Raw genomic sequence first — 57,671 nt, forward strand, 5'->3', positions numbered from 1 at the left:
TGACGAATTCCCGGTCGTGCGAGACGAATACGAGCGTGCCAGGAAAACGATCCAGCGCCGCTTGCAGCGATTCGATCGATTCCATGTCCATATGGTTCGTCGGCTCGTCCATCAGCAGCACATTGTGCTTGCCGAGCATCAGTTTGCCCCAGATCATCCGCCCCTTTTCACCGCCGGACAGCACCTTGACCGACTTGCCCACATCGTCGCCGCCAAACAGCAAACGTCCCAGCGTTCCCCGTAGCACCTGGTCGTCGTCGCCTTCCTGCGCATATTGCGAGATCCACTCTGTCAGCGTCATCGGCTGTGGGAACATCTCGTTGGTATCCTGCGGCATGTAGCCGACATTGGCGTTCTCGGCCCACTTCACCACGCCTTCGTCCGGGGGCAACTGACCGAGCAGCGTGCGCAACAGTGTCGTCTTGCCGGCACCATTCTCACCGATGATGGCCACCTTCTCGCCCGCCTGGACCGTGACGTTCGTCTTCTGGAATAACGTCCGGTCGTACGACTTCTTAAGGTTTTCAGCCGTCACGGCCAGATTGTGCAGCTTTTTTTCGAACTCGAAACGGATGAACGGATTCTGCCGCGATGATGGCTTGATGTCCTCCACCTTGATTTTATCGATCATCTTGCGACGGCTGGTTGCCTGGCTTGCCTTCGACTTGTTCGCCGAGAATCGACGGACGAAATCCTGCAGTTCGGCAATCTTTTCCTTCGCCCGCGCGTTGTTTGCCACCGCCCGTTCGCGCGCTTCCGTCGATGCACGCATGTAGTCGTCATAGTTGCCCGGATAAACCTTCAACGTCCCGTAGTCCATATCCGCCATGTGCGTGCAGACCTGATTCAGGAAGTGTCGATCATGGGAAATGATGACCATCGTCGAATCGCGCTGATCCAGTACGTCACCCAACCAACGGATCGCGTTGATGTCCAGGTTGTTGGTCGGTTCATCGAGCAACAACACATCAGGATTCGAAAACAGGGCCTGCGCCAGCAATACACGCAGTTTCCAGCCCGGAGCGACTTCGCTCATCAGGCCGTTATGCTGTTCCATCGGCACGCTCAGACCAAGCAGCAGTTCCCCGGCGCGGGCTTCCGCAGTATAGCCGTCATATTCGGCAAATTTGGCTTCCAGGTCCGCCGCGCGCATGTAGTCATCCTCGGTGGCATCCGGATTGGCGTAGATCGCGTCGCGCTCGGCCATCGCCGCCCACATCTCGGTGTGCCCCATCATCACGACGTCGAGGACACGCATGTCCTCATAGCCAAACTGGTTCTGCGACAACTTACCCAGTCGCATGTGCGCATCCAGCGACACATTGCCAGCCGACGGCTCAAGGTCACCGCCCAGGATTTTCATGAACGTGGATTTGCCGCAACCGTTCGCGCCGATCAGGCCGTAACGATTGCCTTCGCCGAACTTGACCGAGATGTTCTCGAACAAGGGCTTCGGCCCGAACTGCATGGTGATATTCGCGGTGGACAGCACTGGTGATCTCGATAAATACGAATGAATGCCAAAAACGGCGCGGGGCGCGTTGCGGACCACGCTCGCCATCCCGCCACAACCGTGATGCGGGGCCGGGAAAGCGGAGCCGGAATGTCGGGAAACAGGGATGACACGCCCGCGCATCGCGGACGGCCCAGACAGCGCCACACGGGTGAACGCCAAAACACGCCTACGTCAATCCGGTATTTTACCATTCGCGGCGCCCGTGCAGGCGTTCGCGCGATATGACGTGCCGGTCAAGAAGTCGACAACGTGGGATAGTCCGACACGGTTAACGTAAAACCATGGGAGCCGGACTGCAAACGGGCCGTTGCACCGAATGGCAAGGTAACGATGTCGTCAACATGCCCGAACGGCAAGCCCCACACAATCGGCACGCCGGACACGGCACCGATCTGCGCCATCGTCGTGGCCAGCGTGTAGCCGTTGTTATAGTCTTGCGCGCCGTCGGCACCGGTGAAATGACCGAGTACGATGGCACGTTGCCGTTTAAGAATACCGCACAGATGCAGTTGGTACAGCACTCGTTCGATCCGATAGGGTTGCTCGTGGACGTCTTCCAGAAACAGGATGCCTCCCTCGATAGGTGGCATATAGGGTGTGCCAGCGAATGCGCCGAGCGTCGCCAGATTGCCGCCCCACAGGATGCCCTCCACATCGACGTGCGGCTGATCGGGCAGCGTCCCGTCGATCGTGTAGCGGGACGACTGGATCAATGACCAGAAATGCGTTTCGGTAAACCGGCTGACAATGTCAGCACCAAAATTCGATGCCAGCATCGGCCCGGCAAAGGTCACCATGCCCGCTTTTTGATATAGAGCGAGATGCAGTGCGGTAATGTCACTGTAGCCGGTGATGATGGGGCAGCGAGCGCCCGGTGCAGTGAAACGTTCGCGCAGCGCGCCGTAGTCGATGCCGTCGAGAACACGAACCACCCCGTAGCCCCCTCGCACCGCCATGACGATGTCGGGCACCGCGACGGCGGGATTCGCCAGGTCCAGCCAGTCCGAAAGGCGCTCGGTGTCGGTCCCGGCAAAGCGCTCGAACTTGCGACTCGCCGCCCCGGCGGCGGCGAGGTGATGCCCCCGCGCTCGCAAATAAGCGACCGCACGGGCGACCCGCGCCAAATCGGCATAACCCGACGGCGCAACCAAGCGAATATCGCAAGGTCGCTGCGGGACGTCGCGAAGGGAATCGCCGCCATCGCACGACAACGCGTCATCAAACGCATCACCATCGGTCTGGCCCGCCGTCGACATCATCTGGCTAGTCATCTGGTCAAGCAAAGTGCGCATGAAGCCTCCAAATCATTACTGTCTCGCTGGGTCGATCGACTATTGGCCGTCACCGTCGCGCGCGTCCGACACGCTTACCTCCGCTACCGGCGCCTCGGCTTTCGCGATCCGAGCCGCCTTGACGGCCGCCCGCCGCGCCGCGAAGAACGCCCGCAAGTCCGCTGCGCATTCGGCTTCCAGCAGGCCGCCCTGGACTTGGGTGTGATGATTGAGTTGCGGCGCGCCAAACAGGTTCACCACGCTTCCGGCCGCTCCGGTCTTGGGGTCCGGCGCGCCGTAGACCACACGCGCGATTCGGGAGTGCATGATGGCACCCGCGCACATGGCGCAAGGCTCCAGCGTCACAAATAATTCGCAGCCTGGCAAACGGTAATTTTGCAATGCGATGGCCGCCGCACGCAATGCGATCATCTCGGCATGGGCCGAGGGGTCATGTCGCCCGATCGGTTGGTTGAATCCGGTGGCGATGATCTCATCCCCCCGGACAATGACCGCGCCCACGGGCACTTCGCCGCGTGCCCGTGCCTGCCGCGCGGCGTCGAGCGCACACCGCATCAGGCGCGCGTCCCGCTCCGACCACAGGTCCGGAACCTTGGCAGGCGACGAGAATCCGTCATCGGTGGAATCGGACTTCAAGGAAAGGCTCTTTTATCTAACAGCGGTCAGACGACATGTAAGGCAGTATATGAACCGCCGTGCCGTTTCGAATCAGCGCGCTTCGGCCGCGAAACGGTGTCGCGGCGCCACCCACTGTTCGCGGCCGGCCACCAACGGGAGATCACGCTCGCCGGGTGCAGTGGCAGCCACCAAGGCGTACAACGCGCTGACGGTCTCTGACAATGCAGCGGGAAACTGCATCCCGCGCAGCAGATGCCCCAGCAGCAATGCCGAAAACACATCACCCATGCCATTCGGCAAGGGATCAAGCGGCACACGCGGGGTGGCGACTTCCCAGGCGCCGTCGGCATCGATACCCAGCGTCAGCAGTTCGACATCGGCTGGCGCGGCAACATCGGCAACGCCGGACGCGGAGGCGGGTGTGTCGACCTCTCGCCGCGCGGTGTGATCACCGGTGAAACTGGTGATCACGATGATACGCGGTCCCGGCCGTCCTGGCGCGCCCAGCATGGCGCGCGCCGCGACAATTGCCTCGTCGACACTGCGGACCGGCGCGCCATGCAGCCATTCGAATTCGAAGTGATTGGGCGTGATCACCGTCGCCATTGGCACTGCGCGATCACGTAAGAACGCCGGGATACCGGGACGCACGAAGACACCGCGGCCGATATCACCGATAACCGGATCACACAGGTACAGCATATCGGGATGACCACGACGAATCTCGCTTACCGCGGCGAGGATCTGCTCGCCCGTGGCGGCGTCACCGAGGTAACCGGACAGCACCGCGACGCAACGCTGCAGGATGCCGCGCGCACGAAGGCCCTCCAGCACCTCACCAATATGGGACGCCGGAAAAACCTGGCCTTTGAACTCGCCGTAACCGGTATGGTTCGAGAACTGAACCGTATTGACCACCACGGGCTGGATGCCGAGCAGTTGCAGCGGCAACACGGCAGCGGCGTTGCCCACATGGCCGAACGCGACATGGGACTGTACGGACAGCACCAATGGCGCCGGTGACAAGGGTAACGTGTCAGCGACGGCGGTAACCGTCCCTAACACAACCGGCGGCGTGCATGCCGTCATCGACTGCGCTTGCCGCTGGTACGCGTCGGCGTCCCAGCGGTCGGCAAGCCCGCGTTCTGCTGACGTTGCAGGTCAGCCAATTGCTTTTGCAGGTCGGCCAATTGCGCCTGGGCGGCACGATTTTCCTCCGCCAGTTGCGCCATCTGCGCTTCCGACTGGCGCTGGCGTTCGTTGACCGCTTCCTGCTGCGTCTGTTGAATCGCAAGGTCGGCCTGGATACGCGCGGCCCGTTCCTTATTGACGTCGATCAGCATCTCGGTCTGACTACGCTGCGCCGCCAATTGCACGGCACGAATCTCGGACTGCGCCAGATCCGATGTCTGGGCGGCGAAATCGCGGAAAATCGCATCGGCACGCGCCATATCGGACGTCTTGACAACACGCCAGAAATTCTTGCGCTCGAACAACGCGACATAGTACGTCGTGTCGTTGGTTGCCATCAACAGACTGGCACCGTAGCTGCCGTTATACACGGTGCGAAGTTCGGCCAATTCCTTATTCGCGATCCGACGCTGCAACTCCGCGACGTTCCCCCCATTGGTCGCCACATCCTGCGCCGTCGGCGTGCCCGCAGGCGCCCCCGATTGCGGACGCATCGCCTGTGCCTGACGCGATGCGTCCGCATTCAGCGCCGGCAGGTTTTCCTTGCCGCCGTTCACTTGCTGAACACCGGCCTGCCCGGCCTGCTGAGTGGCAAGCGACTGCGCATGGACGACAGGTACTACGCAGAACCACACCGCACCAGCCAGCATGCCGCCTACTGCCAAGCGGATGCCCGCCGCACTCGCATCAACTGCGATCATTCACCCTCTCCCTTCTCGCGTTGCCGGTTCTTCGTCGAATAATTGATATTTGCGCATCTTTTCCCACAACACCTTACGGCTGATGCCCAACGCTGTCGCGCTGGCCTGTCGGCGCCAGCCGTTTTCCTCAAGAACCGCCATCACGCGGGATCGTTCGCCCGTATCCCACCGACCACGATCCACACTAGGCGTGGCCAAGGACGACACCGCGACTGCTTCGCGCTCGGTTCGTGCTGCCAGCAACATTCGTTGTATACGGACAACATCCCAATGCCCTAGCTGTCGGACCACGACAGCGATTCTTTCGGCCAAATTTCGCAACTCCCGCACATTACCCGAAAAACGCATATTAGACACCGCATCTGTGAGCCAGTACGGTATTTCCGGCAATGATTTCGCGCGCTCCGCCCCAATAACATGGGTAAAAAAAGACTTAAATATGGCGATTTTATCGGCCGCTCCCCGACTTTCCAGATTTGGCACCAATAATTCGATCACCGCTATTCGATAATACAGATCGGCACGAAACCGATCACTGGCGACCAATTCCAGCATGTCGCGGTTGGTCGCGGCGATTAACCGGAAGTCCACCTTGATTGCCGCGGTGGAACCGAGCCGCATCAATGTGCCGTCCTCCAGCACCCGCAACAACTTGACCTGTTGGAACACGGGCAGATCGCCGATCTCATCCAGGAACAGGGTGCCGCCCGATGCCTGTTCGAAAAAACCACGATGCTGTGCCGCCGCTCCTGTGAAAGCGCCCTTCGCATGACCGAAGAATAGTGACTCAAACAGTCCTTCCGGGATCGCTCCGCAGTTTACCGCAACAAAAGGGCCTTTCCCATATTGGGTATGCCCTTGATGCAGTCGATTAGCAATGCGCTCCTTGCCCACCCCGGTCTCGCCGTGAATCAGCACGCTTGCATCGCAATCGGCAAACAGATCAACTTCGGTCAACAGTTGTTGCATCGGCTCGGAGTCGGCGATGAACACATCCGTGTCGCGAATCGGAGACAGCGACGCGTTGACCTGTTCCACGACCTTCATCACGAGCGAGCGCAGCTCGGCGGCGGTGAAGTCCAACGGCAGGACATAGCGATAGTCCGCGGGATAATCACCCACGCCGCGACCGTCATGACCACGCGGCGCCGCTCCCACCCAGATCACCACCATGCCTTGGGTGGCTTCCCAGTCACGCGACCAGTTTGCCCCGTCGATGGCGCTCACGCTCACGATGGCGAGGCTGCGCGGCGAGCGCTTGCCGGCCGGCATGTCATGGTCGACTCGGCGTACCGTGCTGTCCGGCCCGCTCAGGCAACGTTCCACGCGGTCGAAGATATCGACATAGCCCTCGACTACATAGACTTCCAGTCCGTCGAGAAAGGTCAGGTCTTTAATCATGTTCAAATCGCGTGAAACGCGTATTCCCTCTTGTGCCGCATGCGGCGTAGTGCGACGTTACTTGACCAGTCGCACGTCGGTTCCCAGACAGTTCAAGCTCAGCAGCTTCAACGTGGCCTGACCCAGATTCGCGCCCAACAAGCTTTGCAGCGCGTTTGATAAAAGAAGCCCAAGCGAATTCAGAACCGGCTGCAGCAAATTCGCGACAAGTCCCGCCGTTGCCAACAAGCTGTTGTAGACCGTTGTGCCGTTCGCCGTTGCCGTACCCGACAACTTCGACGCCAGACATGCCTGGGCGTTGCCCAGCAAGCCACACGGGTACAGCAGCCCGGACACCAGGCCGCCGACGATCTGCTGCACCGACGTCAACAATGACGACACCGCGCTCACCGTCCCGGTCAGCAAACTCGCCACCGTCACTTGCTGCCCGCTCAGGACCTGCGTTCCCGTGGAAGTCAGCGCGGAGGACAACGTGGCGAGCGCGCTCAGACCGGTCTGCGCCGCAGTCGCGGCGGTGGACAGCGTGCTACCCGTCGCGCCCAGCAACGCCGATGCCAACGTCGTACTGCCGGTCGCGCTATTGCTGCCTGAGGAAGAGCCTGTCACGCCAGTCGCCGTGGACGCCCCCGGCAGCAAGGACGCGACCAGTTGCGTATTGAGCGCAGTCAGCACTTGCGACAACGTCGTACCCAAGGACAGCGGATTGCTGCCCGTGGTCACGCTCTGACCGGCGGACAGCGTGTAATCGCCGTCGTTCGCGAAACCCTGCAACGTCAGTCCGGCGTTGATCTTCGCCAACCCACCGACCAGCGACAGAATCGTCTGGGAGCCGACCCCGGCGCTGCAACTGGTGGCCGGATTCATGACCGATGCCGCCGTGATATTGCCCACGCACGACTGCAGCAACGGATTCGTCACATGAAAGCTGGCCAGGTCGTTATAGCTGCTGTCACGTGCGGTACAAAGCGATGTCAACGTGGCCTGCGCACCGGTGACGTCAATCTCGATCGGCAGATCGAAACTCGCAACAAGGCCAAGCAACGGTACCGATCCGGTCAAGCCCGCGGAGGTGATATGCGCATAGACGCGCACCTGCGCAGCGTAGGCAGTCGCGCCAACACCACCGATGCCGATCGAAGGCGGTGCGACCAGGTAAGTCTGCGCGGTAATGCCGCCGGCACCGATCGCCGCCCCGATCGCGCTGTTCTTGTTCGCGATGCCCAGTGCCGTGGTGATTACATCGAGCGCATTCAACTGCGCATTCAACACACTGGTGGCAACGGAGGTGGAAGTGGAGGACGGGCTGTCCATCGTCATCAGTCCCCGCGACGTCGCACCGGTCGACAACAACGGAATCGATGCATTGCCCGCCACGCCGCTCAGTCCGAGCGTCGTGGACAGGCTGGACACGCCGGTAACCGAGGCGACCGCACTGACCAGTTGGTTCATCGTTACCGAATTCGTCGATAGCAGCGCGTTCAGCCCGGCCAGCGTGATATTGGTCGGCACCGTATAACCCAGTGCTCGCAGTAACGAGATCATGCTCACATTCACATTGGCCACCGCGCTGCCGCACAAAGCGGAGGCATACAGCGAACAGATCAAACCGGAACCGATCGAGAAAACCGCCACCGGCGTGCCGTTGCGGATCGCGATGGCTTGCGCATAGACCTGGGAAGAAGGCATCCAATCCGGCGCGAATGGCATCTGCCCCGTGACCGATACCCGGATGGCATTCGGATCGGTCGCCGGTATGCCGCTCAGAATCGTGTAGTGATCGGTGGCCGCGGAACTCGGACTCCAGTTGCCGCAGTCGACGACCAGCGAGGTTGTCGTGGCGTTCAATGCGGCATTGCTCGTCGCAGCGGCGATCGCGGAACTGCAATTGACACCACTCAATGTCTGCGCACCGGCCAACGCCGCCATGTCCGCGACATTCTGCATCTGCCGTCGAAGATAGTATTGATAGCCCAGCACCAACGACTCGAGCAGCACGATGCCGACCAGCATGAATAGCCCGATGGTCACGGCCATCGAGCCGCGTTGCGCGCCACGCCGGCCATGCTGGAATGACAAGGTGTGCGAATCGTGCAAGCGCGACACGCCGGCGACACGCCTCGGGTTCATTTGATCAGCACGTCCGGTTCGAGTTGCACGGTCGTGCTGGCGGTGAGCGTCGTCGGCAGAACGAGATTCAGGAACGGCAATGTTGGCACCAGGGGTTTCGAGGCGTAGTTATAGCTGGCCGTGACCTTCAGGCACGATTGGGTCGACAGATACGGACAAGCCGTGGCGCTTGGCGTGGAGGTGACGCAAGCGGTACTGCCCAGCCAGGTGGTGGCGTTGTTGACCGCCGCGCACGCTGCCGTGATCGGGCTCGTGCTATAGCGCAGCGCGGCACGCGCGCCTTCGCCGACCGCCAGCGTCAATGTCTGCTGTGCCAGCAGGATCAGCGCCCAGGTGATCAAGCCATAGACCAGCAGGAATACCACCGGAAACACCAAGGCAAACTCGACCGCGGCCACGCCGCGCTGCTGGCCACGCGTGTCCTGCGCACGCGGGCGCCGTCGCCCGCGCGACGGCGTTCGATCGACAGCCGTTACATGCGGACCGGCGCTTTGTCCATGCGCACCCAGCGCAGTGGTCGGGACACACCGTGCGCCGGCACGCGCAACCGCGGCACCGGCCAGGACGCGCACCACGCGTACCACCATCGCGGGCCCCGCCCGACGCGTTTGCGCGCGCATTGTCGCGCGCATCCCCCTGCTAGCTTCCATCATTCCTCTCCGCACCCTGCTTTCGGGCCCCTGCCCGCGCTGCCATTCGCTACCGCGCAACGGCGGCCATCACCGCCTCACATCCATTCACGCTCGCGCCTACCCGGTCGACGCTGTCATCACATCCGTCAAAGGCGGCTTACGACCCGCCACTGTTATCACTGCGCACCCGTTGCTGAAAGAACTCCGGCACCGGATGCGTGAAGGTGTCGCTGTACCGCTTGTACGCGGCCGATGTGGCGTCACCCGTCATTGGTTGCGCTGGCCCGGCGGCCGCGCCACTGACCTGCAACGACAGCAGATGACGGGTCGCACGCCCCAATCCATCGCGTTCGTCGGGATCATCCGCCGTCGCCAATCGATTGGGGTCGGCGGCATGACTTCCTGGTGTGGACCCGCTCGATTGCGGCCAGGCCCGCGCGCCAGGCAACAGCATTGCCAGCGCCATAACCCAACTCGCGCCGATCGCCGTCCGCCTCCATCCGCGGTGCACGTTGGGACAACGACCCAGCCCATCCGCGTGCATTGTTCTCTGATCCTTCATCTCGCCACTCCCTCCAAACGCGGCTTCATCACGGCGCTGATACGCTGAATGAGATATTGCGTGGATACCCCGACTTCGCTGGCACCGCATCACCTCGCCCGGTCAGCGCGTTTGTGCAAACCGCTGCAAAACGGAACCACCCTGCCACGCCACGGCATCATTGCGTACCTGGCGTGTGGTGGGATCGTCAGGCATCGTCGGACGCACGGCACCGTCGTCGCGGCCGTACACAGCCGGACCCGCATCGCCAGTGGCCCGCTCGCCGCCATCATGCGTGCTTGCGCCACCGTGGCCGACGCGCATGGATGCCGCCATCGATCGGGTGGTACGTTGCGCTTCAGGCGACATCTTGGCGCGAACCATCACGGCATCGGCTTGCGCGGCCTGCCCGGAAAGCATCAAGTAAAGCGCCAGGTTCGCGATCACCTTCGGATTTTCCGCGGCGAGTTCCGCCGCCTGCGCGACCGGAATCCGCGCACCCGCAACATCGCCGTTCAGCAAGCGCGCATAAGCAAGGTCGTTCAGGTAGGACACGTTCGTTGGATCAAGCGCCACGGCCGTTTGCAACGCCACCATGGCACCGGCGTTATCATGCTCGTCGGCCAGCGCCCGCCCCAAACCATGCTGCGCGGCGGCGGCCGTGTCGCCGTTCGTCCACTGTCGATAAACCGCGATCGCGGCGGCTGGCTGCCCGGTCTCGCGCAATGCATCACCGCGCAGCAGCGCGATGTCGCCGGCCTGTCCATAACGCTTCTCGAACGCATCGATGTGTGCAAGCGAGGCGAAGTACAAGCCCTTTGCCTGCATCTGTACGATCAGCGACAGATATAACCCGCGGTCATTCGGCGCCTGCGGCTTTTGGTCGATTTGTTGACGCGCGATCTGCTGGTCGCGCCACAGCGTATCAGCCGTGGTGGTGCGCGACGCACAGGCGGCCAGGGACAGCACCACGCCGACAAGCGCGATGAGCGCGAGCGGCGCCGCGCCCTGCCGCGTCGCGCGACGTAGATTCGGATGCCCGATGAAGACAGGCTTCATTCCATCCCTCCAAATTGCGACACGCCACGAATGATCGCGATAAAACCGGCGCCACCTGTCACGATGATCAGCGCAGGCAACAGCGTGGTCACCATGACGCCGGTCATCTTCACCGTCAATTGACCGATGCGCGCTTTCAAGTCCAATCGGCGACGTTCCCGCATGCGGTCGCCAAACTGGCGCAACGGCTCCTGAACGCCACCGCCATAACGATCGACCTGGACGATCAGTTCCGCAATGGATGCCATGTCGTCGTTCTTGTAGACGGTGGCAAAACGTTGCAGCGCGGACTCACGGGTTTGTCCGCTGCGGTACTGCGCGCTCGCATGTTGCAATTCCGTCACCAACACCGGCATCGATGGCGCAAAATCCTGCTCGATCAATTGCATTGCCTGATCGACACTCAGGCCCACGCCCTGGAGTAACCGCAACAGGTCGACGAGCAACGGCAATTCCGCGTCCGCGCGCTTGCGGCGTGCCGCGGCGCGCTTGCTCATCACGTATTTCGGCGCCATGTAGCCAACGCCAAACCCGAAGAACACGGTCAGGCAAGCAGCCAGCACCGAACCCTTGCCTAACAAAAGATAGCTACCCAGTGGCAATGCGATACACAACGCGGCACGCGCGAGGAAGAACCACGCGCGCCCGACCACCGTGTCCACACCGCACTGATCCAGCAACACGCGATCCTCATCCGCCACGAGGGACTGACCTATCGATGTCGCCAACCCGCGTACGCCGATGTCTTCAATGCGGTCGCGCCACCCCTGCCGCTTCGATGGCTTTGCGGCCACCGTCTTGCCCGCCCTTGCGGCAACGGCTTCGTCGAGACGCATCGAACGCTTATGCAGCGAACGTGCCCGCGACATCAGTGCCGCGCCAACGACGCCGGCTGCAAGCGCGGCCAAGATCAGCGCCAGTGCGATCAGTCCTTCCGTGGTGGCATTCATCATTTCGCGTTCATTGCGTCCTGGTGGTCACACCGATTTCGCCATCCGATAAAGCATGACGCTACCCAGCGTCTGCAATGCGGCAGCCCCCAACAACATTCGCGCACCGATCGGGTCTTCCCACATCCCCAGGAAGAACTGACGGTTGAAGCACATTAGAAACAGCGCGACGGCCAACGGCAGTGCGCCGAGAATCCACGCGGAAAGGCGGGTCTCCGCGGACAACGCCACCAGTTCGTCCCGTGCCTGTTCCGTGTCGCGCATGAAGCCCGCGATCCGTTCGAGTACCTGATCACTTCTACCGCCAAACTTCGTCGACACGCCCAGCACCGCGCCGATCATCAGCAATTGGTCGATGCCATAAAGCCGCGCCACTTGCTTTACCGCCGTATCCAATTCGACGCCCGCGCGATTCATCTGCGCCGCGCGTTCGAGAATCGCGCCCAAAGGCTGCGCCGTCTTCGGCGCCAATTGCTGAAAGGCGGAATTCAAACTCGTGCCCACCGTGACCTGGCGCACCATGAGATCCAGAAACACCGGCAGTTGTCGCACGATCCGATTGCGTCGGCGCCCGATGCGCAGGTGCAAAAGCAACGCACAGACGGCACTGCCGAACACCAGCACGAACGCGCTCATCTCCCACCCCACCAGCAGCCAAGCCAGCAACGCCGCGCCAACAAGGGCGCCGATGCGGGTCGCCAGCCAACGACCGGGTGCCGGGATATCCGCACGCAGGACCATGCTTTCGACCCAGGGCGCGGCCATCACACCCGCATACCATTGCCGCACCGGCGAACCGGTACCGTCCTTCCTGGCCTTCGCGCCCGCGGACGTCCACGCGCCAGCCGAGATGGCGGCGGCGTTGCCGCCCTGCACGCCGCCACGCTCGCCGTTGCCATCGAACCCTGGGCGCACCACCGGCGGTGGCGCACGTGCGGCTTCAATGCGTCGATCGGCGAAAGCGCCAGCGTTTTGCGCACGACGACGCTCGATACGGTGGGACTGCCAGATCACGATGCCGGCCACCCCGAGCAAGACAGCGGCGAGCAATAACATCGTGCTGCTCATTATTTCCTCCCGAACCAGCCACCCCACGACTGGCCCTCATTGCCCGGCCCACCGGCATGACCACCCCCCGCGCTCTTTCCCCCTTGCTGCGCGCCGGGATCATGGGGATCCTCGCCCTGACCGTTTCCGTCGTGTTGCAGATTGCCAGGCAGCAACTGGTCACGGAAACGCGCCAGCTTCGGCGTGTGCGGTGCCACGCCGAGCGCATGCCAGAAATCGCTCTCATTGCCGTCGCCGTCGACGCGCGTTTCATGACGGAACAGCTCTTGCGTGGTCACGATATTGTCGCCATAGCCGGTGACTTCGGTGACCGAGAGAATGCGCCGCTGCCCTCCGGGCAAGCGCCCGATCTGGATAATGAAATCGAGCGCGCTGGCAATCTGCCGTCGCAGACTGCTTTCACTACCGACATACCCGGCGAAACCGGCCAGCATCTCGATTCGATACAAGCACTCACGCGGGTTGTTCGCATGGATCGTCGCCATCGATCCATCATGCCCCGTGTTCATCGCTTGCAACATTTCCAACACCTCAGCGCCGCGGACTTCGCCCACAACGACCCGATCCGGACGCATCCGCAAGCTATTACGGATCAGATCCCGAATGGTGACCTCGCCGCTGCCCTCGAACGTGCCGTGCCGGCTTTCCAGGCGCACCACATGTGGATGATTCAATGACAATTCCGCCGTATCCTCCACCGTCAAGATGCGCTCCGACTCATTGATAAAGCTCGCAAGCGCATTCAGCAACGACGTTTTCCCGGAACTGGTTCCACCGGATACGAGAATATTGCATCGCCCCTTCACCGCCAGCCGCAGCAGTTGATAAATGCCACGGTCCATCGTACCCATCGCCAGCAGTTCCTCCGGCGTCAACGGTTGCTTGCGAAACTTCCGGATGGACACCATCGGACCGTCTACCGCCAATGGCTCGATCACGACGTTCAAGCGCCCGCCGTCAGGCAGGCGAGCATCCACCATCGGGTTTGATTCGTCGATGCGCCTTCCCAGTGGCGCCAGCACGCGGCGCACAATACGCAGGACGTGCTGGTTGTCGGTGAAGCGCACGGCCTCACGACGCAGCACGCCCTTGCGCGAAACGAAGACGTCCTCGAAGCCATTGATCAGAATGTCTTCCACGCCGACATCCTGCAGGAGATCTTCCAACGGCCCCAACCCCACCAACTCCTTCGTCAGTGAATCGACGACGATCTTCAATTCGTTCTCGTTGATGCCAACGCGCCGCAAGCGAACGTAGCCGTCCACTTCCAATTCAACAAATTGCTCGATTGCGCGGCGCGACCATCGGCCAAACTCCGTACCTAGCTCCTCGATCCGGCTCAACAAATGAGCATGTACCGCGGATTTGATTTCCGCGAAACGCTGCGAATGGACAAAGCCCGACGCACTGTCGTCAGCGAACTCGATCTCGTTCAACATCTGGCCCTCCTAAGCCACGCCTGCCAATCACCCAGCCGTCCAGCACGAACGCACCGCGTGCCATCGATACAGCGGACCGCCCACCCTGTGCTTCGTACTTCCACCACGTTGCCTGACGCTCGCATCGCCGACCCCTGGTACCACTCGACCAATCGATCGCGCTAACCCCGCCGCCATAGCTTGGAGACATTCGACCACGAGTTACCGCCGCGTGCGGTGGGCAGCGCAGCCGCGCCAATCGACAAGCCGCCTACCTCCACGGCCAACGCCTGAACCATCTCGATAAATTGCTGTACGCCGCGGATGTATGGGTCCTGTTTGCTGCCGCTCAACAACTGGCCTAGCGACGCGGCTCGGCCCAGCGCGAGCCGGCGATCCGGCAACGTCCCCCCCAACGCGATGGCGAAGCGCTCGGTCAGTTGCTGGGCGGCCATCCCATAACTCTCGTCGTATTTGTTGACCACCAGCCTGAGCGACTTGCGGTCGACCGAACGCTCATCAAGTTGACTGAGCAGGTCCGACAGCGACACCACCGATGCAATACCCTGATCCGTCAGCACCAGCTTCAGGTCAGCCATATTCAATACGCTGGCAGTCAAATCGGCACTACCAGCGCCGCCGAGATCGACGATGATGGCGTCGAAATACCGGCGAATCTGGTCGACGAGCGACACGGCATCGGCCTGGGGCAGCGCACGCATCCGGCTTAAATCGGCCGGCAAGGCAAGAACACTGACACCCTTCGGAGACACCGGCAACGCAGTGCGCACCAACGTTTCATCAAGACGACTCAGCGCCGTAACCGCATCGGCAAAGTCGAAACCGGTCGGAGTGTTGGTATAAAGCAGGCCGTCACCGACAGGCAGACCGAGGTCAAGCAACGCCACGCGCCGCGGCGCGTTTTCGTCCGCGGCGAGCATCGTGGCGAGATGGGTCGCGAACGTGCTCGTCCCCACGCCGATTCGCGCGCCGGCAATGGCGATGGTTACGGCGCGACGGGTGGAAGCGCTCAACTTGTCCGTCAGTTTCGTGACGGAGGCACGCATCACATCGGCGGGGCCCTCGAGATCAAGAAAGTCCGCCACGCCGCTGCGCAAGGCTGTCAGCGTCATCTGCGCGTCGCTGGCATTACCGACGCCGATCAGCAACGCCTCCGGCAAGCAGCGCCGCAATGTCTCCACCACAGCTTGCGGCGCCAGCGCGCCATCGGCGCCTTCCTGTCCGGCACCCGCGCCGGGGGACATCGCCGTGAAGTCCACAAAGGCCAGGGCCGGTTTCAAGATGACCACGGAGCGGGTGATATAGGCCGCATCCCCGGCCAGGCGATCCACACGTCCGATCCCATCGAGCGCGCGCGACAACACGTCGGCGCGCTGCGCCGAGGGTGTGAAGAACACAAAATTCTGCGCGCGCGACAGCACGCGCGGCTGTTCGAAGTTTTTATCCATGACCTGCTTGCCCCACCCTTCAGCGACTGAATCCCGGCACATCGTTGCCGGATGCCGCACCGCCCAGAAAACTTCTCCAGACAGGCTGTGTGCTCGAATCACGGCCGGCGCCAGGCAGTGGCAATGCCACCCCTTTGGCAATAGGTTTCACCAGATGCGGCGTCACCAAAATAACCAGTTCCCGGTCGTCCTGCGTATAACTCAAATTTTTGAAAAACGTCCCGATGATCGGTAGATCGCCCAACAGCGGCACCTTGTTCACACTGGCCACCGTGCTGCGCGACACCAGTCCGCCAATCACAAAACTTTCACCATCGCCCAACTGGACTGTCGTATCCGCTCGGCGCGTGGAAATCGCCGGAATCGAGATCCCCGACTCCGTGATCGCGTGTGTGTAATCGAGGTCACTGGCTTCCGGTGCCACCTTCAACGCAATCTGGCCGGGACCAAGCACCGTCGGTGTTACGGTCAAACCAACACCGAACTGTTTGTAGACGATCGTCGTTGTGCCAAGCCCTCCCGATTGCGGAACGGGCAATTCTCCGCCGGCGAGAAAACTGGCGGACTGCCCTGACAACGCCACCAATGTGGGCTCCGCCAATACGCGCGCCAGGCCGTTTGTCTCCATGATGCTGATGTTGGCGAACAAGCCATTCGCGAACGGCCCAGCCACAAGATTGAATGCACTCGCCATGTTCGTGCCGACCGAATTGCCGAATGACACACCCGTCGTCGATGCCGTATACGAGCTGAGCTGGGACGGACCAAAAACGCCAAAACCAAAACCGTTCGATCGGCTGGAGAACAGGTTAAACCCGGCTTCCTTCAATACAGATTTGCTGAATTCGACCACCTTGACATCCACCTGCACTACACCGCCGGTGCCAACCGTCGACCGATCCACCACCTTCGCACCGGACTGCTGTGCTACCGCCAACGCAGCCTGGTGATCCGCCGTGGTTGCGATCTGTCCGCTTAACACCGCCGTGTCCCCATAGACTTGCACCGATCCCCCCGTCTTCGCCAACATGGCGTCCGACGACAACGCGCGCACCGAGACCGCCAGTTCGCGGGGGGTAGTGCGGCTGCCTTCCCATAACGACAGCGTCGTCGTACCGGGCTTTTTGGCAACGATCAATACACCACCGGTGATAGGCCGTGCGTCGGCCACGGTCGGGTCGCCCACCGCCAGGCGTGACAACCGCGATGCCGGAAGAATGCGTTGTTCGCTGACGACCATCGCAAACGGCGCGGGCGCGAGACGACGCGCCGTGTCGGCCGTCGTGTCAGACTGCGCACTCGCCCACATCGGCAGTACCAACATTGCCATCACTATCCCAGCCTCGACGGCACGCCATCGCGCATTGCGTCCTGTCTCCGATGCGCCCAGGCGTCTTTTTCGTGGATTTTCAGATGCCACGCCCCCCGGGCATACCTCGCCATCGCGGCGAGCAAGTGCCCCGTAAGAAGACGCTTCATTGTCGGGAGACTCATCGTCCGCCTCCCGAGGAATTGATCACGCTGCTCGGCGAGGGCAGCGGTATCGTCGCCTGATCCATTCCCGCCGAGAGGCCCGGCAACGGCGGCGTGCCTACCGCTGATCGCGGGGTCGAGCCGTTCGCGGCTTCGCGACTGATGTCCATGCCGCGAATGACTTCGACATAGCCCCGCGCGTGCGCCATACCGCCAAGCGCACCCAAGCGCGAGGATCGAATGGTCGTCGAGGCGTCAGGCAAAGCAGGCACGGTTGCCATGGCCGCCGGCAAAGACACGCCCCCCGCTAAACCGACACTGTCCATACCCGCGAACGCCTTGTTATCTGGCGCAGCGAGCCGGTCGCGCTCGGCGGCGGGCAGATCGCTTCGTGCCCGCACCACCGGCCCCGGCGCCTGAAACAAGGCGCTGTCGACCGCACCGCCATCCTCGGGAAAGCGCAACGCCAATGTCAAACGTCCCATCTGCGTCGCCAGCACCAGACCATCCACCTGATCTACCGGTACCGCGAGCACGGCGCTACGAGCCATCTGCCGCTGCTGATCCACCATTGCCTGCGCGTTCGCACCAGGCGCCGGCGCCGTGCCCTGCGCCGGCGCGCCGTTCGTCAATGAACTCGCGCCATACGCCAGCACACGCGCCCGGGAGATCAGTAAGCGCGCGATGTTGCGGTCGTTCTGCCCGCCTGTCGCGCCGGTTTCAGGCGCCTTCATCGTAACGAACACATCCACGTAATCACCGGCTTGAACCGCGTTCCCGGCACCGCTGACCTCATCCACCGGTACCGCAACGCCGCGTTCACCAGGCTTCAACGTCAACGTCAAACCCTGCGCCAAGCCGCTGAGCGTCAACGGCAATCCGCTGTCGATCGGTACGCGCGGCGTGTGGCCCACTACTTCCTCGACTTTCGTATAAGCGCCAGTGGGTTGTACGGGTAGCTGAATCACACGGACGGCGTCGGGGGCAATGGGCTGCCCCGCAGGCAACAGCCTGGATGCGATGACGACAGGGAACGTCGCGACCGGTGCCGGTACGGCACTCGTGGCAACTGGGGCTGGTCGTCTTCCGACAAAAATTGACAGTACGCCGAGCAACAGCGCCAACACAACCAGCACGGCTGCGATGATCCTGGTGGAAGCGCTCATCGCAGCCACTCCACCGGCAGCGAGGACCTATCACCGTGTGCGCTGCGAAATCTTCCGTTCATCGGCAAAACGGCACCCGGTTTGCGACACGGCGCCGCCCGGTGGCGAACGGCGAACAACGACTGGCCTGGTGCCGCGCGCGCATTGCCGTGCGCGACATCATCACACTCAGGCCATTCAAGCCCGGGACACCGATGCTGCGCAAACGGTCTTACCATGCTATCTATCCTTGCGCCGCGCCGCCCCGGCGCCACGCGCCCATTGGACCTGTCAGCGTGTCATTGCTCACCAATCACGCCCCCATGTGATCCTGTAGCACGCCCTCTCTTTTTCGTTTTCCCGCCACACTTCAGTCGGCTGTTTGATGTGGCATGCGGACTTCAGTACTCGCATCATTGGCCTACCCGTTCGCCATGCATCATGCACCCACCAACAACCCACGCCATCCACGTCAAAGCCACTGCGACAACGCCCACCATCCCGCCATGCCGCCCATCCCGAGATACGCCGCATAGGGAATGCCTTTGCGCCCCTCACGCTTGCGCGTGACGTAATCCGACACCCACTTTCGTCGCGGGGAAGGCACCGCCAGCGCGGTCCATCGTGATCCACTTTTCACCGTGGCAAGCATTCCAGACAAATTGGGGCTGGCTCTCCAACGAAGCACGATCACGCCATGCAATCCAGCGAGCAGGCTGCCAATCACCCATGCCGCGATAAAAGCCCGCGGGCCGGTCATCAACCCCAACAGTGCCGCGAATTTCACATCCCCCGCCCCCATCAAGCGCATTGCATAAAAAGGCAACGTACATGCGGCGGCAAGAAGAAATCCGCCCCCCGCCTGCATCCAACTGGTTGCATACGGACTTGATGCGGTGAGCGCGCATTGCATCGCAACGCAGACAATCAAAAAAGGATTTGGTACGCGACGCGCAACCAAGTCCCATATGATCACGACCAGACAGACGAAGAACAGCAACGGAATCTGCATCACCCGGCAACCTTCGCATCAACGCAAATCGCAATTGCACGCTTCCGGCCCTCTCGTCTACCGCCACGGTCATTAGGTCATCATCGGCACCGTGATAACCGGGACGGAAGGCGTCCTTCCGCCAGCGGTCAACTGCCGGAGGGAATCTTCCCACTGAGATTCGTGAAAAGCGTGCTCAGTTTCGTGCCCAGCAGGGTCACCGCCACGATGATCGCCACGGCGATCAGTCCGGCTATCAAACCATATTCGATCGCGGTGGCGCCGGTTTCGTCCTGCGCAAATTCCTTCACTCGCGCTACCGACTTGTCCGTGGCTCGCTTCAAAATTTCAAAAGACATGATTCACCTCGAGTCGACTTGGCGCCATACCAGCACTTGATCGCCAGCAACAGTCACCAAAACAGAAAAAATAACCACCCATCAACTTCTCACTGCACACATCTCGTCCAGCGACGTCTTCCCGCTCTGCTCACCGCGCCCAAACGATCGCCTTCTCTCCGACCGTATTCACGAGCAGCAGCACACACCAATCTGAAATCAGCTACCTGCTTTTGTGGCCTGCGCATCGACAGTGGAAGCGATGCTAGAAAACATTGTGCTTAGCTTCCCACCCAACGTCGTCAGCGCGACGATGATCGCGACGGCAATCAATCCCGCAATCAATCCATATTCAACCGCGGTGGCACCATCTTCATCGCGACCAAACGTTTGAATACGGGCTTTCACTAATTGAACCTGCGCTGCATTCATCGTCGCCACCCTTTAAGAGAGATTTATTCTTATCAACCGCGCAAGGAGGCGGCTTATTCGCCTTTATTCAACCAGCATGCCGACACGCTTCCCATCCAAGCATGCGAATAGTAGTAAATTTTTACCACTTTCACACAGCGATTCAATTCCACTCACGGTGAAAATCAAAAATGTGAACACAACCTTAATTTGCCATACCCGATTGAACATGGCAACGTTTCTCGCAATGCGATCTTCAAACGAAGGGTCGATATATGCGGAATACAACAAAACACTGTAATCATCAAGAAAGGAATGTAAATTTTGTGAAGAACCGTTTTATCTCTTTGTTTTTTAATGATATTATTTTTATAAATCGTTCGTTTAATTCAATTTTCTTATTGCATAAAATGACTATACATATAGAGTCATTAAATAAAACAACCGTTTGAATGAAACGAACAAACGACCACAATTAAATACGACGGAATTTGCGATTTTGTTACGTCGTCACGTTACGACTCGACTTAGAATGCAGGTAACAAGACGTTACCGTTACACCACAAATTCCAATTAAATATTTAAAAAAATCTTTCAAGGCCTTTGTTTTTCTCGTCTCCTCGGCTAATCTAAAAATGAAACAACGCCTCGCGAAATTGCTGGTATCGGAATTGCATTACCGGGATGCGGAAACAACTTCGACGGAGAAAAACCGTGCTATACCAACATCGCATCTTCCAAAAAACACTATTCGCGACTGCCGTGACGGCGCTGTTGACGTTAGGTGCCTGCGCCGGCAGTGGGACCGTCGGCAAGGCCTCCACCGGCAGCGGCACGCAGACCACGGGGAGTTCCGGTACTGGCGGTGCAGCAGGTACTGGCGCGAATACGCCAGGCAGTGATGAGACCACTACCGCAACCAACGGTTTGGCGACGGTTGCCCGCACATCCGGCAATGTCGTGACAGGCGTGGGCAGCACGGTGTCGTCTCTGGGGAGTACTGTCGACAATGCCGCTGTACTGGACGGGACGCTCGCTACCAACGGCGTCGACAACGCGGCTGGCACTGTCGTCGGTGATGTCGGAACGACGGTGACAACGATCGGTTTAGGGCTGTCCAATGGACTGGGGCAAATCGGTTCGTCCACTGATCCTGTCGGCGCCACCGTTGCGATCGTTCCCGCGACCGTGAACAACGCCGCAAGCACGGTAGGCGATACGGGTGCACTGGTCGGCAGTCTTGGAACGGGAAGTCTGGCGGGTCTTGCGCCGATTACCGCAACCGTCAACAGTACCGCCGGTACAACCGAGGGCCTGATTGCCAATGCCGCGACGTCCCTGGACAACATTGTCAGTACTGGCGGGATCGAGAATGTGACCGCGGGCGTATCCAGCGCGATTACGCCAATCACAATGTCGTTGTCCAGCACGGTCCAACAGACCGGCGATGCACTCGGCGTGGGCGGCCCATTGACAAACGTCTTGACGACAGCAGGTAACGCGGTGTCGGCTGCGGGAACGGCTATCGCGGGCGGCACGACTGGGACATTGTCCAGCAGCCTCGGTGATACCGTGGGTCAAACCGGCAATCTGGTTACTGGCATTGGCACGCTGTTTAGTACAGCGAATGGAACAACCGATAGCAACGGTACGCTGACGACGTTGCTTGGCCCGGTCACATCCGTGGTTTCCGGATTGGCGGGTGGCACAGCCTCGCCGTTGTCCCTCGGCGGTGTCGACCTGACGCCAGTCACGACGACCATTGCCGGTGTAGGCAACACCCTGGGCAGCGCGGCGACGGGTGTTTCGGGGGCGACAGGTACCGGCTCCCTGGCAAGCACCATCGGCTCGGTGACGGCACCGGTATCGGTGCTGTTGTCCGATCTGCCTGCTGCCCTGTCCGGCAACGCCGGTAGCGGCACGACATTATTAGCGCCTGTCACGACGATCGTGGCCGGTACGGCGAACAGTGCAAACAACGACGATGCAGACGAACTGCTGGCGCCGGTTACCTCCCTTGCGTCCAACCTCACCTCCGGAACGACGGCGGGAACGCTGAGCCCGGTTACCACGCTTGCGTCAAATCTGACCTCGAGCGCCGGCGGATTGAGCAGCATCGTCTCCGGGGCGACCTCGGGCGGCACGGCCGGCTCTCTTACGGGTGTCTTGACGCCCGTCACGTCGCTCGTCGCAGGCGTGACGTCCAGTACGGGATCGACTGTTGGCACCACGTTGAACAGCGTGGGATCGACGCTGAACAACACGCTGGGCACGGTGACCACGTTGGTGCCGGTGACGACGGTGGTCGCCAGCGCAGGCGCATCGATCTCGACCAGTTCGGGAGCAAGTGTCGTATCCAATGCGGTATCCGGTATCAACGGTGTTGTTGGGGGCTTGACAAGCGGATCGACAGCCACAGCCACTGGAACGGGAAGCACCACGACGGGCAGCACCGGCATTGGTGGACTATTGAACAGCACCGGCGCGTTGTTGCGCCATTGAAAAGTGGTTCCGCAGCGATTGCGCCGCGGTCACATAGAAGCAGAAGAAAGCAGAAGACTATCGCAGGTCTGCGTGGTCCGTTGGTTCGATCGACGGCCTGTCGCGCCGAAGCGTCCTCCAGGGCGCGTCGGTCATCACGTACCGCGAATGCATGCACGCCGTGCGCTTAATGTAGTAATTTTGCCCACAGATGCGCCGGGAACCTTACAATAGGATAACGTCGATTGCATTCGCGGAAACGTCGTTGGGTCAACACCGACACATGACATATCGCTTTTTGCCTTGCCATGCCGCGTACGCGTCCGTGCTGTTGACGGGCATCGCATACTTTTGCGCAGTTGCGCTGCCTGGCACCGCACAGGGACAAGCCCGTGGCAATGGATTGCAGAGCCTGCCGCGGGTCGCGCCACCGTCGACACCGAAAGTTAATGTCACGGTTGACACAACGGAACCCGATACGATGGAAGGTTTGCTCTCGAAGACAATTGTGCCAAAGTCGATTCGAATCGAAGGGGTGAAAAGCATTCCGTTCGAAGAAGCGTCGGCCATGTTTTCCGGCTTTGTCGGAAAATCGACGACCGTTCAGCAATTGATCGAGGCAGCGAACGCGATCACGAAGCGCTATCAGGATCGTGGTTTCGCATTGTCATTTGCCTTCGTGCCAGCACAGGATTTCGCAAACGGCGTGGTTCGCGTGGTGGCGGTCGAAGGCTATGTGTCCAAAGTGACGATAGAAGGTGCGATAGGGAATGCCGAAAGTCACCTGCGCGCCATCGCGAACCATCTCGTAAATCAACGACCTTTACGGCGTGACGCGTTCGAACGGTATACGGCGCTTCTTGGCCAGATTCCCGGTTTGAAAGTAGCCGCGAATATCGCACCACCGCAAAATACCGACGGCGCGACCGAGCTGAAGCTCAGCGTCGTGCGACAGAAGATTGGATTCACCACCGGCGTCTCGTTCAACCAGCCAGGCATTCAAGGGCTATTTACGGTCTCGGAGAATGGTTTGCTGTCCCTCGGTGAACAATTAAGCATTTCCGCGTTGGCGCCACGTGGAAGAGATGGCCAGACATATTACGGCATCAACTACACACAGCCTCTTGGCAGCGACGGCCTGACAGCGAAGATCGATGCATCACGCTTCGCGGGCGAGCCGAGGACAACGCCCGGACTACCGTCCAGCGTACATCGTCGTACCGAGCAGGATCGCATTGGCGTCTCTCTCGGCTATCCCATCATCCTGAACAATACACGCGCATTGACGGTCAACGGGTCCGCCTATGCGGTACGCAACGACGACCGCTATTCCGCGGATACCGGCGCCTATGTCGGGTTGCGTTCACAATCTCGCGTGCTGCAAACGGAAATCGTCTATACCGAGAACCGGCCCAAGATGTCAAGACGGGTCAGCATGACGCTTGCGAAGGGACTCGATACACTGGGGGCATCCAAGGAAGGTTATACCAACGTCATCGGCGCGGTGGTACCGAACCCGGTGGACCTCGATTTCTTCCGTGTGGGTGCATCAGCCATGCAGAACAATCAATGGCCGCTAGGATTCGCGACCGTTGTTTCCGCGACAGGTCAATATAGCGGCCAGGCGCTCCCCGCAAGCGAACAGATCACCTTTGGCGGCCAACGTTACTCCCTGGCATATCAACCAGGTGAAGCCGCCGGCGACAAAGGCTGGGGGGTGTCGATTGAACTGAATCGATCATTTAGCTATACCGCCCGGTACCTGAAGACCTGGATCCCGTATGCCTCCTACGCCATCGCGCGCACCTATTTAAATGCGCCAAACTCGCTGCCGCTGGACCTGCAGTCGCTGGCGCTGGGCTTTCGGGTTTCCGATAGCCGTTTCTATTCCCTCGACCTGTCGGTGGCGCAACCCGTGGGCGACAAGCCTTCGGGCAGCAGCCACCGCAGCCCGCGCGTCAACGCAACGTTCTCCTATCAACTGGACTAATTATGAGAAAGTGGTACTGTCTCGATATGCTGCCATCATATGACCTGCTGATTCGTTGCTGCAAATGTTTGCGCAGGTGACATTTCACCGTCGTTCACAGATGTTGGCGGTACGCATAGGGCCATGTATGTCACCATGGCTGATGGATGAATGTGCGCCGCAGCAGCTCGTATTGCTTTAATTCCTGTAGTCCGGCAAAAAATCGATAACGCGAGAAACGTGACATCGCGACATCGCAGCCGGGCCAAAACAGATCCACATGTTGCATTCATTCGAGAGGTAAGCCATGGATCGCGTATCGAGTGACGATTCGTCCAGAAACACGAAGGCCCGCTTGCTGGATGCCGCCGAGCAGTTGTACACCCGCTCCGGCCCGGATAGCTTGTCCTTACGTGACCTGACCGAGCATGCCGGCGTCAATCTAGCCGCGGTGAACTATCACTTCGGCTCAAAAAACGCATTGGTATGCGCAATGGTTGCGCGGCGCCTCGATGTCATCAACGAGTTGCGCCTTGCCGAACTGACCCGGCTTGAGTCAGCGCTCGGCGACCAATTAAGCAGCGAGCATGTCATGACCGTGCTTGCCAAGAGCCTGATGCAAGATACCTTTGACATCATCGACTCCCCTGATCAGCGCGATTTCATGATTCGCGTGGGCACGGACCTGTCACAACCGCTGCGCCAGTTCCTGACACAGCGTTATGCGCACGTCGAGTCACGATTCGTCGCCGCATTTTGCCGCAGCACCCCCTGGCTAGACGCCGACACGGTCCGATGGCATCTGAATACGTTAGCATTTGCCCTACCCGGTGTAGGACTGAATGCCAATACCATGATGATGATCAGTCAGGCCGTCAGCGAGCAAGGGATGTCCAAGGTCAATACCTTGTGGCTCCTGGCTTCGACAATGCGCACGCTGCTCGGCACCCGGGAAAACCTTCAGGATACGGCACCACAGGCCTCGGTCCTGGATGCCGTCTATCCGGTAGCGGTGCCAGGCCAGGCATTGGTTGCGGCATAAGGCTCATCTGATCTTATGTGACGGATGCACCGCTTGCCAAGTCAGCCGACCCTGGTAAAGGCGTACACGCCAATGGCGAATTGAAAGGCGTGTCGGAGCGACGCTGGGTGCCAGCCCCGCTCCGTGCCGACGCTTTCAAACTAGCCCAGGCGTTCGATCAGCCACGCACCAATGTCCGCGATCTCGCGTGGATGCACCGAATGCCCCATTGGATAGGTTTCCCATCTGAGAGGGTGCCCGGCATCCCGGACGATTCCGCATGCTCGCTCCCCCAACGGCATCGGCACGACGGCGTCATCGCTGCCGTGTGCGGCAAAAACCGGTGTGCTTTCGCTTCCTGAGCGACCTTCCTCAGCAATGATCGAGGGTATTGGGACATAGGTCGACAACGCCAGAATGCCACCGAGCGGCTCCGGATGCGTCATGCCCGTGGTGTATGCGATGGCACCGCCTTGCGAGAATCCCGCCACGATGATCCGCGTCGCCGGAATGCCACGCGCCTCCTCCCGCTTGATCCACGCCCTTACTGCATCGCGCGAAGCACGGACGCCGGCTTCGTCCGCGTGCCGCTTATCGTCGTCCACCGAGACAATGTCATACCACGCTCGCATCACATGCCCGTTGTTCCAGGTCACCGGCATCCGGCGTGCATGCGGAAAAATAAAGCGTACGGCCAGATGTTCGGGTAGCCGCAGTTCCGGCACGATCGGCACGAAATCGCTGCCGTCCGCGCCAAGACCGTGTAACCAAATCACGCTGGCGCCCGGATTCGCACCGGTTTCAATCTCGATGGGGGGCTCATGGTCCAGCGACGGCGATGCTGCGGAGTCGGAATGGGCGGAAGAGGACATCGGATAATGCTCCTGGTCAATAGTGGGCCGCGCACCGGATCGGTAGCCCTGTTACGCGCATTATTGCATCAGCTCGCTTGCCTCATCGCATTGGCAAAACTGTACCCAAATGCTGCTTTCAATTCTTACAAAATAACAAAAATAGAGTACAGCCATGCCTATTGGCGTCCATTACAGCGTTGGAATCTGGCAACCACGCCGCATTTGCGCACGCCATCGCCTCAAGAATGAGACTGCGAGCATTATGATGTGCGCCAGATTGACGCACCCCCAACGGCGCGACATAAGCGCCGCAGTCCCTGGAAGAACCCCATCATGTACGCAGAGACCATTGATAAATTTGCCAAGACGGGCGCGGACAAAGTCGCGCTGATTGCCCGCAACCCGCTCGCCTATCTGATCGGCGCCGCCATGGCCGGCGTCTATATCGGCTTCGGGGACATCTTGATGTTCAGCGTCGGTGTTCATGTGGACCCGGCATATGTCCATCTCGTCATGGGCGGCGTGTTCGCCTGCGCCCTGACATTCTGCGTGTTCGCAGGCTCGGAGCTTTTCACCGGCACCGCGATGTATATGCCGATCGCAATGCTGCGTCGTCAAGCATCGCTGGGCGGTGTGCTCGCTGTCTGGATGGTTTGCTGGATCGGCAACTTGGTTGGCGCAGTGCTCCTGGCAGCTATCCTGCATACCGCTGGCGGCGGCGTGCTGTTGACCGACGGTGCTACCGGTTTTTACAAGGCCGTCACGCTGAAAATGTCCGCGCCGGGCAGCGTATTGTTTGCAAAAGGCGTTCTATGCAACTGGCTGGTATGCCTGGCCGTCTGGATGGCCGCGAGGACAAGCAGCGATGCGGCAAAGCTGGGCGTCATCTTCTGGGCGATCTTTGCCTTCGTCGCCAGCGGCTTTGAACACAGCGTTGCCAATATGTTCATCTTCGCGCTGGCGTTGATGGGAGACCACCCGATCGACGTAACGCTGGGTGGTGCCATCCACAACGAACTGTTCGTTACGCTGGGCAATTTGGTCGGTGGCGCGATATTCATGGGTGCTGGCTACTGGCTACAAGACATCCGGCAAGTCGCCTCGGCCAGCCAAAGCGACAATGCAAAGACGGTTGCACAATCCGGCGGCAACGTACGCTAAACCGATTGCCCCGATGGTCCGTCACGCGCGTGTCACACGTTGGCCGCCGACGACTGTACCATCGCCTGCACTATCCGGCCGAGCGCGATCACGGCGTGCTCGATCTGCGGATTCCAGGCATAGCTGTAATTCAAACGAATAAAATTACGATAGGCCCGCGTGGTCGAGAACATATAGCCGGGCCCCAACGTAATCCCCGCGCGCAGCGCACGTTCGTACAGGACCATAGAATCAACGGCCGGGGGCAACTCGATCCAGAGCACATAGCCGCCCTGCGGCGTGGAAATCCGGGTCCCCTCCGGAAAGAAACGCCGCACGATTGCCGTCATCAAGTGCGATTGTTGTCGATACTGCGACCGCACGCGCCGCAGATGATGCTCATAGCCGTCCTTGCGCAGATACTCGGCAAGTGCCTGCTGCTGCACCGATGACGTCGTCAGCGTATTGAGAAACTTCAGCTTTTCAACCTGATCGCGAAATCGGCCCGGTATCGCCCATCCCACTCGCGCGGTAGGTGCCAGACTTTTCGAGAACGACGAGCAGTGCAGTACCAGGCCGTTTTGATCGTAATGCTTCAACGCACTTGGATGAAGTGTGCCGAAATATAACTCCTGATACACGTCGTTTTCGATCAGCGGCACGTCGAATTGCGCGCAAAGCGCGACCAGCGCCCGCTTGCGCTCATCGCTCATCTGGAATCCCAACGGGTTCTGGAAATTCGGCATCACCATGCACGCCGCGATACGCTGCTGCGCCATTGCAAGCGACAACGCCTGAAGGTCAATGCCATCGTTGGGATGCGTGGCCACCTCCAGCGCCTTCATGCCCATCCGTTCGATCGCATGCAGCATGGCGTAAAAAGTAGGCGATTCCACGGCAATCACATCGCCGGGTTTGGCAACCGCCTGCAGGCAGAGGTTGATTGCCTCCGTCCCCCCTAACGTGATGACGATCTCGTTCGGGTCGACGACCATGCCGTTCTCGAGATAGCGCCGGGTGATCTGCCGAATCAGTTCCGGGTTGCCTGGCGGCAGATCATCGATGATTCCGGCACCCGGATTACGACGCGCAAATGCATGAACATAACTATGAATGCGCGACGACGGGTAGAGGGTCGGATCGGGATAGGGTGACCCCAATGGCACGGCACTACCGCTACCGATCGAGCGCAGCGTCGACAGCACCAGACGGCTTACATCAACCGTGGCAGAAACGGCGATCGGCGCGCTGGAGCGGAGTTGCGCGACAGGCGGCGCATCGCCTTGCCGGCGGACGAAGTAGCCGGACTGGGGCCGGCTATCGATCAACCCGCGGCTTTCGAGCAGCAAGTACGCGCGGAGCACCGTAGTAATACTGAGGCGATGATGTTGGCTCGCTTGCCGCACCGAGGGCACGCGCTCACCAGCCGCAAACACACCCCGACGGATCTGCCCTTCGATATCGGCAGCCAATTTCTCGTAGAGTTTCAAGCGCTATCCTTGCTGCCGACGATCTCCGACCCTCCGCATCATACCGCGCGCCAAGATTCACGACACACCGCCATCGGCATGGGCGCGAATACGCGAATCGATCGCCGTGGGAAAGCCGCCGGGACATGCAAGAAAACGGCGCACCCAAGGTGCGTGCGCGGTACTCAGGTCTTCGACAGGGTCACCGCCCGGTCCACTGCGGGTGCAAGGCCCTGCAACGGCACCGTGAACAGCATTCGGCGTCCGTCCGTCGCCGCGATCGCGACAAGCCTGATTGCCGTGCCGGAGCGCAACATGCTCAAGGTCTTTGCATCCAGACGCAACTGCACCACGCATCCTACCGGCAAACAGGTCTGGAATCGTGCCGGTGCGCCGCTGGGTGCGTTGTCGATCTGCACCGCGACGCCGCGATCGAGTACGAGGCCGAAAGGCATCAACAACGTGGCGGCCGTGTCTCCTCCGCTGGTGGTGGAAGGCGCCAGTTCAAGCGTTACCACCCGTTGCTGTGTCTTAGGATCGACTTGCGTCTGCGACACCACACAAGCTTTGGCGCGCTGCTGGCCCTGGGTTCGGTCCGCACACGTGACGGCCCAGTCACCATGCATTTCCTTCGACGCCCCAGCGCTTACCGTTGCACTGGCCTGGGCATTCGCCGGCGGTGCCGACAGAAAGCCCAACGACAATGCCGCGACGCCGATTCCCGCCCATTGCCTCACACCAACCAGATGATGCTGGATTGCCATGTTCCACTCCCTAGAGCGCACCCTCCCATTTGCGAAGCGTGCGGAATCGTTTTCTATATACGCGTGGACAAAGCGGACATGTTGCCTGCGGATTTCCCATCATCACGTTGCTTTCAGGAACTCGCGCAACTGCGCAGTGCTCAGCGTGTTCGGTGATCATGATAAACCGGGAAACACCCAGACAGTGCACCCCGCGCGACAATCACACGTTAATTACTGGAAAAATCCGGCAAATACCATCTAAACACGTTATTTTGAGACAAACGTTCGAACGCCATTGCGGCGCTATGCGTCAATCAAGCAAACCATCCACGAAAGCGCGAATCAGCGTCGCTGCAATTGCGTGGGGCTGCGGTGTCTTCAACTGCCGCGGATGCGTGCCGGCCAGCATGTCTCGCACCTCCTCGCGGTTGAACCACCCTGCATCCTCGAGCTCGTTATGGTCGATGCGTAACGTCGTACTGGTTGCCACCGCCGCGCAACCCAGCATCAACGAGCCCGGGAAAGGCCAGGGTTGCGACTTCAGATAGCGCACTGTCCCACATTGCACGCCGGCTTCTTCGCGCACCTCCCGTCGAACCGCGTCTTCAATTGTTTCACCCGGCTCGAGGAAGCCCGCCAACGCAGAGTACATGCCAGGCGCGAACTGGGGTTGTCGACCCAGAAGACACCGCGGAGCCTCCGGAGAAGAGCGGTCGATCACGATCATGATCACAACAGGGTCGACACGTGGAAAATGCAGGGCGGCGCAAGTCGGGCATTCACGGCGCCAGCCCGCCGCCGCCACGCGCGACGCGCTCCCACAACGCGCGCAAAAGCGATGCCGTACATGCCACTCCAGGACCGCCTTCGCCTGGGCGATCATGGCCAGTTCCACGGACGGGAGCGCACCTTGCGTCGCGAGCGCCCGAAGCCCGACGGCACGCACGGTCAGCGTATCATTCGCCGCGGCAACATCGCTCGCCGACTGCGGCGTTATCGGTAAGCCAGGTGAGGTAACCAATACCTCACGCACCGGCCACGTCAACACGGTCTCGGGAAATGTCACCGGGCGGGGACGGATTTCTTGCGACTCGATATCGGTCGTCGCCACGTCCGCACGTTGCGCAAACCACGGCACCCCGTTCGAATCGATGCCGAGCAGGACGCTCTCTTCATCCGCATTGGCATGATCGCGCGCCGCGGTACCAAAACCTGCATTGGACAGTATCCGCACCACGGTCTCGTGCAGTGCATAAGGCGTACCGGCCGTCATGTCTCCGGATGCAATGACATCGGCCGATGTTATTCCGACACCATTTTCGAGATGTATGGTCTGCACCGAAACGGTTTCCGGCGCCATTGCACTGCACGGCGGGCTTGCTTCATCCACCGGTACGTGCGTGCCGGTCCATACGAGCGGCGCATCGGCGGCGAACAGGACGATACGCGCGCGGGGATCACGTCTCAAGGCGCTGATGAAAACGAGATCGTCCCGACGCTCCGAGCATCGATCGAGAGTGTTGCCCGTGAAACCAGTTTCGAGTGCTACCACGGGGTCATGCCAGATATCATGCGTCGCGACCCTTGGCGCAAGGTCTGGCGCCGGCGTCTTTGCGTTGGTGTCCGACATCGTCCCTTCTCCCTTATGAAACGTCATGGTACGGCGTCGCGAACAGGCAAACCGTGTTGAGCTGGCCGCCGCGGCCATGACGTCGACTTGTGGTGGTTTGCATCGGTTCCGCGTACACCGGGCATTATGACGACTGTGCCGTAGGCTGGCGATGCGCCGATGCCGCGGCCACAAGACCCAGCAAGGCGCAGATGCCGCCGATCAGGAACACGACCGCATAGCCGGCATGGTCGGCGAGCACCCCTGCGACCGGACCGGTGGCACCGTACGCAATGTCCTGGAATGCGGCAAAGCCGCCCACGGCGGTGCCTCGCAACTGCGGCGGTATCTGCTTGACCACGTCCGAGCCCATGCCAGGAAAGACCATGGAACAGCCAAGGCCGGTCAATAAGGCACCGACCAGCGCCACTGCGGGGCCCGGCGCACTCCATATCAGAAACTGGCCGCACGCCTCGACCACCAGGGAAACCATTGCCACCCGCGTGCCGCCGATACGGTCCGGCAGATTGCCACACAGCATTCGGACAGCCACGAACCCCACGCCGAATGCAGTCAGGCCCATGCCTGCATAGGACCAACCTTTTTGCTGGAAGTACAACGAAATGAATGCACCCAACGCGGCAAAACCAACACCCTGCAGCCCAACTGCTGCGCCGGCCCGCCAGATGCGCCCGATGATCCGCCAAAACGGTTCTCGCGTGCCGGACTGCGGTGCAACGCCTGGCACCCCCTGCACGAGCAGCAGTCCCAACAATGGAAACAGAATCGCAGCCACCATCACGCCGCCAAAACCGCACACATGATATAAGCCCAGTCCCAGCGGTCCGCCCACGGCGAAAGCCCCATACATGCCGGCCCCCATCCAAGCCATTACCTTGCCCGACCGGGGCGTCCCCATCAAGCCGATGCTCCACCCCAGCATGCCAACGAGGGCGAAGCTTTCACCCACGCCAAGCAACAAGCGACCTGCGAGCAGCACGATAAAGCCAAGGGTATGCGGAAAAACCGGCGCGACAGATAGCAGACAGATACACGAAGCAGCGCTGTAAATCCACAAGCCGCGTTGCATCGTATAGCGACCGCCATGCTGATCCGCCAACCGGCCAGCGATGTTTCGGGTAAGAATGGTCGAGAAAAACGCGATGCCGACGGCAAGCCCACCCAATGCATTCGACAGGTGCAAGCTGTGTACAGCATAGGCAGAAACGATCGGCAATGCCGAAGCCACCGCCAGATATGACAAGAACAAGACGACGGTCAGTCGAAGGACCTGGGCCGGCGCGCGGTCGCCGCCGGCTGGCGCTGATGGAGAGGAAGTGGCACGGGTGGACAATTGGACAATCCCTTATGAAGTGCGTCCAGAGGACAAGCGGATCGCGGGAGTCCGGTGCGACATCGCACGCTTCAATGCGAATGCGTGACAAGCCGTCCGCAAAACAAAAAAGCGCTCACGCATCCACACGCCCCCGGCCGCCTGACAAGACGACAAGTTGCGCGTTGGTTGACGTAAACGCTTACGATGGACTGCGTCGATGCATCCCACGGCAGAAGTGTATCAAAATTCACGCAGCAAGGCACCGCCTCGAAAACGCGGATGCAACACCAATGCCGGCGCCTTGCCGTGCTCGACCCAGACCGCTGCATTCTGATCCCATTCGGTCATCAATCGATCCGCCAGCAGCACCGTCGCGTCCAAGATGAAAACGCTCTCCTCTGCCGGCCACTCCCCTGTCTCGTCGGCACCCATCGCTGGCAACCATCGTAGGTTTCGCTGTTTCATGCCGTGAATCAAGCCCGCGTGGCGCGCCGCGTTATAAAGGACCGACAGCGGGCGGCTGCGGGGATTCCAGGCACTGATGAAAAGACCGTACTTCGCGTCCTGCGTGGTCAGCAAGCCGTCCAGCGCCGCGCTGCGCTGACCGATGCGCATGATGACCGGTTCAGATAGCAGGATCCGGTAGTCTGCTCGACAATAAGCATCGAGCAACGCCGGGGCCAGACTGACGTCGGCGCCAAGGTTTTTGTCTGTCAACAAATCCGTCGCCGCCCATTGGTGCGCCGGGCTGCTTCCGCTAGTACTCATATGGATGACAACGTAATGCACATGGCACGATGTCCCTGGCAGTAAATGAAATCATTTCATTATACAAAATATAACGACATCGTCGGCATGCCGACCCATCGACGCCTCTTGCTGACCAAGCGGGCTGGTTGCATTGCACACGGCGAGAATGGCATCTGTCCCTCAACGACTCGTGCCGCATAGGATGAAGACATCAGCGCGGCCGGCTTATGCCATATTTTTTGAACCCTGTAGCAGACCTAGCCGAATAAGGCTCTCCGCCGCCGCGACAATGGCCTCTTCCGGTGAACGCGGGCGCCATCCGAGCAAACGCTTGGCCTTTTCACTCGTGGCGTTCATATTCACGCCAAGCAGCGGCACCATCCCTTTCAGCATTGCATTGTTGAGCGCAGCAGCGCGTACGAACCTATTTGATAGCAGCCGTGTTGATACTTTCGCGGCTGCATCGCCCATCCGGTTGCGCAACACCTTTGCGACATCGACCATCCACATGCTCTCACCAGAAATAGCGAGAAAGCGTTCGCCGTTAGCGGCAGGATCAGTCATGGCGCGCAAATGCAAGTCGGCGACGTCCCGCACATCGACAAAGCCGGAATTGATTTTAGGGCATCCAGCCTGACCTTCCATCAAACTCGTTATCAATCTGATGGAGTGCGAGTAATCAGGGCCAAGCGCCGGACCCAGAACCGCGACAGGGTTGACGACGGATAGCTCAAGCCCACGCCCTTCCTCAGCGATGAATGCCCAGGCAGCCCTTTCCGAAAGCGTTTTGGATTTCTGATACGGGGCAATGTCGCCGCGAAGATCGCTCCAATCCGTTTCATCGAAAGGTCGACGGTAGCTTGGTTTATGTCCTACGCCAATCGCGCCGAAGGCAGAGGTGAGCACCACTCGCTTGACGCCGGCATCCCGCGCCGCTCATAACACACGAAGGTTGCCATTCACCGCGGGCATGATCCAATCGTCCTCATGCACCTGACCGCCAGAGGGTGTCGGTGACGCGCCATGCAACACATAGGCGCACCCGGCGGCAGCGGTTTCCCAACCGTCATCGGCACACAGATCGGCGATGACAAAAGAGAGGTAATCACCCGACTTCACGCCGCCGGCCCGCAGATTCTGCCGCACTTCTTTTTCCCGCGCCGGCGCACGAATCGTGGTCCGCACGGGATAGCCGCTATTCAAGAGCGCGAGAATGCAATGCTGCGCGATGAATCCACTTCCACCTGTAACCAATACTGTTTTTTCATTCATAAGATTTTCTCGAATTTTCCTAGCCACTAGCCATCCGACCACGGGCCTCGGCGATGCGGTGCCTTGACAAGCAAGAGAGAGCGTAAAACCCAACATTCGGATTGTGAATGCTTGAAAGTGCGAATTACTTGTGTAAAAGTACGAGCATGCGCATCGATCCTTTTTCCGACATTCTCAAATTCACAAGAGTCGAATCACTCATAACCGGTGGTTTTACGGCCGGAGGCGCATGGGCCATCCGCTTTCCGGCGCCCGACAAAATCAAGTTTTTTGCCGTGGTGAAGGGAAATTGCTGGGTGCGCATCGAAGGTGAAGCGGCACCGATGCATTTCAAGGCGGGAGATGTTGGTCTTCTGACCGCGAAACGCGCTTCTGTCCTGGCTAGCGACCTGGATCTTGCTCCCATTGATGCAATGAGCGTGTTCTCCGGCGCCGGCAAAACGACCGCAACATTGGGGGATGGCAACGATTTCGGCCACATCGGAGGCCACGTCTTGCTCGACCCGACAAGCGGCAGACTGCTTGCTGATGTTCTGCCGCCATGGATTCATGTGTCGGCGGCATCGTCGCAGGCAACAACCTTCCAATGGCTTCTTAGTCAGCTCGTCGAGGAGCGCACGGCGGATCTGCCCGGTGCGCAGCTTGCGTCGGCGCAACTGGCGCAACTGCTATTCATCCAGGTTCTGCGAGCGCACTTGAAAACAGCTTCCCCCATGCCAACAGGGTGGCTAGGCGCAATAAGTGATCCGCGTATCGCGCCAGCACTCAGATTGATGCATGGCGATCCGGCGCATTCATGGCATCTGGGTGAACTCGCCAAGGCATGCGCAATGTCCCGAACGACGTTCGCTTTTCACTTTAGGACAATTGCAGGCGTCGCACCACTGACTTATCTGACCGAATGGCGCATGCGTCTTGCCGAACGTGCCTTGAGAGACGAGAACACGCCGATAGCGATTGTCGCGCAATCGCTTGGCTATACATCAGAAAGTGCTTTCAGCCATGCCTTCAAACGCGTAACAGGCCGTTCTCCCAAAGCATGCAGGGGTGCCACGCGGAATGCCGAATCTACCGCGCCGGCGTCAGACTGATTGCGCTCTGATGATTATTCGGTTGAGCACGGCATATAGCCACATGCCAACCAACATCGAAACAACAAAAAATGCGGGCTTCGGGCCGCCCTGTACAAGCGATGCCAGTGCCGGTCCCGGACAGTAACCCGCCAAACCCCAACCAATACCAAATACGAGCGCACCGAACACAAGGCGCCGATCGATCCGCGTGGCTGTAGGCAAGTGCAGTGCGTCCCCCAGGATGGCCCTCGGCCGTTTGAGTACAAAGGGAAACACCAGCGAGCCAACGGCTACCGCGCCGCCCATGACAAAAGCAAGCGATGGATCCCAGTTTCCAGCCAAGTCGAGAAAGCCAAGCACCTTCGCAGGGTTGCTCATTCCCGACAATATAAGTCCCAAACCAAACAACAGGCCGGCAAACAACGCCATGAACACTTTCATTTTCGCCCCTAGCGTACAAAATGACGAACGATGTAGACCGTGACGAAGCCAGCAAGCATGAACGCGGCAGTCGCCACCATGGAACGCGGTGAACGGCGCGACAGCCCACACACACCATGTCCGCTGGTGCACCCTGATCCATAGCGCGAACCCACCCCTACCAGCAGTCCCGCCAAGATGATGACCGTATTGCTGGCCGACACGCGTACTTGCGGCAGAGGGCCGATGCAAGAAAACACGAGTGGTGATATCACCAGGCCCGCGACGAATGCGATGCGCCAGAGGTTATCGCCACGTGACGGCTTCAACAAACCGCCGACGATTCCACTGATGCCGGCGATTTTTCCGTTAAACGTCAAAAGCAGCGTCGTTGCGAATCCAATCATCAGGCCGCCCGCAAGCGCCGACCAGGGCGTGAAATCGTTCCAGTTGATCGTCATTGCCCAGGACTCCTATTCTTTTGGACAGTAAAGCTTATCCAGCAACTGCAACACGGCCAGCGCTTCATTACTGGTGATACTGTAGAAAATCTGCTTACCGCTGCGATGCGTATGGACGAGCTGCTCCTCGCGTAGCACGGTCAGTTGTTGCGACAGCGTGGGCTGCCGGATGCCTGTGACTGCCTCCAATTCGCTCACCGAGAACGCGCCTTGTGTCATCTGGCACAGTAAGAGCAAGCGATCGGTGTTCGACAATACCTTCAACAGCCTGCATGCTTCCCCTGCTGCTGCTTGCAGTTTCAGTAAATCAATTTGCTTTGGCACGGCACCGAGTAGTCCATTAAATCGCACGATTTCCGAAAACAATATACATCAAAACAATATATGTTTCAATATTTTGTTAGCGCCCTGCTGATGACTATTGATCACGCCACGCTGAAATCCAAACGATTTTTCGGTCTTTTACGGAGCCCAGCAAAGGAATGACATCACTTCGCTATAGGGCTGACGATGGATACACGCTGGCCGGACATTTTCATGCGATTGGAGCAGGCTCAACGGCTATGAAAGAATCCAATGCCTGTTGGTGCCTTCGAAAGCCAGGATAGCGAGGCATAGGATGTCTCACGCGCCTTCCTCGACAGGAAAATCAATATTGCTTGTAAGGCAGGAATTTGCCGCTGAGCGCGATACTGACACGGTCGCCATTCGGGTCAGGCTGGCGCTGCAGATCCATCTTGAAATCAATGGCGCTCATGATGCCGTCGCCAAACTCTTCATGAATGAGCTCCTTGAACGTCGTGCCATACACATTGACCAACTCATAAAACCGATAGATGAGCGGGTCAGTGGGTACAGACGTCAGCAGCGAGCCTTTGTAGGGCGTCACGGTGAGCCATTTCGCTTCCTCCTCACTCAGCCCGAAGATATCGGCAATAATGAACGCCTGGTTTTTGTCCAAAGTCATCTGACCAAGGCAGGCCGCCGTGACCCACTCCTTGCTAAGTCCCACTTTCTTGGCCACGTCGGCCCATTTGATGTCCTGCGCCACCTTGGTGGCAATGATTTTTTCGGTAACCGCGAGACGCGTCATTCGGCTTTCTCCCATGTCATGTCCGATCCGAGACCTGTGGCCGCAACCGGTTCTTGGTGGTTGACGATACGTGTGATGCACGATCGTATAACGCGAAATCAATACAATCAAATTATTGGATGGATTCCTGCGATCGAACACACGATCCGGTTCACCGTTTGTACGGGCGATGGCGGGATGACGCTGAATCGCAGACACCAACCTGCTGCCTATCAGCAGCGGCGCTGGCCGTGAGAGGTCAATTCAGCAATGCCTGTGAAGGGTTGCTTGCTGTTTCGGTGATCTGTCGATCTCTGGCAGGCAAGCAACGGAGAACGGAGGCCGAAGAAATGATGCCTCATAAAATAAATGCAACAAAATGGACCGTGAGATTTTCTCCTTATCAACAAAGTTAGGAACAACGGGGCAAGCGCTTGTCGTTATCAAAAACGATAGGTGGCACCTATCTGGAACGTCCGTCCGATGTCGGTGTAGAGAGACTGGTCATAGCCAGTGTAATAGGGATAGCCTTGCCACTCGACGTCAAAAGGCGGCTTCTTGTCAGCTAGATTCGTGATGCCGCCATAAATGGTCCAGTGCTTGAAACCGCGATACGTCGTGACCAGATTGAACTGGCTATACGATGCCACTTGTTTCGTACCGGGGTCACCGTACTCCTCGGCAATGGCATTGGTGTAAGGCCCCGTATATTGCCACGTCAGCGTGGTGACGAATCGTTTGAATGCCCATGTCAGCGTGGTCGTGCCCTTCCAGCGCGGGTTACTGGCACCGAAAGGTTGATTCAATGCGTAGTTGTTCCCGGCGAAGTCCTGGACAGTGCCATCGGTGTTGTGCAACTTATAGTGCCAGACGTAGGCCCAATCGGCAGCAAGGGTGAACACACCGGCCGGGGAACCCATGGTTTCGCGAAAGTTCATATCAAAGCCATCGGTGTCCAGCGATCCCAAGTTGACGAATGGCTGATTGATATAAGCAATGGCGCCGGTCGATGTGCGTACCACTGAATCCGGGTTGTTCGCAACGATCACGGCTTCCGGGTCGGCCGTGCCGATAACGTTATCGATAACCACCTTATAGAACGCGGCCCCGATATCGGTACTCCGGTTCGGCGACAGTTCGAATCCGAGGTTGTAGTTCTTCGTGCGCTCCGGTTTCAGGTTCGGATTGCCGTTGGTCTGCTCGGTCGTGAACGAGGTGGCACCACCACCTGGCGCATAGGGGTCGTACAGGTTCTGGTGACCGATGTATGTGGCTTGGGAGTTCTCGACAAGTGTGGGGGCACGGAAGCCGCGCGAATAAGAAGCGTACGCCGTGATCGCCTGCACGGGCTGGAAACGCAGCGCGAAACTCGGTGAGAAGGCGCCGCCGAAGTCACTGTAGTGATCGTATCGGCCCGCTTGGGTAAACACAAGGTTCCGCAATAGCGGAATCTGCGCCTGATAGAACAGTGCCGCAACGTTTCGCGAACCATCCACCGTTTGAATTTCCGCAGGGGCGACGATGCCCAATGACGAGTACGTCTGGGCATTGATCGTATCGCTTTCGTGGCGAAATTCGGTTCCCAGACCCAAGCCGACGTCACCCATGGGCAAGTGAAACAAATTCGTTGTCGACGTGGTTGCCTGGATCGAATCGACCTTCGAAATAGCCTGTTGATAGTCATTCTGGAACAGGCCGTTTTCGCCATTGGGCGTCAGGCTTGGATTCTGAAAGTCAAGTGTCCCATTGTTGATGATGCCGTTCAGGGCCGCGACATTGAACTGATTGTAATATGTCGTGTCGACAACGCTTTGCGAGTGCCCCGCATCGACGTTCCAATCCCAGTCGCCCGCCTTCGGCAGCGAATAGGATCCTTTCAAGCCTGCCGACGTCTTCCAGAACGTTGAAACCGTGTCGTTGCCAGTGATGGCGTTTGGAAAGGTGTAGTTCAGCGTCGACGGCACCCCATACGGGTTGTACGGATTGCTGGCCGGCACGACACGCGAGATCGGTGACACCGAGTTCGTGGCGGGATCGTAGGCATTGGTCGAACTCGTCAATGACTGATAGCCGCCCCATTGAAGCGTTTCGTTACGGCTCGCCCACACATCGACGTAGGCTTGCGTGGTGTCATCAATGCGGAACGTGCCTCGCGCCTTCGCATTCAAACGTGTTGTAGACGGCATCAACGACACCGCTTGGCTATTTTTGTAGGAGCAAGATGCACCGGACGTCAGTGCTGACGAACTGCCCGGCGGGCAGGGTGACAAGGCGGCAGTCGAACCGTCCGGCAAAGTGAAATAGGATGCACGCTGGTTCGGAGGAGCATTCGAGCCGCCAGGGTATTCGCTGAAATCACCGTTCGCCGTCATGTCCCGGTCCGCCAGCGAAGAGCCCGAGTCGCGATACCAGCTTGCCGCACCAGTGAAGTTCCATCCGTCGGTGTTGACATTGCCCTTACCCGCCAGCACGCTGAAGTTGCCTACACCATCACCGGGATGTTGCGCTTTACCGAGGTTGCCGTCGATTTGCAAGCCTTGGAAGTTCTTTTTCGTAATGATATTGACAACACCGGCAATTGCGTCAGATCCGTATTGGGAGACGGCGCCAGTCTTCACCACTTCTATGCGATCGACCATATTCAAAGGAATCGAATTGATATCAAAGAAGGTATCGGTGAAGTTGACGGCCTTCGCATAGTTCGCCACGCGTTGTCCATCAACCAGCACAAGGGTGTACTTCTCGCTCAGGCCCCGGAGTGCAATGCCGGCGCCTCCAGGCGCCGTCGTACTGCTCGTTGCTTGCGACCAACTGCTCGCGGAATTGGCCGACATGCTGCGCAGATAGTCTGCCACTGTCGTATAACCCGAAGCTTGAATCTCTCGTGCCGTCACCGTTTGTACTTCGGTACTCCCGACCTTGTCAGATGTCCGAATCAATGACCCTGTCACTTGTACGGTCTGGAGCTTGCTGACAGGCGTGGATGTTGGGGTGCTAGCACTCTTCTTCGAAGCCGGTGTGCCACTTGTCGCATCGGTGGTACTGGTGTCGGTGCTTGCCCCAGTCGCGGGAATAGCGGTTTGCGCATACGCAACCGACGTCATTGCAGCACCAAACAGCAATTCTGCGTAGAGAATGCGTTTGATCGCCGAAACCATTTTCTTCTGTCTCACGCACCACCCCTTCTGATGATCTGGCAATTTTTGATCGTCCCCCAGCCTGACCACTTCATAGCGCATGAACGCGACCTGACGGCGTTCGCGTCCGTTTTAACCCTACTAGTGCTGGGTAATTCGTGAACGCGAATCGTGATTTGCTGGATGAACGCACACTTGGCATCCCTGCTTTCTCGACCGCATCGAGAGGATGCCGATCCCGGAATTGGTCGCATCCAGAGCATGAGCTGTGCCATACAGCCCTCCAGCGATCTGCAATCCTGATCACTTGGCGTAAATTTTTTTGAGCTAAGTAAATGAAATATTTAGTTATACAAGGTTAGAAATATTTTTTTAGGAAATTATTCACAAGACAAATAGGAACGATCTTTACCACAAACCAATAATAATAAAAGATGGTTTAGTAATTTCATATTGATATACTCGCTGATATCTCAGCACTATTTTGTGGCGTAATAATTTTGTAAAAAAAACCAACCATAACTATAAAAGAAGTAAATTTACGCCTGCAACGCTTTCATTGAAAAACATATGAAAGTTTTAGGCATGACAATAAAATAATAGGAAAAACTTATATATATATTTGATAAGTATATATATTTTTACTTTACGCACTAGCAAAAAGTTGTACTTTTCACTACCTCAGTGCATTTATTGATGTAAGCATTGGGATGCACCAAAACAGAATCAACGAATTCGCATTTATCGTTATACAATTGATTACAATTTGGTCTAAATCATCGCTTTTTCGCGGCAAAAGAATTTGCTTTATCAATATATCGAATTCGTATTCGCCACCACACCAAGGACTTGCATTATTTGAAAGGATAGAAAGAGATATGAAAGTAAGAAATCTGGCACAGACGATGCTTTAGACGGGCACCAGACGATGCTGTCTATTCCCGTCGTTCGTTGACGTGCGATCGATTTTGGTTCGCATTCAATCTGACTTTGTCCTAACCGGAGTCCGCAGTGCTGCAAACCTTGATCCAGTATTCCGCCCAGTCGCTGGGCTTGATTCCCGTGCTGGCGCTGATCTTTTTGTTAGGAGTCGCCGTCATCATTGAACGACTTGCGTTCTTCTCGCATGCTGTTTTCAGCGGCAAAACGATCGAACACGATCTGAAGTTACTCAGCGAACACAATACGGAAGATGCAGAGAAGCTGGTCGCGCACTATGCGCGTTCGGTGCAGACGGAACTCTTGCGCTCGGCGATCAAGATGAATGGGCGCACGGAAGAAGCTGTGGAACGCGAAATCGAAGAAACCATCATGTTTCAAATGCCCCGTCTTGATCGCAATCTGTGGATCCTCGATACCGCCGTCACGCTAGGGCCATTACTCGGCTTGCTCGGAACGATTTTCGGGATGGTGCAATCTTTCAATGTGCTGGGTGCGAGCGGCACGGCGAACCCGAATGGCGTGACGGGCGGCATCGGACACGCATTGACCGCAACAGCCTGCGGTCTCTTGATCGCGATCGTCTGCGTGATCTTCTTGAACTATTTCAACAAACGTATCCGCATGACGGTCAATCAGTTTGACTTGATCAAGTCGATGCTTGTCTCTCGCTTTTCTGTGTGAATGCACGACGTTGCAAAGGCACCCCTGCGATGCAAAAGCCGAACCATTGAGATAGAGAGGCCGTAGATGCGAAATCACCGCAGTCATTACCTGGGCGCGGAAGAGAAGGCACGAATCGAGATCATTCCGATGATTGACATCATGATGTTTCTGCTCGTGTTCTTCATGTTGGCAACACTGAAGATGATTCAGGGTGCCGGTATCAAATTGGATCTTCCCCAGTCAAGTACCGCTCAGCAATTACAAGAAACCGTCAAAGTGTCAATTGGCGTTACCAAGACAGGCGGCCTCTTTATGGATGGCAAACCAGTTGATGCAGTTACGCTTAATACGCAACTAAAGTCTCTCGAAGCAACAAACAAGGAAGTCGACGTCGCCATCGCTGGCGACGAAGGCGTCGATTACAAGAAGATCATCGGCGTGATGGACATCGTACGCACCGCCGGAATCAGCTCGGTCGCCTTGGTTACTAATCCGGCTCCATGAGCCAATTGCATACCATGACCGACTTGTCCAAGATAAACGGCAATCGACTGGGCGGCGCACTTTGGGCGTTGCACGCCGAGGCGACAAGGCCCAATCACCGCACGATGGTCCTGGCGGTCATCGGCGCGATGATTGTTGAGGGCCTGATCGTCCTCGGCGTGTCACATGTCCACGTCGTGCCACCGCCGGCACCGCGGACGATGCGCGTGACCATGCCACCACCACCTCCACCCGTAGTCAAAAAGCTGGAGCCGGCGCCGACGCCCGTGACGCCGAAACCGCCGTCAAAGACGCCCCCGGCCAGACCCGCGCCGGCCCTGAAGCCCGCCGTAATACCGGCCGCCCGTCATCCCGCGGTGCACGCCCCCCCCCCTGGCCACCGCTCCGGCCTATGCCGCGCCGACGCCGCCAACCGCTGCGGCGGCACCGCCCGCGCCACCGACCCCTGTGGCGGTACCGACGCCGACGCCGGCACCGCCCGCCTTGCATGGCGTGGTCGACGGGCGCGGTCACTGTCAGTCCGTTGAACCGACGATTCCCAAGGCTGCGTTGCAGCGCGGCATCTCGTCGGACGTTACCGCACATCTGACCATCAATCCGGATGGCAGTATCGGCAATGTCACAATAGTGCGCGCCTCGCCTCCGACAACGGTATTCAATGAAGCAGTGATCACGGCAGCGAAAGCCTATAAGTGCCAGAAAAATGCGACATCGTACGTGGGTGAGGTTGTATTTTCTTTCAAGACAACTTCCGGAAGCGATGACGACGACCAATAAGTAGGCGGCGCGTCAATTCACGCGTGAAGACCACCCCGGCATCGCCGGTTTTGGCATGCCGGTGCAAATGCAGAAGCCGTACCTCACCTCCCCCCGTGAGACGGTTGCAAAATAGAGGAAAGTCGTATGAATAATGTGTTGTATCGACGAAGGTGCGGCATCGGCACCGGTACCGTGTGTGCGCTGACGACGTTATTGATGGGGCTGAGCCACTTGGCATCGGGAGCAACGATTCCACCCGGAACCCAGCTTGCCGCACAACAGACACTCGTGCGCAATATAGGCAGCGAGGTTGAGACGCTCGATCCGAATATTGCGGAATCCGTGCCCGCGCATACCGTCACGGAAGACTTGTTCGAAGGCTTGACAGCTAACGACAATCACGGCGCGATCGTACCTGGCATCGCTGAAACATGGGAACAGAAAGATGCCGACACCTGGATCTTTCATCTTCGCAAGAATGCGAAATGGTCGAATGGCGATTCGCTTGTAGCGGGGGATTTTGTCTACGGGATGCAACGTCTAGTCGATCCGAAAACCGCCTCGCCCTACGCAACGGCATACGGTGTGTTCTTGCTGAACGGCCTTGATGTCGCCGCAGGCAAGAAACCTCCGTCAGCCTTGGGCGTGCGGGCAATCGACACGCACACGCTGGAGATCAAAACACCGAATCCAGTGCCATTTCTACCGGCGTTGATGGCAAATACCAATTTAGGCCCGATCAATGCCGCAATAGTGAAGAAGTTTGGCGAAAACTGGACAAAGCCAGGCAATATAGTCAGTGACGGCGCCTACATGCTGAAGTCGTGGACCGTCAACGATCGGATCGTCGTAGTCAAGAATCCCTATTATTGGGATGCGGCGAACGTGCAGTTATCACAAGTGACCTATTTGCCGGTCGAGAACGAAGACACCGACGTGAAAATGTATCAGTCGGGTGCGAACGATTGGGTGTATGAATTGCCGCCGGGTTCGTATGAACGGATGAAGCAGCAATACCCAAAGGAAATACATAATAACGCGATGTTGGGTTTGCGTTATTTTTCCCTGAATGCCGCGGACCCTCTTCTCAAAGACGTGCGTGTCCGGGAAGCCTTGTCAATGGTGATCGACCGCGATCTGCTGGTAAAACGGGTATTAGCGGATGGTCAGATTCCAATGTATGGCCTGATTGTCCCAGGCACGATCGGGGCGGATGTAACGCGCTATCCCTGGGCTGACTGGCCGATGTCAAAACGCGTCGCGGAAGCCAAAAAGCTTCTGAGCGAAGCCGGCGTAGCGGCGGGCACGACCTTGCATATCGCATATAACACCAGCGAAGGAAACAAGCGTCTAACGATCTTCATGGCGTCAGAGTGGAAAAGCAAACTCGGATTGAATGCACAGGTCGATGCGATGGAATTTCGCGTACTGTTGAAACAACGTCATACCGGTCAATATCAGGTTGCGCGCAACGGTTGGATTGGCGATTACAACGACGCCAGTACATTCCTGACGTTGGTTGCCTGCCATTCCGATCAGAACGACTCGAACTACTGCGACCCGAAAGCCCAGAAACTGCTGGATCAGGCCTCTGCATCGAACGATCTCGTCTTGCGGAGTAAGCTGCAGACTCAGGCAGCCGACGCGATCATGGACGGTTATCCGATCATTGCGCTCTCTCAATATACGATACCTCGTCTGGTCAAGCCATATGTCGGCGGCTATACCGATGACAATATGCTGGACCGTTTCCGCGGCAAAGATTTGTACATCCTGAAGCACTAGCGATTATTGGGATATACGCCGACGGGCATGAGAGCGCTAGCGGGTCGGCGCCGACATGTTTCCGTCGCTGGAGGTGTTATGTGGGCTTATACATTACGGCGCGTGCTTTTCACGGTCCCGACATTATTGATCGTCATCACGATCTGTTATCTCTTGCTGCATGCCACACCGGGCGGACCCTTCGACGGCGACCGCAAAGTGTCGGCCGCCGTGCTGGCAAATCTGCAAGCTAAATATCATCTCGATCAACCGTTATGGAAGCAGTACCTGCTCTATCTGTGGAGCTTGTTGCATGGTGATCTGGGAGCATCTTTTCGGTATGCCGACTGGAGCGTGAATGCATTGGTGCGTCAGGCCTTCCCCGTGTCGTTGACGATCGGTAGCGTGTCGATGTTGCTTTCGATCCTGCTCGGCATCGCGTTAGGCATGTATGCCGCCTTGTATCGTAATGGCCCGATCGATTATCTGTTGATGGTGGTTAGCAACGCCGGCAGTGCCTTTCCCTCCTTCGTCATCGGCCCCGTCTTGATCCTGGTCTTTGCGATTATGCTGAAATGGTTTCCCGCGGGCGGTTGGGACAACTTCGACGTGCGGTATATGGTGTTGCCGGTCGCATTGCTGACAATCATCAATATCGCGACGATCGGCCGCGTGGCCCGTGCGAGTCTGATCGAGGTGATGCATGCGAACTACATTCGAACGGCATTTTCCAAAGGATTGCCGCGGCGGACCGTCGTGCTGCGACATGCCTTGCGGCCAATGCTGATTCCCGTGGTGTCCGTGTTGGGCCCCTTGGCAATCTCGTCAATCACCGCGGCGGTAGTGACCGAATCGGTGTTTTCGCTGCCGGGTTTGGGCAAACTGATCGTCAACGGCGCCGCGAACCGAGACTACACCCTGGTGTTGGGTCTTGTCGTGTTGGTGACCGTCGTCGCGGTGCTTTTGAATCTTGTGGTCGATCTCGCCTATGCGTGGCTTGATCCGAAGATCCGCTATTGAGGCCTCAAGCAAGATGAAAACTCATGCGAAGCAGCGTGCCGTGGTACCGGCATTGACCGCTGCAGCGAATGCCCTGCCCGCCCCGGAACGAAGTCCCTGGCAAGATGCACGTCGTCGCTTTGGCCGCAACCGTGCGGCCGTCGTCAGCGTCGTCGTCTTGATCGTCATAACGGTCGCCTGTATCGTCGGCCCGATGTTGTTGCCGAATGATTTCGAGACGTCTGACTGGAACGCGATCAACGCCACGCCCGAGTGGACGGCGTGGCATCTTTTTGGTACCGATGAAAACGGCCGCGATTTGCTGGTACGATGCTTGATCGGCGGACGCGTTTCCTTGCTGGTGGGTGCCCTGGGCACTATCACATCGGTCGCCCTGGGCATACTATGGGGTGCGGTCGCTGGCTTCGTAGGCGGGCGCGTCGACAATCTGATGATGCGCTTCATTGACATGATGTATGCGATTCCCTACCTGCTGATCGCAATCTTGATGGTGACGTTGCTGGGTCGGAACTTCTATCTTGTCGTGCTGACCATCACCGTGTTCTCGTGGATGGATATGGCCCGAGTGGTAAGGGGGCAAACGCTGGCGATCCGCTCGAAGGAATACGTAGAGGCGGCGCGTGCAATCGGTGTGTCGACGTCAGGAATAATCTGGCGCCATGTGATTCCCAATCTGCTCGGCATCGTAGCGATCTACACGACGGTGACCGTGCCAGGCGTGATCTTGACTGAATCAGTGCTGTCTTTTCTCGGCCTGGGCGTTCAGGAGCCGATGACCAGTTGGGGTGTCCTGATTCAAGATGGCGTTGCATCGATGAGTGCGGCACCATGGACGTTATTGTTCCCAGCGTCGTTATTGTCGGCCACCTTGTATTGCATCAATTTCGTCGGCGATGGAATGCGTGATGCTCTTGATCCGAAGGAACGGTAAGCGCCATGACTTTGTTGAAAGTGCGAGATCTTGCCGTGCAATTTACATCGCACGACAAAAGCACCGTACAGGCGGTCAATGGCGTCAGTTTCGATCTGGAGCCTGGTAGCACCTTGGGCATCGTCGGCGAGTCAGGCTCCGGCAAAAGTCAGAGTGTATTGGCGATCCTGGGCTTGTTGGCGGAGAATGGTAAGGCGAGCGGTAGCGCGTTGTATCAAGGTCAGGACTTGTTGACGATGTCGACCCGGACCTTGAATGGGATTCGCGGCAACCAGCTATCAATGATTTTTCAAGATTCGATGACCTCGCTCAACCCCTATCTGACTATCGAACGACAGATGACGGAGGTACTCGAATTGCATAAGAAGATGACCCGACGCGAGGCCAAACGCCGATGCATCACGATGTTGGAAGCAGTCCGCATTCCCGAGGCGGCCCATCGGATCGGGCAGTATCCGCACGAGCTATCAGGCGGCATGCGTCAACGGGTGATGATCGCGATGGCCTTGCTATGCGAGCCGCAAGTGTTGTTCGCCGACGAGCCGACGACCGCCCTGGACGTCACCGTCCAGGCACAGGTGCTCGAATTGCTTCGCGAATTGCAGCACGACTTTGGCACGGCAATCGTCTTGATCACGCACGACTTGGGGGTGGTAGCAGGATTGTGTGAAAAGGTGATGGTGATGTATGGCGGCAGTGTAATGGAGCACTGCAGCGCCAGCGCCCTCTTCGCCCGGCCATCACATCCCTATACCGTCGGACTGCTGGAAGCATTACCACGCTTGGACCAAACCGACGCCGCGCTGGTCGCTATTCCCGGCAATCCACCGAATATGGCCCATCCGCCGACGGGATGCCCTTTCCACCCACGTTGCGCGATGGCGATGCCCGATTGCGGCGAAGCGCAGCCGCCCCTCACGGCTTTCGGAGACGACGCGTCGTGGCAGCGTGCATGCTATCGACCCGTCGTTGATGTACGGGAGTTCCATCATGCATGATGCACCGATTTTGCAAGTCCGCGATCTGCGTGTGCATTTCAAGGTCAAGCCGGCGCGTTCGCTACCATGGAGCCGCGCGCGGCAGTTAAAGGCGGTTGACGGCGTGAGTTTCGATTTATATGCCGGCGAGACCTTGTGCGTCGTGGGCGAGTCAGGCTGCGGCAAATCCACGCTGGCACGGGCGATCCTGAATCTGATACCACGCACCGACGGCTCGGTGGCCTGGATGGGAAAGACGCTTGATACCGGTACGGACAAGGCCTGGCATGCGACACGAAGCGACATGCAGATTATTTTTCAAGATCCGCTGGCCTCGCTCGATCCTAGAATGACGGTCGGACAGATCATTGCCGAGCCACTGCAAGTGCATCGTCCGAATATGTCACAGGCTGAGAGAGTGACGCAGGTCAGGAAGATGATGGTCAAGGTAGGCTTACGGGAAGACATGTTGAACCGTTACGCCCACGAATTTTCGGGCGGGCAATGTCAGCGTATCGGCATCGCACGGGCCTTGATCATTGCACCAAAGCTGGTCGTATGTGATGAACCCGTGTCGGCCCTGGATGTTTCGATTCAGGCCCAGATCGTCAATTTGCTGAAAGCAATGCAAAAGGAGATGGGGCTGGCATTGATCTTCATTTCTCACGACCTCGCGATCGTAAAGCACATTGCGGACAGGGTGCTTGTGATGTATCTGGGGCATGTAATGGAAATGGCGGATAAAAACAGTCTGTATGGCATGCCTAGGCATCCCTATACGCAAGCACTTCTATCGGCTATTCCGATCGCCGACCCACTCGCCGCACGCAACAAAAGCGTGCACATTCTTGCGAACGATATTCCAAGTCCGATCAATCCGCCGGAAGGCTGCGTGTTTCATACGCGTTGCCCGATAAGCGAAAAACGCTGTGCCATCGAGACGCCCGTGCTGCGTGCTGTTCAGGCCGGCGGAATCGATAGTCGTGTTGCATGCCTGCGCGCCGATACCGCGTGAGTTGGTGCTTCGATGTCTCCTGAAGGGCGGTCGCACATGGACGCTATTTTTGAGGCACCTATCTGTGGGCCGGGCCGCGAGTACGGTCTCGCTGTTGACGAGAATGATGGCATGGCATGCCATGTCACGGCATGACGGGGGGATGATACGTCAACGTGCTCGCAAGTGCCCATAACATGAAGATCACCAACGGCAGGTGCACGACCAACTGAATAAAGGTAAAACCAACGACATCCCTTGCACGAAGTCCGAGCACACCCAGCAAAGGCAGCATCCAGAAGGGGTTGATCAGGTTGGGCAATGCCTCCGCTGCATTGTAGACCGTCACCGCCCAGCCAAGATGTACATGCAGGAGCTTGGCGGCCTCGATCACATAAGGGGCTTCAATGATCCACTTCCCACCGCCCGAGGGAACAAAGAATCCCAGCACCGCCGAGTAGATCCCCATAACCGCAGGAAATGACGACTGCGAGGAAACGGCTACGAAGAAGTGCGACAAATGGTCTGCGAGCGGCAGACCCGTCGCCCCATTCGCTTTAGTCAGCATGTAGGCAATGCCGCCATACAGCGGAAACTGAATCAATACTCCCGCAACTGACGGCACGGATTTCGCGACCGCGTTGAGGAAACGGCGCGGACGCCAGTTCAGCAGCATGCCGAGCAGAAGGAACAGGAAGTTGTAGGTGTTGAGGTTCGAGATGGCAATCAGGGGATTTTTCGTACTGAATTCATGCCACGCCCAGATGCCGCCGAGTATCACAATGAAAATGGAAACCAAAGGGCTGTATTCGAGCCAATCGCCAGGACGCAATGGCTTCTTGACTTGCAGTTCGTCGTCGTCGAGCGAAATACCCGAGATCAGCCGCGGTCTTGACTCGTTGCTCGCCCGGCGCAGATAAATAGGCGATCAACAGGGATATGACCGTCAGGGCCGCGGCCATCAGCATGGACTGCGAAAGGAAGATCGTTTCAGAAAACGGAATGACACCGGTGATGGCAAGAAGGGCCTTGGGCAGACTATCTGGATTGGCCTGAAGCTGCGCTGCCGAAGAACTCAGTCCTAAAGCCCAGGTTGCTCCCATGCCGAGGTATGCTGCCGCTCCCGCCGCGCGATAGTCCATCCGCAGATCACTTCTTCTGGCCAACGCACGTACCAGCAAACCGCTAAAGATCAGACTGACGGCCCAGTTGAACAGCGAAGCAACGATACTGATCAATGCGACGAAGGCAACCGCTGCCTTTGCCGAGGACGGAATGCGCGCCAACCAGCCAATGAACTTTGATGCCGGGGGCGAAACAGCAACCACGTAACCTGAAATGGCGACCACGGCCATCTGCATGGTGAACGGGATAAGGCTCCAGAATCCGTCTCCGAAGGCAATGCCCACACGTTGAACTGGCGAACCAATTGCGATCGCACCCAGTGCAACCACGATCACTGCGATGGCCGCAAAGATGTAGGCATCGGGAAACCACTTTTCAGACCATTTGGTTACACTGGCGGCCATCCGTTCGAGTTTCCCGCCCTCTTTCCCTAGCGGGGCTTGTACCATTTTTGCGTTGAACATCTTCTTCATCTATCGTCTCCTTCCATGAAGGTGCATCCGCTGTCTTTTCGCTTATAACCTTGCACAGCAGCGGCCCGGTCCACCAGCGCGGTGCCAATCGCCTTGAAGACGGTCAATGCCCGTCATTCGCGCGGCCTTCGGCTTGCTACCGACACAGGTCCGCGAGCGTACCTTTGAAATCACTATCAGGATATTCCGGGGTAAATCGCTGGCTGCTCATGCACTTCCTCCTATGCGCAAATCATAGGCCAGAAATGTCTACCGTACCGCAGGAAGTCCATTTGACAATGTTCCGAGATCCATATATATTGGAAACGATCATTTCCAATATATATGGATCATGCCCACCCTTTCCGATGACAGTTCAACACGGCGGCCCCGAGGCAGGCCCCGTGAATTCGACGAAGTGCCTTTTCTCGATGCGGCGATCATGCTATTTCGCCGTCGCAGCTTCAGTGGCGTAAGCATCAGTGACATCACCCACGCGACAGGGCTGACGGCAGGAAGTCTGTACAAGGCCTACAAAGACAAAGAAGGTCTCTTCGCTAAAGCGTTGGCCCGCTATATCGAACAACGAGAAGTGAGCCTTCGCGAAAGACTCGATCAAGCGAAAGACGGGAAGAGCAAGATTGCCGAACTGCTACGCGCTTATGTCGCGTTGAGCCAGGGCAAGGACGGCAAGCTCGGCTGCATGGTTGTCGCCGGCGTCATCGATCTGGAGCAACTTGGCGCTGCGTCGGAGGTGCTGAGTCGCCAACTGGACCGGCGCAGGGCGATGCTCGAAGCGTTGATTATGGAGGGATGCCATGATGAATCGATCCCCGCGCACATCGACTGCCGCGCAGCGGCTGGGGTGCTCCTCGCGCTGCTGCAAGGTATGCGTGTCGTGGCCAAGGCATCAACGCTCACTGACGATGGAGAGGCTTTCGTGCGTCGGGCGTTGAAGCTGCTGGAATAGTCATGTACGTCATCATCGCTCTGCTTGCCGGTGCAATGCTGCCGTTGCAAGCGATTTTTAATGCACGCATGGGCAATGCACTCGGCTCGCCAATTTGGGGAGCCATGGTGTCAGCAATCATTTCGTCGATCGCTTTAAGCGCCGTCGGATTTAGCCTCACGGGCTCAATACCGCGAGGGACACACTTACAAACGCTACCCGTCTGGGCATGGCTCGGCGGTTTCTGCGGCGTCATTACGTTGGCAGGCGTCGCCGCCTGCACCCCTCGCCTTGGCGCAGCCGCAATGGTGGCTTTCGTGGTTGCTGGCCAAGTCGCCTTTTCGATTGCGCTCGATTGCTTTGGCTTGTTTGGTGTATCAGCGCAACCGATTACCCTGCAACGTGCCATTGCCGCGGTTCTGGTGTTGGCAGGTGCGGCTCTCATTCGTTAGGATTTTCAAGATGCCGTCTCTGATGCTTCCGGATGCTCCCTTAGGTTTTACCCATCAGTTTGGTCGGGTGAATGATCTGCGGTTTCACTATGTAACAGGGGGACTGGCAAATGGCCCTGCCCTGGTTCTCCTGGCTGGATTTCCCGAAAGCTGGTTTGCTTGGCGTCACGTCATGGCACACCTCGTTAATCGGTACCGGATTGTCGCCATCGACTTACCTGGGCAAGGTGACAGCGACAAACCGCTATCGGGCTACGACACGCAAACGGTCGCCCAGCGCTTGCACGACTTTGTTGCCTCCCTCGGCTTAGACCGTTATTACCTTGCGGCACACGATGTGGGGGCCTGGGTCGCCTTTCCCTATGCGATGATGTTCGGGGATGAAATCCGCGCGCTAAGCCTCATGGATTCCGGTATTCCAGGTGTATCGCTTCCGGAAATGCTGCCTTCGTCTTCCAGTAAGTCATGGAAGACCTGGCACTTCTCATTCCATGCCGTTGCGGACCTGCCCGAATCCCTGCTCCAGGGTCGTGAACGAATCTACCTCGAGTGGTTCTTCAGAGAGAAGACCGCCAATCCTGCCTGCTATGGTGACGTTGAAATCACCGAGTATGAGCGCCTGCTTAAAGCACCTGGTGGCTTACGCGCGGGACTGGCTTTTTATCGGTCCTTGTCGGAATCGGCGACACAGAACAAGGCTCTGGCGCAAACGGCGCGATTGATCATGCCTGTTTTGGGACTGTCCGCGGATCAAGGCTCCATTCCAGACATGGCAGCAACCCTTCGACCGTATGGGGACAACGTGCACAGCGAGACAATCGCGGCCTGCGGACACTTCCAGCCTGAAGAGCAACCAGAAGCCGTCGCTAATGCGTTGGCGCACTTCTTTCAATAACGTGGGCGGACTACCGTTGAGCAAAAAAGTCGTTGATCATTCGAGTTGAACGATCAACGACCAAATTAAATAACATTAAAAATCAGTTATTTAAAATTCCCTCACTCCCACTCGATCGTCGCCGGTGGCTTCCCTGAAATGTCGTACACCACGCGATTAATCCCCCGCACTTCATTGATAATGCGGTTCGACACATGCCCAAGCAGGTCATGCGGCAGGTGGGCCCAGTGGGCGGTCATGAAGTCCTGCGTTTGCACGGCGCGCAATGCCACAACGTAGTCATACGTCCGCCCGTCGCCCATCACGCCGACACTCTTCACCGGCAGGAACACGGCGAATGCCTGGCTGGTCAACTCGTACCATGTCTTGCCGGTCTTCTCACAAGCAAAACGCGGATCACGCAGCGTCTCGATAAAGATCGCATCCGCATGGCGCAGCAGGTCCGCGAACTCGCGCTTCACCTCGCCCAGGATACGCACGCCCAGACCGGGCCCTGGGAACGGATGGCGATACACCATGTCGTGCGGCAATCCCAGCTCGATGCCCAGCGCCCGCACTTCGTCCTTGAACAGCTCGCGCAACGGCTCGACCAGCTTCAAATGCATGTCTTCCGGCAGACCACCGACGTTGTGGTGACTCTTGATCTTTGCCGCGCCTTTCTTGCCGTGCCCCGCGGATTCAATAACATCCGGATAGATCGTGCCTTGCGCCAACCACTTTGCCGACGTCAGCTTAGCGGACTCTGCCTTGAATACCTCGACGAACTCGCGACCAATGATCTTCCGCTTCGCTTCCGGGTCACTGACGCCCGCGAGCTTGCCAAGAAAATCCGCGCTTGCGTCCACATGAATGACCTTCACGCCAAGATTGTCCGCGAACGTCTTCATCACCTGCTCTGCCTCATTCAAGCGCAGCAAGCCATGATCGACGAACACGCAGGTCAGTTGATCGCCGATTGCCTGGTGCAGCAACGCAGCAGCGACCGATGAATCCACCCCACCGGACAAGCCCAGGATCACCTGCTCGTCACCTACCTGCGCGCGGATCTTCTCGACCGCTTCCGAGACGTAATTACCCATCTCCCAATCGGCCTTCGCCCCGCAGATATCCAGTACGAAACGGCGCAAGATCGACGTACCCTGCTTCGTATGCGTGACTTCAGGGTGGAACTGCACCGCGTAGTAACCCTTGTCCTCGTTCGCCATCGCGGCGATCGGACAGGACGGCGTGGAGGCCATCAACTTGAACCCGTCCGGCAACGCTTCTACCTTGTCACCATGGCTCATCCATACATCCAGCATGCCGTGACCTTCCGCGGTCGCGTAATCCTGGATGCCCTCCAGCAATTTCGTATGCCCGTGTGCGCGCACCGCCGCGTAACCAAACTCGCGCGTATTGCTGCTCTGGACCTTGCCGCCCAACTGCTCGGCCATTGCCTGCATGCCGTAACAGATCCCGAACACCGGCACGCCCACCGTAAAAACCGCATCCGGTACACGCGGCGTATCGCCTTCGGTAACCGAGCTCGGGCCTCCGGACAGAATGATGCCCTTCGGCGCAAATTCGCGAATGAAAGCCTCGCTCACGTCATACGGATGGATTTCCGAATAGACCTGCGCTTCACGCACACGGCGGGCAATCAGTTGCGTAACCTGGGAACCGAAATCGAGAATAAGGATCTTGTCGTGCATCGTGGCTCGCATGTGACCATGCGCTGAATTGGAATGTTATAGGAGCGCTACTCGCGTCGCGTTTTCACGCCACGCGTTGAATCTTGTCCAACGCGCACTTGCGCGCCGGCATGCCATTGGCGTCATCGGTTCGCGCCTGGCCGCCGATGGCTGGCATGCTGCGATCGCGCAACCATTGGCTAGAACGACGGCGGCACCGGCCGTGTGACTGGCGCTTCGGACGCCGGGGTTCCTGGTGTCGATGGCGGCAACGTCCCCCCCTCGACCAGTGCATGCCGATCCTCTTGTGTCGGAATATCGACAGTACGCGTCGCGCGAACCGTTCCTACTTCTTCGGCAAAAGGATTGGCCGTTGTATCCCGTGAAGCTGCCGCAGGCGGTGTACCGATATACGGATCCCGATCGACCGCCCCGTAGACCGCACGCGGAGAACCGTAAAACATCGGTGTCCCTCCCTGCTCGGTCATGCCGCCGAAACGGCTTCCCGAGGGATGGCCATCGCTCGACTCCGCCGCGCGTTGACGCCTAAGTGCCTCACGCGACGCAGACCGTGCCTCGGACAGGTCACGGCGTTCGCGACGACCGACCATCGAAGCCAGACGCGCCTGAATCAAACCAAGCAAGATAACCAATACGGCGTAGGCGGGTACGACAAACGCCGGCCCCGGCTCCAGCACCGGCTGATGATAGGTAAGCTGCCAGATCAATACCGTGGCGCCGGCAAGCCAAAGGATGTGCCCCGAGACCCAACCGATCGTCGCAGTGGCAGACCCGCGGATCATGCCGGCCAACAACATCCAGGTAAAACCCAGAAGCAACACGCCCAGCAATTGCCCGATCAGCGCCGGAGAACTGGCAAGCGGCGCGAGCGGCGCGGACACCGCCAACCAAGGTGTCATCAGAAAAAATAGCCCGAGCAACGCGACAGTTACCGCGTTGATCGCGAGGAACGTCCGTAGCAAGGGCTTCATCGCCGATTACTCCATCTGATAGTTAGGCGCTTCTTTCGTGATCTGCACATCATGCACATGCGATTCACGAATACCGGCCGACGTGATCTGGACGAATTCCGATTTTTCGTGCAACTCGTCGATCGTCCGGCAGCCGCAATACCCCATGCTTGAACGAATGCCGCCCGTCAGTTGGAACAGGATCGGGGTCAATGCACCCTTGTACGGGACGCGTCCTTCGATCCCTTCCGGCACCAACTTCTCGATGTTTGCCGAGCTGTCCTGGAAATAGCGATCGGCGGCGCCATCCTTCATCGCGCCGACGGAACCCATGCCACGATACGACTTGAACGAACGGCCTTGATACAGGAACACGTCGCCCGGTGCTTCTTCGGTGCCTGCGAACATCCCACCCATCATCACCGCATTCGCGCCAGCGGCCAGCGCCTTCGAGACGTCACCCGAATAGCGCACACCACCATCACCGATCAGTGGCACCCCGGTGCCCTTCAACGCTTCGGCAACATTAGCAATGGCCGTGATCTGCGGCACGCCTACACCTGCCACGATCCGCGTCGTGCAGATTGATCCCGGACCGATCCCGACCTTGACGCCGTCCGCGCCATACTCGACCAGCGCCCGCGCCGCAGCCGCCGTGGCGATATTACCGCCGATGACTTCCACGCCGTCGTAATTGCGCTTGATCCATTTGACCCGGTCCAGCACGCCCTGGCTATGGCCATGCGCCGTATCGACCACGATCACGTCGACACCCGCCTTCACCAGCGCCTCGACACGCTCCTCGGCGTCCTTGCCCACGCCAACAGCCGCGCCCACGCGTAGCTTGCCCTGGTCATCCTTGCTCGCGGCAGGATGTTCCGTGGCCTTCAGAATGTCTTTGACCGTCATCAGGCCGCGCAATTCGAACGCGTCATTGATCACCAGCACGCGCTCCAGGCGGTTCGAGTGCATCAATTCCTTCGCTTCCGCCAGCGACGCGCCTTCCTTGACGGTAATCAGACGCTCACGCGGTGTCATCACCGTCCGGACCTCCACGTCCAGGCGTGGCTCGAAACGCAGGTCGCGATTCGTCACGATGCCGATGACCGTCGACCCTTCTACCACCGGAAAACCAGAAATGCCATGCAGGCGGGACAGTTCCAGCACATCGCGCACGCGCATGTCGCCAGTGACGGTGATGGGGTCACGCACGACGCCGGATTCATACCGCTTCACACGCGATACTTCACGTGCTTGCTCCGCGGCAGTGAGATTCTTGTGAACGATACCGATGCCGCCCGATTGCGCCATGGCAATCGCCAGGCGGCCTTCCGTGACCGTGTCCATCGCCGCGGATACCAACGGGATGTTCAGGGCGATGTTGCGGGTCAGTCGGGTTTTGAGGACCGTGTCGGTCGGCAGGACGTTCGAGAACGCCGGAACAAGAAGCAC

At 58.6% G+C, this 57,671-nt stretch carries 50 protein-coding genes and 2 pseudogenes (2 of these 52 cut by a window edge); 17 read left to right on the forward strand and 35 right to left on the reverse strand.

Going from position 1 to position 57,671, the window contains the following annotated elements:
* From WM40_RS12940 to WM40_RS13030, 19 genes are all read right to left on the reverse strand, one after another.
* Nucleotides 1-1,492 carry the 5' portion of an ABC-F family ATPase gene (locus WM40_RS12940; RefSeq protein ID WP_046153074.1) on the reverse strand. 101 nt of this gene lie to the left of the window's left edge, so only the first 1,492 of its 1,593 coding nucleotides appear in the window; its start codon is at nt 1,490-1,492; the stop codon falls past the left edge of the window.
* Between the two features lie 257 nt (nt 1,493-1,749).
* The gene (locus tag WM40_RS12945; protein WP_024903020.1) at nt 1,750-2,808 is read right to left on the reverse strand and encodes an LD-carboxypeptidase; all 1,059 of its coding nucleotides are present in this window, start codon (nt 2,806-2,808) and stop codon (nt 1,750-1,752) included.
* Nucleotides 2,809-2,847: 39 nt separating this feature from the next.
* Nucleotides 2,848-3,444 carry a tRNA adenosine(34) deaminase TadA gene (gene tadA, locus WM40_RS12950; protein WP_046153046.1) on the reverse strand — a complete coding sequence of 199 codons (597 nt, stop codon included), beginning with the start codon at nt 3,442-3,444 and terminating at the stop codon, nt 2,848-2,850.
* Nucleotides 3,445-3,516: 72 nt separating this feature from the next.
* The gene (gene pdxY, locus WM40_RS12955) at nt 3,517-4,515 is read right to left on the reverse strand and encodes a pyridoxal kinase PdxY (RefSeq protein WP_046153047.1); all 999 of its coding nucleotides are present in this window, start codon (nt 4,513-4,515) and stop codon (nt 3,517-3,519) included.
* On the reverse strand, nt 4,512-5,318 hold the full coding sequence (locus tag WM40_RS12960; protein WP_024903023.1) for a DUF2968 domain-containing protein: 807 nt from the start codon (nt 5,316-5,318) through the stop codon (nt 4,512-4,514). Before WM40_RS12960 ends, pdxY begins: the two co-directional genes overlap by 4 nt.
* The gene (locus WM40_RS12965; protein ID WP_024903024.1) at nt 5,319-6,716 is read right to left on the reverse strand and encodes a sigma 54-interacting transcriptional regulator; all 1,398 of its coding nucleotides are present in this window, start codon (nt 6,714-6,716) and stop codon (nt 5,319-5,321) included.
* Nucleotides 6,717-6,776: 60 nt separating this feature from the next.
* Nucleotides 6,777-8,846, reverse strand: a complete 2,070-nt coding sequence (locus WM40_RS12970; RefSeq protein ID WP_024903025.1) for a pilus assembly protein TadG-related protein — start codon at nt 8,844-8,846, stop codon at nt 6,777-6,779.
* Nucleotides 8,843-9,244, reverse strand: a complete 402-nt coding sequence (locus WM40_RS32295; RefSeq protein WP_313905198.1) for a TadE family protein — start codon at nt 9,242-9,244, stop codon at nt 8,843-8,845. Before WM40_RS32295 ends, WM40_RS12970 begins: the two co-directional genes overlap by 4 nt.
* A 391-nt stretch (nt 9,245-9,635) precedes the next feature.
* Nucleotides 9,636-10,040: a DUF3613 domain-containing protein gene (locus tag WM40_RS28750; RefSeq protein ID WP_157684987.1), complete on the reverse strand. Its 405-nt coding sequence runs from the start codon at nt 10,038-10,040 to the stop codon at nt 9,636-9,638.
* 102 nt (nt 10,041-10,142) lie between these two features.
* Nucleotides 10,143-11,078 (reverse strand): tetratricopeptide repeat protein, encoded by a 936-nt coding sequence (locus WM40_RS12985; RefSeq protein WP_024903028.1) that lies wholly within the window; start codon nt 11,076-11,078, stop codon nt 10,143-10,145.
* Nucleotides 11,075-12,031, reverse strand: coding sequence for a type II secretion system F family protein (locus WM40_RS12990; protein WP_051504340.1), 957 nt, complete (start codon nt 12,029-12,031; stop codon nt 11,075-11,077). The genes WM40_RS12985 and WM40_RS12990 overlap by 4 nt, the downstream gene beginning before the upstream one ends.
* A 24-nt stretch (nt 12,032-12,055) precedes the next feature.
* Nucleotides 12,056-13,096: a type II secretion system F family protein gene (locus tag WM40_RS12995; protein WP_036009260.1), complete on the reverse strand. Its 1,041-nt coding sequence runs from the start codon at nt 13,094-13,096 to the stop codon at nt 12,056-12,058.
* Nucleotides 13,096-14,535: a CpaF family protein gene (locus WM40_RS13000; RefSeq protein ID WP_024903031.1), complete on the reverse strand. Its 1,440-nt coding sequence runs from the start codon at nt 14,533-14,535 to the stop codon at nt 13,096-13,098. Before WM40_RS13000 ends, WM40_RS12995 begins: the two co-directional genes overlap by 1 nt.
* Nucleotides 14,536-14,696: 161 nt before the next feature.
* Nucleotides 14,697-15,983, reverse strand: a complete 1,287-nt coding sequence (locus WM40_RS13005) for an AAA family ATPase (RefSeq protein ID WP_024903032.1) — start codon at nt 15,981-15,983, stop codon at nt 14,697-14,699.
* 19 nt (nt 15,984-16,002) lie between these two features.
* Entirely contained in the window at nt 16,003-17,313 is a 1,311-nt protein-coding gene (locus WM40_RS13010; protein WP_046153048.1) for a type II and III secretion system protein family protein, read from the reverse strand.
* A 160-nt stretch (nt 17,314-17,473) separates the two neighbouring features.
* The gene (gene cpaB, locus WM40_RS13015; protein ID WP_024903034.1) at nt 17,474-18,622 is read right to left on the reverse strand and encodes a Flp pilus assembly protein CpaB; all 1,149 of its coding nucleotides are present in this window, start codon (nt 18,620-18,622) and stop codon (nt 17,474-17,476) included.
* A 451-nt stretch (nt 18,623-19,073) separates the two neighbouring features.
* Complete coding sequence (locus tag WM40_RS13020) at nt 19,074-19,613, reverse strand: A24 family peptidase (RefSeq protein WP_024903035.1); 540 nt, start codon at nt 19,611-19,613, stop codon at nt 19,074-19,076.
* 128 nt (nt 19,614-19,741) lie between these two features.
* Nucleotides 19,742-19,951 carry a Flp family type IVb pilin gene (locus tag WM40_RS13025; protein ID WP_024903036.1) on the reverse strand — a complete coding sequence of 70 codons (210 nt, stop codon included), beginning with the start codon at nt 19,949-19,951 and terminating at the stop codon, nt 19,742-19,744.
* Nucleotides 19,952-20,149: 198 nt separating this feature from the next.
* Complete coding sequence (locus WM40_RS13030; RefSeq protein WP_236693500.1) at nt 20,150-20,362, reverse strand: Flp family type IVb pilin; 213 nt, start codon at nt 20,360-20,362, stop codon at nt 20,150-20,152.
* A gap of 693 nt (nt 20,363-21,055) precedes the next feature.
* Here WM40_RS13030 and WM40_RS13040 point away from each other — a divergent pair.
* From WM40_RS13040 to WM40_RS13050, 3 genes are all read left to right on the forward strand, one after another.
* Nucleotides 21,056-22,843: a collagen-like triple helix repeat-containing protein gene (locus WM40_RS13040; RefSeq protein WP_157685791.1), complete on the forward strand. Its 1,788-nt coding sequence runs from the start codon at nt 21,056-21,058 to the stop codon at nt 22,841-22,843.
* Nucleotides 22,844-23,105: 262 nt separating this feature from the next.
* Complete coding sequence (locus WM40_RS13045) at nt 23,106-24,812, forward strand: ShlB/FhaC/HecB family hemolysin secretion/activation protein (RefSeq protein WP_082102675.1); 1,707 nt, start codon at nt 23,106-23,108, stop codon at nt 24,810-24,812.
* Between the two features lie 286 nt (nt 24,813-25,098).
* Nucleotides 25,099-25,833 (forward strand): TetR/AcrR family transcriptional regulator, encoded by a 735-nt coding sequence (locus WM40_RS13050; RefSeq protein WP_024903041.1) that lies wholly within the window; start codon nt 25,099-25,101, stop codon nt 25,831-25,833.
* A 140-nt stretch (nt 25,834-25,973) separates the two neighbouring features.
* Here the strand turns inward: WM40_RS13050 and WM40_RS13055 are convergent, their stop codons facing one another.
* Nucleotides 25,974-26,684 carry an alpha/beta hydrolase gene (locus WM40_RS13055; protein ID WP_024903042.1) on the reverse strand — a complete coding sequence of 237 codons (711 nt, stop codon included), beginning with the start codon at nt 26,682-26,684 and terminating at the stop codon, nt 25,974-25,976.
* A gap of 315 nt (nt 26,685-26,999) precedes the next feature.
* Here WM40_RS13055 and WM40_RS13060 point away from each other — a divergent pair, with 315 nt between their 5' ends.
* Nucleotides 27,000-27,827, forward strand: a complete 828-nt coding sequence (locus WM40_RS13060; protein ID WP_024903043.1) for a formate/nitrite transporter family protein — start codon at nt 27,000-27,002, stop codon at nt 27,825-27,827.
* A 32-nt stretch (nt 27,828-27,859) separates the two neighbouring features.
* Here the strand turns inward: WM40_RS13060 and WM40_RS13065 are convergent, their stop codons facing one another.
* The 6 genes and pseudogenes from WM40_RS13065 to WM40_RS13090 form a co-directional block, all read right to left on the reverse strand.
* Nucleotides 27,860-29,296 (reverse strand): aminotransferase-like domain-containing protein, encoded by a 1,437-nt coding sequence (locus tag WM40_RS13065; protein ID WP_024903044.1) that lies wholly within the window; start codon nt 29,294-29,296, stop codon nt 27,860-27,862.
* Between the two features lie 164 nt (nt 29,297-29,460).
* Nucleotides 29,461-30,039, reverse strand: coding sequence for an invasion associated locus B family protein (locus WM40_RS13070; RefSeq protein ID WP_024903045.1), 579 nt, complete (start codon nt 30,037-30,039; stop codon nt 29,461-29,463).
* A 292-nt stretch (nt 30,040-30,331) separates the two neighbouring features.
* Nucleotides 30,332-31,651 carry an NAD(+) diphosphatase gene (nudC, locus tag WM40_RS27910; protein WP_052738315.1) on the reverse strand — a complete coding sequence of 440 codons (1,320 nt, stop codon included), beginning with the start codon at nt 31,649-31,651 and terminating at the stop codon, nt 30,332-30,334.
* A gap of 124 nt (nt 31,652-31,775) precedes the next feature.
* Nucleotides 31,776-32,984, reverse strand: a complete 1,209-nt coding sequence (locus tag WM40_RS13080; RefSeq protein WP_082102678.1) for an MFS transporter — start codon at nt 32,982-32,984, stop codon at nt 31,776-31,778.
* Nucleotides 32,985-33,206: 222 nt separating this feature from the next.
* Nucleotides 33,207-33,683 carry a DUF3293 domain-containing protein gene (locus tag WM40_RS13085; protein ID WP_162199069.1) on the reverse strand — a complete coding sequence of 159 codons (477 nt, stop codon included), beginning with the start codon at nt 33,681-33,683 and terminating at the stop codon, nt 33,207-33,209.
* Between the two features lie 258 nt (nt 33,684-33,941).
* Nucleotides 33,942-34,988: pseudogene (locus WM40_RS13090) on the reverse strand (SDR family oxidoreductase).
* Nucleotides 34,989-35,095: 107 nt separating this feature from the next.
* Between WM40_RS13090 and WM40_RS13095 the strand changes: the two are divergent.
* The gene (locus WM40_RS13095; protein WP_024903050.1) at nt 35,096-36,079 is read left to right on the forward strand and encodes an AraC family transcriptional regulator; all 984 of its coding nucleotides are present in this window, start codon (nt 35,096-35,098) and stop codon (nt 36,077-36,079) included.
* Here the strand turns inward: WM40_RS13095 and WM40_RS13100 are convergent.
* From WM40_RS13100 to WM40_RS13125, 5 genes are all read right to left on the reverse strand, one after another.
* Nucleotides 36,071-36,502, reverse strand: coding sequence for a YeeE/YedE family protein (locus tag WM40_RS13100; protein ID WP_024903051.1), 432 nt, complete (start codon nt 36,500-36,502; stop codon nt 36,071-36,073). The genes WM40_RS13095 and WM40_RS13100 overlap by 9 nt on opposite strands.
* 8 nt (nt 36,503-36,510) lie before the next feature.
* The gene (locus WM40_RS13105; protein ID WP_024903052.1) at nt 36,511-36,942 is read right to left on the reverse strand and encodes a YeeE/YedE family protein; all 432 of its coding nucleotides are present in this window, start codon (nt 36,940-36,942) and stop codon (nt 36,511-36,513) included.
* Nucleotides 36,943-36,954: 12 nt separating this feature from the next.
* Nucleotides 36,955-37,266, reverse strand: a complete 312-nt coding sequence (locus WM40_RS13110; RefSeq protein WP_036009349.1) for an ArsR/SmtB family transcription factor — start codon at nt 37,264-37,266, stop codon at nt 36,955-36,957.
* Nucleotides 37,267-37,591: 325 nt separating this feature from the next.
* On the reverse strand, nt 37,592-38,035 hold the full coding sequence (gene cynS, locus WM40_RS13115) for a cyanase (protein WP_024903054.1): 444 nt from the start codon (nt 38,033-38,035) through the stop codon (nt 37,592-37,594).
* 422 nt (nt 38,036-38,457) lie between these two features.
* On the reverse strand, nt 38,458-41,187 hold the full coding sequence (locus WM40_RS13125) for a TonB-dependent receptor plug domain-containing protein (RefSeq protein WP_024903056.1): 2,730 nt from the start codon (nt 41,185-41,187) through the stop codon (nt 38,458-38,460).
* A gap of 975 nt (nt 41,188-42,162) precedes the next feature.
* Between WM40_RS13125 and WM40_RS13130 the strand changes: the two genes are divergently transcribed.
* The 9 genes from WM40_RS13130 to WM40_RS13165 all read left to right on the forward strand — a co-directional run bounded on the left by WM40_RS13130 (nt 42,163) and on the right by WM40_RS13165 (nt 49,726).
* On the forward strand, nt 42,163-42,774 hold the full coding sequence (locus WM40_RS13130) for a MotA/TolQ/ExbB proton channel family protein (protein ID WP_024903057.1): 612 nt from the start codon (nt 42,163-42,165) through the stop codon (nt 42,772-42,774).
* A gap of 66 nt (nt 42,775-42,840) precedes the next feature.
* A complete protein-coding gene (locus tag WM40_RS13135; RefSeq protein WP_024903058.1) occupies nt 42,841-43,260 on the forward strand; it encodes an ExbD/TolR family protein in 420 nt (139 codons plus the stop codon).
* Nucleotides 43,257-43,787: a hypothetical protein gene (locus tag WM40_RS31415; RefSeq protein ID WP_236693501.1), complete on the forward strand. Its 531-nt coding sequence runs from the start codon at nt 43,257-43,259 to the stop codon at nt 43,785-43,787. The genes WM40_RS13135 and WM40_RS31415 overlap by 4 nt, the downstream gene beginning before the upstream one ends.
* Nucleotides 43,753-44,037, forward strand: coding sequence for a TonB family protein (locus WM40_RS31420; protein WP_236693502.1), 285 nt, complete (start codon nt 43,753-43,755; stop codon nt 44,035-44,037). Before WM40_RS31415 ends, WM40_RS31420 begins: the two co-directional genes overlap by 35 nt.
* Nucleotides 44,038-44,163: 126 nt before the next feature.
* The gene (locus WM40_RS13145) at nt 44,164-45,804 is read left to right on the forward strand and encodes a peptide ABC transporter substrate-binding protein (RefSeq protein ID WP_024903060.1); all 1,641 of its coding nucleotides are present in this window, start codon (nt 44,164-44,166) and stop codon (nt 45,802-45,804) included.
* Between the two features lie 78 nt (nt 45,805-45,882).
* Complete coding sequence (locus WM40_RS13150) at nt 45,883-46,803, forward strand: ABC transporter permease subunit (protein ID WP_046153052.1); 921 nt, start codon at nt 45,883-45,885, stop codon at nt 46,801-46,803.
* 13 nt (nt 46,804-46,816) lie between these two features.
* Complete coding sequence (locus tag WM40_RS13155) at nt 46,817-47,734, forward strand: ABC transporter permease (RefSeq protein WP_024903062.1); 918 nt, start codon at nt 46,817-46,819, stop codon at nt 47,732-47,734.
* 5 nt (nt 47,735-47,739) lie between these two features.
* Nucleotides 47,740-48,732, forward strand: coding sequence for an ABC transporter ATP-binding protein (locus WM40_RS13160; protein ID WP_046153053.1), 993 nt, complete (start codon nt 47,740-47,742; stop codon nt 48,730-48,732).
* Complete coding sequence (locus WM40_RS13165; RefSeq protein ID WP_046153054.1) at nt 48,725-49,726, forward strand: oligopeptide/dipeptide ABC transporter ATP-binding protein; 1,002 nt, start codon at nt 48,725-48,727, stop codon at nt 49,724-49,726. The genes WM40_RS13160 and WM40_RS13165 overlap by 8 nt, the downstream gene beginning before the upstream one ends.
* 124 nt (nt 49,727-49,850) lie before the next feature.
* Here the strand turns inward: WM40_RS13165 and WM40_RS13170 are convergent.
* Nucleotides 49,851-51,303 (reverse strand): annotated as a pseudogene (locus WM40_RS13170) (short-chain fatty acid transporter).
* A gap of 331 nt (nt 51,304-51,634) precedes the next feature.
* Here WM40_RS13170 and WM40_RS13175 point away from each other — a divergent pair.
* Genes WM40_RS13175 through WM40_RS13185 form a run of 3 tightly spaced genes read left to right on the forward strand, consistent with a single transcriptional unit; the run spans nt 51,635 to nt 53,578 of the window.
* The gene (locus tag WM40_RS13175) at nt 51,635-52,252 is read left to right on the forward strand and encodes a TetR/AcrR family transcriptional regulator (protein WP_024903066.1); all 618 of its coding nucleotides are present in this window, start codon (nt 51,635-51,637) and stop codon (nt 52,250-52,252) included.
* Between the two features lie 2 nt (nt 52,253-52,254).
* Entirely contained in the window at nt 52,255-52,683 is a 429-nt protein-coding gene (locus WM40_RS13180; protein ID WP_036009271.1) for a DMT family transporter, read from the forward strand.
* A 10-nt stretch (nt 52,684-52,693) separates the two neighbouring features.
* Nucleotides 52,694-53,578 (forward strand): alpha/beta fold hydrolase, encoded by an 885-nt coding sequence (locus WM40_RS13185; RefSeq protein ID WP_024903067.1) that lies wholly within the window; start codon nt 52,694-52,696, stop codon nt 53,576-53,578.
* 101 nt (nt 53,579-53,679) lie between these two features.
* Here the strand turns inward: WM40_RS13185 and guaA are convergent, their stop codons facing one another.
* From guaA to guaB, 3 genes are all read right to left on the reverse strand, one after another.
* Nucleotides 53,680-55,269, reverse strand: coding sequence for a glutamine-hydrolyzing GMP synthase (guaA, locus tag WM40_RS13190; protein ID WP_024903068.1), 1,590 nt, complete (start codon nt 55,267-55,269; stop codon nt 53,680-53,682).
* A 179-nt stretch (nt 55,270-55,448) separates the two neighbouring features.
* A complete protein-coding gene (locus WM40_RS13195; RefSeq protein ID WP_024903069.1) occupies nt 55,449-56,240 on the reverse strand; it encodes a hypothetical protein in 792 nt (263 codons plus the stop codon).
* A gap of 6 nt (nt 56,241-56,246) precedes the next feature.
* Nucleotides 56,247-57,671: the 3' portion of an IMP dehydrogenase gene (gene guaB / locus WM40_RS13200; RefSeq protein WP_024903070.1), read on the reverse strand. It continues 36 nt past the right edge of the window; the window shows 1,425 of its 1,461 coding nt (coding positions 37-1,461); its start codon lies beyond the right edge, outside the window; it ends in the stop codon at nt 56,247-56,249.

This window comes from Robbsia andropogonis (genome assembly GCF_000970345.1).
GTDB lineage: Bacteria > Pseudomonadota > Gammaproteobacteria > Burkholderiales > Burkholderiaceae > Robbsia > Robbsia andropogonis.

Coding starts and splice junctions, on each gene's coding strand:
- WM40_RS13145 (WP_024903060.1), top strand. CDS start 44,164: ATGAATAATGTGTTGTATCGACGAAGGTGCGGCATCGGCACCGGTACC.
- WM40_RS13155 (WP_024903062.1), top strand. CDS start 46,817: ATGAAAACTCATGCGAAGCAGCGTGCCGTGGTACCGGCATTGACCGCT.
- WM40_RS13070 (WP_024903045.1), bottom strand. CDS start 30,039: ATGGCAATCCAGCATCATCTGGTTGGTGTGAGGCAATGGGCGGGAATC.
- cpaB (WP_024903034.1), bottom strand. CDS start 18,622: ATGAGCGCTTCCACCAGGATCATCGCAGCCGTGCTGGTTGTGTTGGCG.
- WM40_RS13150 (WP_046153052.1), top strand. CDS start 45,883: ATGTGGGCTTATACATTACGGCGCGTGCTTTTCACGGTCCCGACATTA.
- WM40_RS31415 (WP_236693501.1), top strand. CDS start 43,257: ATGAGCCAATTGCATACCATGACCGACTTGTCCAAGATAAACGGCAAT.
- WM40_RS13045 (WP_082102675.1), top strand. CDS start 23,106: ATGACATATCGCTTTTTGCCTTGCCATGCCGCGTACGCGTCCGTGCTG.
- WM40_RS12985 (WP_024903028.1), bottom strand. CDS start 11,078: ATGAAGCCTGTCTTCATCGGGCATCCGAATCTACGTCGCGCGACGCGG.
- WM40_RS13010 (WP_046153048.1), bottom strand. CDS start 17,313: ATGGCAATGTTGGTACTGCCGATGTGGGCGAGTGCGCAGTCTGACACG.
- WM40_RS13195 (WP_024903069.1), bottom strand. CDS start 56,240: ATGAAGCCCTTGCTACGGACGTTCCTCGCGATCAACGCGGTAACTGTC.
- WM40_RS13100 (WP_024903051.1), bottom strand. CDS start 36,502: ATGAAAGTGTTCATGGCGTTGTTTGCCGGCCTGTTGTTTGGTTTGGGA.
- WM40_RS13025 (WP_024903036.1), bottom strand. CDS start 19,951: ATGTCTTTTGAAATTTTGAAGCGAGCCACGGACAAGTCGGTAGCGCGA.
- WM40_RS12995 (WP_036009260.1), bottom strand. CDS start 13,096: ATGAGCAGCACGATGTTATTGCTCGCCGCTGTCTTGCTCGGGGTGGCC.
- WM40_RS13185 (WP_024903067.1), top strand. CDS start 52,694: ATGCCGTCTCTGATGCTTCCGGATGCTCCCTTAGGTTTTACCCATCAG.
- guaA (WP_024903068.1), bottom strand. CDS start 55,269: ATGCACGACAAGATCCTTATTCTCGATTTCGGTTCCCAGGTTACGCAA.
- WM40_RS13135 (WP_024903058.1), top strand. CDS start 42,841: ATGCGAAATCACCGCAGTCATTACCTGGGCGCGGAAGAGAAGGCACGA.
- WM40_RS13055 (WP_024903042.1), bottom strand. CDS start 26,684: ATGTCCTCTTCCGCCCATTCCGACTCCGCAGCATCGCCGTCGCTGGAC.
- WM40_RS13105 (WP_024903052.1), bottom strand. CDS start 36,942: ATGACGATCAACTGGAACGATTTCACGCCCTGGTCGGCGCTTGCGGGC.
- WM40_RS12960 (WP_024903023.1), bottom strand. CDS start 5,318: ATGATCGCAGTTGATGCGAGTGCGGCGGGCATCCGCTTGGCAGTAGGC.
- WM40_RS13005 (WP_024903032.1), bottom strand. CDS start 15,983: ATGGATAAAAACTTCGAACAGCCGCGCGTGCTGTCGCGCGCGCAGAAT.
- WM40_RS13180 (WP_036009271.1), top strand. CDS start 52,255: ATGTACGTCATCATCGCTCTGCTTGCCGGTGCAATGCTGCCGTTGCAA.
- WM40_RS13060 (WP_024903043.1), top strand. CDS start 27,000: ATGTACGCAGAGACCATTGATAAATTTGCCAAGACGGGCGCGGACAAA.
- nudC (WP_052738315.1), bottom strand. CDS start 31,651: ATGTCGGACACCAACGCAAAGACGCCGGCGCCAGACCTTGCGCCAAGG.
- WM40_RS12945 (WP_024903020.1), bottom strand. CDS start 2,808: ATGCGCACTTTGCTTGACCAGATGACTAGCCAGATGATGTCGACGGCG.
- WM40_RS13050 (WP_024903041.1), top strand. CDS start 25,099: ATGGATCGCGTATCGAGTGACGATTCGTCCAGAAACACGAAGGCCCGC.
- WM40_RS13000 (WP_024903031.1), bottom strand. CDS start 14,535: ATGTTGAACGAGATCGAGTTCGCTGACGACAGTGCGTCGGGCTTTGTC.
- cynS (WP_024903054.1), bottom strand. CDS start 38,035: ATGACGCGTCTCGCGGTTACCGAAAAAATCATTGCCACCAAGGTGGCG.
- WM40_RS12990 (WP_051504340.1), bottom strand. CDS start 12,031: ATGATGAATGCCACCACGGAAGGACTGATCGCACTGGCGCTGATCTTG.
- WM40_RS13160 (WP_046153053.1), top strand. CDS start 47,740: ATGACTTTGTTGAAAGTGCGAGATCTTGCCGTGCAATTTACATCGCAC.
- WM40_RS13095 (WP_024903050.1), top strand. CDS start 35,096: ATGCTTGAAAGTGCGAATTACTTGTGTAAAAGTACGAGCATGCGCATC.
- WM40_RS13165 (WP_046153054.1), top strand. CDS start 48,725: ATGCATGATGCACCGATTTTGCAAGTCCGCGATCTGCGTGTGCATTTC.
- WM40_RS13020 (WP_024903035.1), bottom strand. CDS start 19,613: ATGCAGATTCCGTTGCTGTTCTTCGTCTGTCTGGTCGTGATCATATGG.
- WM40_RS12970 (WP_024903025.1), bottom strand. CDS start 8,846: ATGAACCCGAGGCGTGTCGCCGGCGTGTCGCGCTTGCACGATTCGCAC.
- WM40_RS13030 (WP_236693500.1), bottom strand. CDS start 20,362: ATGAATGCAGCGCAGGTTCAATTAGTGAAAGCCCGTATTCAAACGTTT.
- pdxY (WP_046153047.1), bottom strand. CDS start 4,515: ATGACGGCATGCACGCCGCCGGTTGTGTTAGGGACGGTTACCGCCGTC.
- WM40_RS28750 (WP_157684987.1), bottom strand. CDS start 10,040: ATGAAGGATCAGAGAACAATGCACGCGGATGGGCTGGGTCGTTGTCCC.
- WM40_RS13175 (WP_024903066.1), top strand. CDS start 51,635: ATGCCCACCCTTTCCGATGACAGTTCAACACGGCGGCCCCGAGGCAGG.